Origin of the sequence: Streptosporangium sp. NPDC049078, assembly GCF_040648855.1 — a bacterium.
Classification (GTDB): Bacteria; Actinomycetota; Actinomycetes; order Streptosporangiales; family Streptosporangiaceae; genus Streptosporangium.
The window spans coordinates 1-57671 of sequence record NZ_JBEZEL010000027.1 but is presented as its reverse complement, the minus strand read 5'-3'; the positions used below and the strand labels follow the sequence as shown (position 1 = coordinate 57671).

Here is a 57671-nt window from a genome sequence, read left to right as displayed (position 1 = left end):
TTCGGTGGCAGACTCTACCGCGTGAGAGCATCCCGCGCACGGCTCTCCCCCGGCCCGTCGAGAGGCGGAGCGGCAGGCACCTGCTCACGCCTCGCCGCCTCCAGGGGATCCGTCTCACGGGTGCTGGGTGGCGGGTTCCGCGTCACGGTCGTTCCCTGCCCGGTCGCGCAGCAGGTCCAGGCGGTTCATCACCGGCGAGGCCGAGATTCCGTGGATCACCAGGGAGGCCGTCGCGGTGAAGGCGACCACGGCCCAGATCTCCTCGGCGGGTACGCCGAAGTCGGCCTGGCCGAGGGCGTAGGCGAGGTAGAACAACGAGCCGATGCCGCGGACGCCGAAGAACGCCGCCACGACGCGCTCGCGCGGCCCCGCCCCGCCTCTCAGCAGGGAGAGCCACCCGACCAGCGGCCGGATGACGAGCAGCAGCGACAGGCCGACCACGGCTCCCCGCCAGGTGAGCGCGGACAGTCCCCCCACCGCGACGAAGCCTCCGAGCAGCAGGAGCAGCCAGGCGGTGAACAGCCGCTCGATCTGCTCTATGAAGCCGTGCAGCACCCCGTTGTAGCCGTGGCTGCGCTCGGCCGCCCTGATGGTGCAGGCGGTCACGAACACCGCGATGAAGCCGTACCCGTGCACCAGCTCGGTGAGGCCGTAGGCCAGGAACGTCGCGGCCAGCGCCACGAAGCCGTCGCGGTGCTCGGCCAGCCGCAGGTCGGGCTTCTCGGCACGGAAGAACAGCCGCCCCAGCCCTTTGCCGATCAGCAGGCCGCACACCACGCCCGCGACGCACCGGTAGAGCAGGTCCACCAGCGCCCACTCGCCGATCCAGCCGGTCCCCCCGCTGACGGCCAGCGTGATGGCGGCGTACACCAGGGGGAAGGCCAGGCCGTCGTTGAGGCCCGCCTCGGAGGTGAGGGCGAAGCGGACCTCGTCGTCGGCCTTCTCCGAGTCGACGGGCTCGCCGACCTGAACGTCGGAGGCGAGCACCGGGTCGGTCGGCGCGAGGACCGCGCCCAGCAGCAACGCCGCCGCGAGGGGCCAGCCGAGCAGGCCGTACGCGGCGGCGGCCACGGCGAGGACGGTGAGCGGGAGCGTCCACCCGAGCAGGCGCCAGGTCGAGGACCAGCCGCGCCGCCCGAAGGGCCGGTTGATGGCCAGCCCCGCGCCCATGAGCGAGACCAGCACGCAGATCTCGGTGACGTGCTCGACCAGTGTCCGGTGAGCCACCGGATCGGGATCGGGCAGCTCCAGGGGCAGGGCGTAGAGGACCAGGCCGACCAGCAGGCAGGCGAGGGGCAGCGAGAAGGGGCGGCGGTTGAGAAGTCGCGGCAGTGTGGCCGCGAGCAGCGCGGCAACGCCCGCCACGGCGAAGATGAGGTCAGGATTGCCCATTGTCCGCGTGATCTGCCCTGGACCACGCGGACAAACCTCACGAGCAGCGCGAGGTCCGAAAAATCGGACTACGCGTCGAGCTTCTCCATGACCTCGTCGGAGACGTCGAAGTTTGCCCAGACGTTCTGCACGTCGTCGCTGTCCTCAAGGGCGTCGATCAGCCTGAAGACCTTGCGGGCGCCCTCCTCGTCCAGCGGGACGTTCAGCGTCGGCATGAAGCTGGACTCGGCCGAGTCGTAGTCGATCCCGGCCTCCTGCAGGGCCTTGCGGACCGGGACGAGGTCGGTGGCCTCCGAGACGACCTCGAACTGGTCGCCCAGGTCGTTGACCTCCTCGGCACCCGCGTCGAGGACCGCGACCAGCACGTCGTCCTCGCCCAGCTCGCCCTTGGGGACGAGCACGACACCCTTGCGGTTGAACATGTAGGACACCGAACCCGGGTCGGCCAGCGAGCCGCCGTTGCGGGTCAGCGCGACGCGGACCTCGGAGGCCGCGCGGTTGCGGTTGTCGGTGAGGCACTCGATCAGCACCGCGACGCCGCCGGGGGCGTAACCCTCGTACATGATGGTCTGCCAGTCGGCGCCGCCGGCCTCGAGACCGCCCCCGCGCTTACGGGCACGCTCGATGTTGTCGATCGGGACCGAACTCTTGCGCGCCTTGGTGATGGCGTCGTACAGCGTCGGGTTGCCGTCCGGATCGGGTCCGCCCGTCCGGGCCGCGACCTCGATGTTCTTGATGAGCTTGGCGAACAGCTTGCCGCGCTTGGAATCGAGCGCGGCCTTCTTGTGCTTCGTCGTCGCCCATTTGGAGTGGCCGGACATCGCCTAGAGCTCCCTCACCATCTCAGCGAAATATGAATGCACACCGACATCCCCGGTAAGTTCCGGGTGGAAGGACGTGGCGAGCAACGGTCCTTGACGGACCGCGACGATCCTATCCCCAGGTTCGGCCAGTGCCAGCACTTCGACCTCCGAACCCACCGATTCCACCCAGGGTGCGCGGATGAAGACGGCCCGCGTGGTGCCGCGACCGGCGAAGTCGATGTCGGCCTCGAAGGAGTCGACCTGGCGTCCGAAGGCGTTGCGGCGGACGACCATGTCGATGCCTCCGATCGTCTGCTGGCCTTCGATCCCGCCCTCGATCCGGTCGGCCAGCATGATCATCCCGGCGCAGGAGCCGTAGGCGGGCATTCCCGCCTTGATCCGCATCCGGAGTGGTTCGAGCAGCTCGAAGGTCTCGGCGAGTTTCCACATCGTGGTGGACTCACCGCCGGGGATGACGAGGCCGTCGACCGCCTCCAGCTCGCGGGGGCGCCGTACGGCGACCGCTCTCGCGCCCACCGCCTCCAGGGAGCGAGTGTGCTCGCGCACGTCTCCTTGCAGCGCGAACACGCCGATCGTGGGGACGATGGTCACCGATGGTCCTTCCGGTACGGGTGGGGTGTGCCCTACCAGCCGCGCTCGGCCAGCCGGTGCGGGGCCGGGATGTCGTCGACGTTGATGCCGACCATCGCCTCGCCCAGCCCCCGGGAGACCTTCGCGATGACGTCGGGGTCGTCGTGGAAGGTGGTGGCCTTGACGATCGCGGAGGCACGCTCGGCGGGATTGCCGGACTTGAAGATGCCCGAGCCGACGAACACGCCCTCGGCGCCGAGCTGCATCATCATCGCCGCGTCGGCCGGGGTGGCGATGCCGCCGGCGGTGAACAGCACGACCGGCAGCTTGCCGGTCCTGGCGACCTCGGCGACCAGCTCGTACGGCGCCTGGAGCTCCTTGGCCGCGACATAGAGCTCGTCCTCGGGCAGTGAGCCCAGACGCTTGATCTCACCCCTGATCTTGCGCATGTGGGTGGTGGCGTTGGAGACGTCGCCGGTGCCGGCCTCTCCCTTGGAGCGGATCATCGCCGCGCCCTCGGTGAGGCGGCGCAGCGCCTCACCCAGGTTGGTCGCGCCGCAGACGAAGGGCACGGTGAACTGCCACTTGTCGATGTGGTTGGTGTAGTCGGCGGGGGTGAGCACCTCGGACTCGTCGATGTAGTCGACGCCGAGCGACTGGAGCACCTGCGCCTCGACGAAGTGGCCGATGCGGGCCTTGGCCATGACCGGGATCGAGACGGCGGAGATGATGCCGTCGATCATGTCGGGGTCGCTCATCCGGGAGACGCCGCCCTGGGCGCGGATGTCGGCGGGCACCCGCTCAAGGGCCATGACGGCGACGGCACCGGCGTCTTCGGCGATCTTGGCCTGCTCGGCGTTGACGACGTCCATGATGACGCCGCCTTTGAGCATCTCTGCCATGCCGCGCTTGACCCGGGCGGTTCCGGTGACGGTCGTCTCGCTGACTTCGGGCGTGCTGCTGGACACGGTCTTCTACCTCACGACGGCTGGCTGCGGACACGGGCCGTCCGAGGACGGCCAGTACGCCTTCCATCGTAGGCGCTGGCGGCCTGCCCCCTTACCCGACGCCTTGTCGTCCTTGGATGATCTTCTTGGACAGTATGTACAGGACGTGCGCGTCAGGGGATGACGGGTTTGGCGGAGGCGAGCACGACCCAGACCTGCCCCGGGGCGAAGTTCATCGGCTCGCCCGTCTCGGTGGTGAAGACGGTGCCGTCCTTCTCGTCCGGCCGCGACCAGCGGGCCTTGAACGCCTGCCCGTCACGGAGCACGATCGCCCTGCCCTTGCCCGTGCTGTGCACCAGCGGGGTGTAGCTCTGGTTCTTGTCGTGGAACTGCGAACGCTCCGTCTTGGTGTACTGCACGACGATCGTGGGCGCGCCGAGCTGGCCGCCCTCGGCCGCCATGTCCTTCTTGCCGTCCTGCCAGACCAGCCACTTGCCCGCCGTCTCCGACCAGCCGAAGGTGAAGCGCGCCGCCGGGTACTTCACGCTGTACGTCTTGCGCGACACGCCGCCCTCGGGGGCCTCGCCGAAGGTGAACCCGATGTCCTTGGCCTTGCTCGCCTTGGGCGCCCCGGCCAGCAGGTCCTTGGTGTTGGCGAACAGGTTGTAGGGGGCGTAGCGTCCCGGCTGGCGGAAGTACGCGCCCGGCTCCCTGCTGTCGGAGACGTCGAAGAGCGGGGCCTCGGCGATGAAGGGGAGCATCTTGGTCTGCGCGCCCGAGTAGGCGAAGGCCGGTCTGCCGAACTGCGGGACGATGTGCAGGTCGGAGATGCGGGCGCTGCGGACCGGGCCGACCTTGGCCGGGATCTTCGAGGAGAAGATCGCCATCAGGCGGGTGAGGCCCGCCTCGACCTGCTCGACGTAGACGATGTCGGCGCTTTTCAGGCCGAGCTGCGGCTTGCCCGCCGAGGTGTTCTCGATCTTCACCGCGAGCACCGCCCGGCGCGCCGCGCCGGGCAGGCCGGTGAAGGGGTGTGTCGGCTCGGGCGTGGGGGTCGGGTCCGCGCTCGGCTCGCCCGCCGCGCCCGCCGGGCTCCCCGGCGAGGCCGGCCCGTCGGAGGAACAGGCCGCGACCGGTGCAAGGACCGCGACTCCCGCCAGCGTGACGGCGATCATCCGGGACACCCGCACGGCTCATCTCCTCAAGTCGGCCACTCGATCACTCAGTCAAGAATCGCCAAGAGCTTACCGGTGTCCGACTTGTCAGATACTCCAGTTTATGTGCGTCTTATTTATCCCTATTCAGCGGCCAGGGCCTTCGGGGGCACGTCGTCGATCTCGAAGAAGGCCGGATACTCGGTGTGCCCCGCCAGCCGCAGCGTGCGGGCCAGCCAGCGGCGCTGCGCCGTCCGGGTGACGCCCACCGCGTTGTTGTAGAACCGGCGGGAGTACAGGACCTTCGCCACCGCGGCGTCCAGCTCCTCGATCAGCTCCGATCCGGCCGGGGTGTCGGCCAGCCGGTCACGGAAGCGCTCCTGGTCGACGACGGCGCGCAGCGCGCGCGACAGGTCGCTCTCGGCGTGCTCGCGCTCCTCGGGACCCGCCGTACGGGCCTCGTGGGCGGCCGCGGCCAGCACCAGGCTCGTCGCCGGGTCCAGCAGCCGGGAGGCCGCCAGCTCCAGGCTGACGGCGGTCCGCCGCACCAGGGCGGCGTCCAGGGACTCGCGGGCCAGCTCCAGCCGGATGTGCAACCGGTCGAGCCGCCCCGCCCGCCAGGAGACGTAGACGGCGAGAAGCACCACGATCGCGCCCGCCACCAGGATCAGCGTGGTCGTCGTCACAGCGCGTCATTCCTCTCGGCCGGCGTACCCGCCGGCTCTCCCCCGGTTCCGACCCCGGCCGGCCCGGCGCCCGCCACCAGGCCTTCCACCGCGCCTTCCACCGGGCCTTCCGCAGGTCCGGTCACAGTGCCCGTCACGGGGTCCTCCGCAGCGTCTTCCACCGGGCCTGCCACCGCGTCCTCCTCGACCCCGGCCGTGCTCGCCACGGTCTCGTAGACCCGCAGGACGTCGCGGGCGACCGTCGACCAGTCGTACTTGCGCACGGCCTGCCGGGCGGCCTGCGACAGCCTGGCCCGGCGTTCGGGATCGTCGAGCAGCGCGGCGGCCTCGCGGGCGAGCGACGCGGCGTCGCCCGTCTCGAACAACGCCCCCGCCCCGCCGTCGTCGAGCACCTTGCGGAAGGCGGGGATGTCACTCGCCAGGATCGCCGCGCCCGCCGACATCGCCTCGGTCAGCACGATGCCGAAGCTCTCACCACCCAGGTTGGGCGCGCAGAAGACGTCGACGGTGTGGTAGGCGCGCACCTTGTCCTCCTCGCTCACCATGCCGAGCAGGCCGATCCGGTCGTGGAAGGCGGCCGGAACCCGCTCCAGCACCTCGTCCGCGTCACCGGGCCCCGCCAGCAGCAGGCGCAGCGACGGCCGCTCGGCGGCGAGCAGGGCGAACGCCTCCAGCAGCACCGGCAGGCCCTTGCGCGGCTCGTCCATCCGGCCCAGGAAGCCGATCACCTCGCCCTCGTCCCAGCCGGGGAGCCGCTCACCCTCGGTGTAGCGGCTCACCGTCACCCCGTTGGGGATGAGCACGGCGTCGCCGCCCATGAACTCGACCAGGGTCTTCCTCGCGGCGTCGGAGACGGCGATCCTGCCGCCGATCTTCTCCAGCGCGCTCATGATGACCGGCACCCCCACCGAGAAGGAACGGGAGTTGCCGTACGAGGCGTGGAAGGTGGCCACGATCGGCCCCCTCGCCACCCAGCAGGCGAGCAGGCCCAGCGAGGGGATCGCCGGTTCGTGCACGTGCAGCACGTCGAAGCGGCCCTCGCGCACCCAGCGGCGCACCCGGTTCGCCGACAGGAATCCGAACGACATCCTGGCCACCGACCCGTTGAAGGGCACCGGGACGGCGCGGCCCGCCGAGATCACGTACGGGGGCAACTCCGCGTTCTCCGCGGCCGGGGAGATCACCGAGACGTGGTGGCCGTCGGCCATGAGCGCCTCCGCCAGGTCGCGGATGTGCACCTGGACGCCGCCCGGCACGTCCCACGTGTAGGGGCAGACGATGCCGATCCTCATGCCTGGGCCTTCCTGGGCTCCAGGTCCTCGAGCCAGAGGCGCTGGAGCATGTGCCAGTCCTCGGGGTGCTCGGCGATGCCCTTCTCGAAGACGGTGGCGAGGCTCTGCGCCACGACGGCCACCTTCTCCTGCCTGCTGCCCTCGGCCGGGATCGCGATCTCCTCGTGGAACTGCAGCCCCCAGCCGTTCTCCTCGAAGTAGGGAATCGCCGGGATGAGGGCGGCCCCGGTGTGCACGGCCAGCAGGGCGGGACCGGCGGGCATCCGCGTGGCCGCGCCGAAGAACTGCACCTCGACCCCCTTCGCGGTCAGGTCGCGCTCGGCGGGAAGGGCGACCGGCAGGCCGGCGCGCAGGCGCTGCGCCAGGGTGCCGAAGGTGTGGCCGTCACCGCCGGTGAGCGGCAGCACCTCCATGCCGAGCCCTTCGCGGAAGGCCGTGTACCGGTGGAACAGCGACTCGGGCTTGAGCCGCTCGGCGACCGTGGTGAACGGATGACCCGTACCCGCGAACCAGGCGCCCGCCTGGTCCCAGTTGCCCATGTGCGGCAGAGCCAGGACCACGCCACGCCCCCTGGCGAGGTTGTCGTAGACGGGCTCGGCCCCGGCCACCCGCATGCGGGAGACGAGCTCGTCGACGGGGATCGAGGGCAGCCGGAACACCTCGTGGAAGTAGCGGAAGTAGGAGCGCATGCCGTCACGGCTGAGTGCCCGGATCGCCGGGTCACCCGGCGAGGTGCCCTTGACCCTGGCGAGGTTGGCCTCAAGTCTGAGCACCGACTTGCCGCGACGCTTCCACAGCCGGTCGGCGGCGACGCGGAAGGCCCAGGCGGTGAGCCTCTCCGGCAGGCGGGGCACGATCGTCCAGCCGGCGCCGAACGCCGCCGCGACGAGACGATCCTGGGGGGAGGGCTTGTCGGTCATCGCTCTTTCCGATCGGCGGAGGGTCAGCGGAGGGTCCGCGGCGGGGTGGAGACGGCCTGCCGGCGCACGTGCAGCAGGCGCTGGCCGACCGTCACCGCGCTGGCGACGGCGAGCAGCCAGAGCCCCGCGGCGAGGATGTAGGGCACGCCCAGACCGCCCAGACCGGCGGAGACCAGGCCCACGACCAGGCGCTCGGGCCGCTCGGCGAGGCCGACGTCACACGTCATGCCCAATGCCTCTGCCCTGGCCTTGACGTACGAGACCACCGCCCCCGCGACGAGGCAGAAGAGCGCGACCCCCGCCAGCACCCGCTGCTCGCTCACGACGAACCAGAACACCAGCCCGGAGAAGATGCCGGCGTCGCCGACCCGGTCCAGGGTGGAGTCGAGGAAGGCGCCCCAGGTGCTTCCTGAGCCCGTCATCCTGGCCATCACCCCGTCGAGGAGGTCGGCCAGCACGAAAAAGGTGATCACCATCGTACCGGCGAACAGCTCGCCCCTCGGGTAGAAGAACAGGGCCGCGGCGACGGTGCCGAGCGTGCCGACGGCGGTGACGGCGTTGGGGCTGATCCCGTGGCGGGTGAGTGCCCTGCCCAGCGGGGTCAAGAGCCTGGTGACGGCGGGGCGCAGAAGTTTCAACATCGCGCTCCGATCGTAGGCCACCCGGCCCCCGCGCGTGCGTCGGCGGTGGGGGCGGCGCGCCCCGGGGAAACGGCGTTCACCGGGGCGGCCGGGACGACCCCGACACTTAGCGATCCGGTCTCACTCTGGCAAGAGGATCCCCTCACCCCTCTTGTGATATTCGCCACATGGGTATTTGGTGAACAGACCGAGTCCACGCGATTTACCTGACTTACCCGACTTACCCGACTTACCCGACGCGAGAACCGTGAGCACTCGGTAGCGGACCCCGGGGGTGTGGCCCCACCAGGCCGCGGCCCCTTCGGCAACGACGCGGGAGGCGATGTGGCGGAAAGAGCGACCGGCGGAACAGCGGGAGCCGCGGGGAGAGCACCCACGGCCGACCGGCCGGACATGATACGAAACGTCGTGCTGGTCGGCCATTCCGGCTCCGGGAAGACAACGCTCGTGGAGGCGCTGCTGGCCGCGACCCGGACCGTCCAGCGGCCCGGCAGGGTCGAGGACGGCACGACCGTGAGCGACTTCGACGAGGTCGAGGTGCGCCAGCAACGCTCGGTGAACCTGACCGTGGCCCCCGTGGTCCACAACGACATCAAGATCAACCTGTTGGACACGCCCGGCTACGCCGACTTCGTCGGCGACCTGCGCGCCGGACTGCGCGCGGCCGACGCGGCGCTGTTCGTCGTCTCGGCCGTCGACGGCGTGGACGGCCTGACCAGGATGATCTGGGACGAGTGCGCGGCGGTCGGGATGCCCCGCGCGGTCGTGATCACCAAGATCGACCACCAGCGGGCGAACTTCGAGGACACCCTCGGCGCCTGCCAGGACGCCTTCGGCGACGGTGTGTCCCCGCTTTACCTGCCGGTGGTGACCAACGGCAGGGTGAACGGCCTGATCGGCCTGCTGAGCCAGCGGTTCTACAACTACGCGACCGGCACCCGGACGGAGAACTCCCCCGGCCCCGCCTACGCCGACCAGATCGAGCTCTACCGGGGCGCCCTGATCGAGGGCGTCATCCAGGAGAGCGAGGACGAGTCCCTGATGGACCGCTACCTCTCCGGCGAGGAGATCGACACCAAGGCCCTCATCGAGGACCTGGAGAAGGCCGTCGCGCGCGGCGGCTTCTACCCCGTGCTGGCCGCGGGGGCGGGCGTGGGCGCCCTGGAGATCCTGGAGCTCGTCACCCAGGGGTTCCCCTCGCCGCCCGAGCACCCCATGCCCGAGATCATGTCGATCGGCGGCGAGCCCGTCTCCGGTATCACCTGCGACCCCGAAGGCCCCCTCGTCGCCGAGATCGTCAAGACCACCAGCGACCCGTACGTGGGCAGGATCAGCCTGGTGCGGGTCTTCTCCGGCACGCTGCGCCCGGACATGACGGTGCACGTCTCGGGGCACGGCCTGTCCGACCGCGGACACGAGGACCACGACGTGGACGAGCGCATCGGCACGCTCTCCTCGCCGCTGGGCAAGCACCAGCGGACGGTTCCCAAGTGCGTGGCCGGGGACATCGCGGCGGTGGCCAAGCTGTCGCGCGCCGAGACCGGCGACACCCTGTCCGACCGGGACAACCCGCTGCTGATGACGGCCTGGTCCATGCCGGAGCCACTGCTGCCGGTGGCGATCCAGCCCAGGTCCAAGGCCGACGACGACAAGCTGAGCCAGGCCCTGCAGCGGCTGGTCGCCGAGGACCCCACCCTCAGGCTGGAGAACAACCCCGAGACCCGCCAGCTCGTGCTGTGGTGCATGGGCGAGGCCCACACCGACGTGCTCCTCGACCGGCTGAGCCGGCGGCACGGCGTGGAGGTGGAGAAGACCGAACTGCGGGTGCCGCTCAGGGAGACCTTCGGCGGCAGCTGCCAGGCCCTGGGCCGCAACGTCAAGCAGACCGGCGGCCACGGCCAGTTCGCCGTCTGCCACCTGGAGGTCGAGCCCCTGCCGTCCGGCGGCGGCTTCGAGTTCGTGGACAAGGTCGTCGGCGGTGTGGTGCCGCGCCAGTTCATCCCCTCGGTGGAGAAGGGGGTCCGCACCCAGATGCAGCGCGGCGTGCTCGCCGGCTATCCCATGGTGGACGTGCGGGTCACGTTGTACGACGGCAAGGCCCACTCGGTCGACTCCTCCGACATGGCGTTCCAGATCGCCGGGGCGCTCGCGCTGAAGGAGGCCGCGGCCAAGGTGCCCATGCTGCTGCTCGAACCGGTGGACGAGGTGTCCGTCCTGATCGCCGACGACCACGTCGGCGCGGTGATGTCCGACCTGTCCTCGCGCAGGGGCCGCGTGCTCGGCACGGAGCCGGTGGGCGTCGGGCGCACCCTGGTCAGGGCCGAGGTGCCCGAGCTGGAGATCACGCGATACTCGATCGACCTGAGATCCATGTCGCACGGGACGGGGACGTTCCAGCGGGTCTTCCTGCGCTACGAGCCGCTTCCGCCGCATCTGATGGACAAAATCACCGGCTGACAGAGCGGTGACGGGTGTGCCGGACGGTGCCCCACCTCACAGGAAGGGCGCATCGTCCGGCACACGCCTCACATCATGCACTCGTATAACGGAGTCATCACGAAAGGATTTCGTTTTTCCGGTCAGAGCACACCGGTGCTGGTGCCACACTGGGGAACCATGCGAAACGGACGCCCTCTTCTGGCCGCTGCCGCCCTCGCCGTCCTGACCACGGGGGCCGCCTACACCTTCGGTCCCGAGGCCGCACCCGCCCGGCCGAAGGGCGACAAGAGCTCGGCGGCCTCGTCCGAGACGGCCGGCGCGACGACCGCCGCCTCGGCGCGCTGCGACGTCGACGCGAAGTACCCCAAGCGGCAGCTGCGCGGAGTGTGGATCGCCACGGTCAAGAACATCGACTGGCCCTCGCGCACCGGCCTGTCCCCGGCCCGCCAGCAGGCCGAGTACGTCAAGATCCTCGACGACGCGGTCAAGCGGCGGTTCAACGCGGTGTTCGTCCAGATCCGCCCCGCCTCCGACGCGCTGTACAAGTCGGATCTGGAGCCGTGGTCGCAGTATCTGACCGGCACGGTGGGCAAGGACCCCGGCTGGGACCCGCTGCCCTTCCTCGTCGCCGAGGCCCATCGGCGCGGCCTGGAGTTCCACGCGTGGTTCAACCCCTACCGCGCGTCCGCCGACGGCGACCTGTCCAAGCTGCCCGCGAGGCACCCCGCCCGGCTCCACCCCGAGTGGATCGTGAAATACGGGGGTCTGGCCTACTACAACCCCGGCCTGCCCGCGGTCCGCGACTATGTCACCAAGGTCGTCAAGGACGTGGTGACCCGCTACGACGTCGACGGGGTCCACTTCGACGACTACTTCTACCCCTATCCCGTGGCGGGCGCGAAGTTCGCCGACGACGCCGCCTTCGCCAAGTACGGCAAGGGCGCCACGCTCGCCGACTGGCGCCGCGCGAACGTCAACAAGCTGATCGCGCAGGTCGACAAGACCGTGCACGAGGTCAGGAACAGCGTGAAGTTCGGTGTCAGCCCGTTCGGGATCTGGCGCAACAAGGCCGAAGACCCCAGCGGCTCGGCCACCGGCGGCATGTCCGCGTACGACGCCATCTACGCCGACGCCCGTCACTGGATCAAGAAGGGCACGGTCGACTACGTCATCCCGCAGCTGTACTGGCCGCGCGGGCTCAAGATCGCCGACTACGACGTCCTGATGCCGTGGTGGGCCAACGAGGTCAAGGGCACCGGCGTGCACCTCTACATCGGCCAGGGCCTGTACCGTGTCGGCGCCACCGACACGGCCGCCTGGACCAAGCCCGGCGAGATGTCCTCCCACCTCACGCGCAACCGCAAGTACGAGCAGGTCACCGGTGACGTCTACTTCAGCGCCAAGCAGCTCGCCACCAACCCGCTGGGAGCGATCGACCGCGTCGCCAAGGACCACTACAGCCGCCCCGCGCTGCTGCCGCTGATGAAGGACCGCGGCGGCCAGGCTCCGGCCAAGCCCGCCGACGTGCGGCTCCAGGGCACCTCCCTCGGCTGGAAGAGCTCTCCTGACGCCCGGTCGTACGCGGTCTACCGGATCGCCTCGGGCAAGCCCGGAGACTGCGCCATCGCCGACGCCCGCAACCTGGTCGCGGTCGTGCCCGCGGCGGCCGGCGACCGCCAGACCTTCACCGCGACGGGTGGCGGCACCTACCTGGTCACCGCCCTGGACCGCCTGCAGAACGAGAGCGATCCCACCACGGCCAAGAACGGGACCTGAGAACCCGATCCCCGCCGGTCTCCTGACACGCTGGACCGGTGACACGATCTTGCCCTACGGTTCCAGCACCTGGCAGGAGCCTGAAGGGGAGGTCGTTCGTGAAGCGGACGCTTGTCGCGCTCGCGGTGGTGCTGGGCCTGCTGTGGCCGGGGGCCGCGCAGTCCGCCACTCGAGTGGACGGACGGGTGGTGCTGATCGGCATTCCCGGCCTGCGGTGGAGTGACCTCAGCCCCACCGGCACCCCGAACCTGTGGCAGCTCGCCGGGCGGAGCGCGGTCGGCTCCCTCTCGGTCCGCACGGTCGGCAGGGTCACCTGCCCCTACGACGGGTGGCTGACGGTGTCGGCGGGGGTGAGGTCCGCGGTCGGCCACGGCTGCGGACTCCCCCCGCTGCCCGAGCCCGACGCGGCGGGCGCGGTCATCCCCGGCTACGAGTACCTGCACCGGGTCGCCGGCCAGCGCAACGCGGGCGCCCTCGGCGAGGCCGTTCACGCCGCCGGTGAGTGCACGCTGGCGATCGGCCCCGGGGCCGCGCTCGCGCTCGCCGACCGCTCGGGCAGGGTCGACGTGTACGCCCCCTCCCCCGCCCAGATCCGCGCCGACGCGCTCACCGGGTGCCGGGTGATCGCCGTCGACGTCGACGACCTCATCAGGCCGTACCTGACCGGCGACCGGCTGCCCCGGGAGGAGGACGGGCTCACCGCGCGGGAGCGGGCCGCGGCGCTGCGCCTCGCCGACGCCAAGACGGGGGCGGTGCTGAGCATGCTGCCCGAGGACACCCGCGTGCTGCTGGCGGGCCTGTCCGACCACGGCGGCAACCCGCACCTGCGGGTGGCGATGATGCGTGACGCAGACGTCTCCGGCCGCTTCCTGGGCGCGGCCTCCACGCACCGCGACGACACCACGATCCTGCCGGACATCACCGCGACGATGCTCTCCCTGACGGGCGTCGCGGCGCCGCCGGGCGTGATCGGGGTTCCCTGGCAGGCCGCCGAGAGGCGCACCGGCGGCACCGAGACGGCGCGGGTCGCGCTGGATCGGGCCGACGTGGCCGGGGAGACGATCAGAAACGTGGGCGGGATCTTCTTCACCACCGTCGCGGTGCTGCAGGTCGCGTTCTACCTGGTCGCCTTCCTGCTGATGCGCCGCAGGCGAGGGTTGAGCGGCGTCCGCGTCGCCGCGGTCGCGCTGGCCTCGGTGCCCGTGTCGACGTACCTGGTGAACCTCACCCCCTGGCATCACGCGGGCTCGCCGGTGCTCGCGCTGGTCGGCGGAATCACCGGATGCGCGTTGCTGCTGGCCGCGACCGCGCTGGCGGGGCCCTGGCGCCGGGCGCCGCTCGGGCCGCTGGCGGTGGTGGCGGGGGTGACCGCGGCGGTGCTGGCGGGCGACCTGCTGACCGGGACGACCCTGCAGCTCAACAGCGTGATGGGCTACAGCGCCGTGGTCGGAGCCCGCTACTACGGGCTGGGCAACATCCCGTTCGCGCTCTTCGCCACCTCGGTGCTGCTGTTCGCCGCCACGATCGCGCACCGGCTGACGCGCGCCGACCGCGCCGACCGCGCGGACGCGCCGGTGGACCGGCCGGCTCTCGGCGATCACGCCGATGCCCCCGTGGTGGATCGACCCGCGCACGAGGGCGCCACGGTCGCCGTCGTGTCGGCTCACCCGATGGGCGGGAGCCGCGCGAGCGTGGTCGCGGCCGCCGTCGTGGCGGCGCTGGGCGGTTTCGCGATGATCCTGGGCGGCTGGCCGGGCGTGGGCAGCGACTTCGGCGGGGTGATCGCGTTCGTGCCGGGCATCGCGGTGACCGCGCTGCTGATCGCGGGCAGGCGGGTCTCGATCGTCAAGCTGGGCGCGTTCTGCGTGGCGGGCGGCGTCATCGTGATGTCCATCGCCTATCTCGACTATCTGCGTCCCGCGGGCTCGCAGACGCATCTGGGCCGCTTCGTCGGCCAGGTGTTCACCGGGGAGGCCCTGGAGGTGATCGGCCGCAAGTTCGGCGCGATGCTGGGCACACTGCTCAACCCCAACCTGATGCCCGTCGTGATCGCCGCGGTGGCCTTCCTCGTCTACGCGCTGCTCCGCCCGGAGCAGGCGAGCGCGGGGGTGCTGCCCGCCGCGTTCGCGCACTCCCCCGCGCTGCGGGCAGGGCTGATCGGCACCCTGGTCAGCGGGGTGGTCGGCATGCTGGTCAACGACTCGGGGGCCGCGGTGCTGTCCATGGCGCTGGCGCTCGCCGTGCCGCTGACGCTGTCGGCGGGCATCAAGGCGCTGGACGAGGACGTGCCGCGCTACGAGGAGCCGGGCCAGCAGCCGGCGAGCAACTCCCTGGTGTCGCGCAGCAGCTGAGGAAGCACCCTGGTCTGGCCGACGACGGGCATGAAGTTGGTGTCGCCGCCCCACCGGGGCACCACGTGCTGGTGCAGGTGGGCGGCGATCCCGGCGCCCGCCACGCCTCCCAGGTTCATGCCCACGTTGAAGCCCTGCGCGCCGCTCGCCTTACGCAGGGCCACCAGCGCCCGCCGGGTGAAGTCGGCGAGTTCGAAGGTCTCGGCCTCGTCCAGGTCGGTGTAGTCGGGCACGTGCCGGTAAGGGCAGACCATCAGGTGGCCGGAGTTGTAGGGGTAGAGGTTGAGCAGTGCGAAGACCTTCTCTCCCCGCGCGACGACCAAACCGTCCTCATCGCTCATACGGGGGATCTCACAGAACGGGCAGCCGTCCTCGGGGCCGGAACCCGCCGGTTTACCCTCCCCCTTGATGTACGCCATCCGGTGGGGGGTCCAGAGTCTCTGGAACGCGTCCGGTGTCCCCGCTCCGTGCTGCGCCTCCGGCTCGTTGCTCATGGCCGCCAGCATATTGCCACGCCGATTACCGTCGCCTCGCGCCTCCCCCCGGCCTTCCCGAGCCTCCGAGAAGGCCCGCCGGGGCTAAAGGCCCGTGGGCGCCTCAGGCCCCCGTGGAAAGGTTTCCGAGCCCTCCACGGGAGACCTTCCGCCGCCCAGGGGGCTCAGACCTGGACGCGGCGCTCGATCGCGTCGACGATCTCGGCGATCGCCTCGTCGACCGGCACCCCGTTCTTCTGCTCGCCGTTGCGGAAGCGGAAGGAGACCGCGCCGTTGGCGATGTCGTCGTCGCCCGCCAGGAGCATGAAGGGCACCTTGGACTTCTGGGCGTTGCGGATCTTCTTCTGCATGCGGTCGTCGGAGGCGTCGACCTCGATCCTGATGCCCCGCTCGCGGGCCTTCTTGGCCAGGTCCTGGAGGTAGGGCGCGTGGGCCTCGGCGATCGGGATGCCGACCACCTGGACCGGCGCGAGCCAGGGGGGGAACGCGCCGGCGTAGTGCTCGACCAGGACGCCGAAGAAGCGTTCGATCGAGCCGAACAGCGCCCGGTGGATCATGACGGGCTGCTGCCGGGAACCGTCGGTCGACTGGTACTCCAGCTCGAAGCGCTGAGGCAGGTTGAAGTCGAGCTGGATCGTCGACATCTGCCAGGAGCGGCCGATCGCGTCACGGGCCTGCACGGAGATCTTCGGCCCGTAGAACGCCGCGCCGCCCGGGTCGAGCACCAGCTCCAGCTTCTCGGACTCGGCGACCTCGCGCAGGGTCTCGGTCGCCTCCTCCCAGTCCTCGTCGTTGCCGACGAACTTGACCGGGTCCTTGGTCGACAGCTCCAGGTAGAAGTCGTCGAGGCCGTAGTCGCGCAGCAGGTCGAGCACGAAGCGCAGCAGCGACTTCAGCTCGTCGCGCATCTGCTCGCGGGTGCAGTAGATGTGCGCGTCGTCCTGGGTGAGACCCCGCACGCGGGTGAGGCCGTGCACCACGCCGGACTTCTCGTAGCGGTAGACCGTCCCGAATTCGAACAACCGCAGCGGCAGCTCCCGGTAGGAGCGTCCGCGCGCCCGGAAGATCAGGTTGTGCATCGGGCAGTTCATCGGCTTGAGGTAGTACCTCGCGCCTTCCAGCTCCATGGGGGGGAACATGCCGTCGGCGTACCAGTCGAGGTGACCGGAGATCTTGTAGAGGTTCTCCTTGGTGATGTGCGGGGTGTTGACGAAGGAGTATCCCGCCTCCTCGTGCCGCCTGCGCGAGTAATCCTCCATCACGCGGCGGATCACGCCGCCCTTGGGATGGAAGACCGGCAGGCCCGAGCCCAGCTCGTCGGGGAAGGAGAACAGGTCGAGCTCGGCGCCCAGCTTGCGGTGGTCGCGCTTCTCGGCCTCCTCCAGCAGGTGGAGGTATTCGTCCTGCTTCTCGCGCGACTCCCACGCGGTGCCGTAGATCCGCTGGAGCTGCGGGTTCTTCTCGCTGCCCCGCCAGTAGGCGCCGCCGGAGCGCATCAGCTTGAACGCCGGGATGGACCGGGTGGTCGGCACGTGGGGGCCGCGGCACAGGTCCTTCCAGCGCAGCTCACCGGTCTTGGCGTCGAGGTTGTCGTAGATGGTGAGCTCGGCGCCGCCCACCTCGACGCTCTCCTCCTCGGCCGCGCCGCCCTTGAGGCCGATCAGCTCCAGCTTGTACGGCTCCGAGGCGAGCTCCTCGGCGGCCTGCTCGTCGGAGACGGGCCTGCGGGAGAAGAGCTGCCCCTGCTTGACGATCTCGCGCATGCGCTTCTCGACGCGCTTGAGATCCTCGGGGGTGAACGGGTCCTTGACGTCGAAGTCGTAGTAGAAGCCGTTCTCGACCGGCGGGCCGATGCCCAGCCTGGCCTCGGGGAAGATCTCCTGGACGGCCTGGGCCATGACGTGCGCGGTGGAGTGGCGGACGATGGCGCGCCCGTCGGGGCTGCCCGCGGGAACCGGCTCGATCACGTCGCCCTCGGCCACCGGGGCCGCGAGGTCCTTCAGCTCGCCGTTGGCGCGGGCGGCGACCACCGAGCGGCCGTCCGCCTCCAGCGCCTCTCCGTACGTCGTGCCTCCCGCCACCACACGCGCTGCTCCGGCGATGGTGACACGAAGTTCTGGCACGGCGGACACTGTTGCTCCCTGGGAGAGGTCGACGAATGGTCTGGGAATCGATGCTACCGGTGTCGGCAACGCGATTTCTCAGGCGTCGCGGCTCCGGCGGTAGCCCAGGGAGGTCAGCTCGGCCCGGGTGCCGCGGAAGACGTTGCGGTCGAGGGGCCTGTTCGAGTGCTGGTGGATCGTCCACCTGTCCCACGGCCTCGGCACCTCCGGCCTGCCCCGGGGGTGGTCGGGCGCGGCGATCCACAGCGGATAGGGCTCCAGCCCGGCGCAGTTGCCGCTCCGCGCGAACGACAGGAACGTGTAGATCACCGGCTTGACCCCGGCGAGCGCGACGACCGCCTGGCACCAGACGCGGGCGAACCGCGCCACCCGGTGCGCCGGTAGGTGATCGTTGGTCTCCAGGTCGAGGGCGAGCAGGTCCCCCCTGCGCAGCCCCGCCCGCCGCACGATCCGCAGGAAGTGCACCGCCTGCGCCTCCGGGTCTCCCGCGGGACGGGCGAAGTGGTAGGCGCCGCAGACGATCCAGCTCTCGCGCATGCCGTTCCAGTTGGTGGCGAACCACTTGTCGGTGAAGGTGCTCCCCTCGCTGGCCTTGGCGAACGCGAAGGAGACCCCGCCCCTCGCGTGCGCGCCCCAGTTGACGGCGCCCTGCCAGTTCGACACGTCGATCCCCTGCAACATGGCCGTCAGGCTAACCGCCGGACGGCACGGGGCACACGCCCGACGCTCCCTCGGCGTACTGCCATTGCGGCTGCTTTGGCTAGGCTTGGTCGGCGTGAACGCAGCAGCCCAGACCTCCGGCGCCTACGCGGCCGGCATCGCGACCATCACCTCCGGCGGAACCGTGCTCGACACGTGGTTCCCGTCCCCTCGGCTGGGCGAGCCCCCCTCGCCGGGCACCACGCGGCTGACCGAGCGGGAGGCGGCCGAGGAACTCGGTTCCGAGGTCGCCGCGCTCCTCGGCCCCGACGAGGACCGCGGCGTGGAGGTGGTCGCGGTGCGCACCGGCATCGCGAAGCTGTCGGAGGCCCCCGCCGACGCCCACGACGCCTACCTGCGCCTGCACCTGCTGTCGTCGCGCCTCGTCCAGCCGCACGGCCAGAACCTGGACGGGCTGTTCGGCCTGCTCAGCAACGTGGTGTGGACCAACCACGGGCCGTGCGCCGTCGAGGGCTTCGAGCAGGTGCGGCTCCGCCTGCGCGCCCGGGGTCAGGTGACCGTCTACGGGGTGGACAAGTTTCCCCGGATGGTCGACTACGTGCTGCCCACCGGCGTCCGGATCGCCGAGGCCGACCGGGTCCGTCTCGGCGCGTACCTGGCGAGCGGCACGACCGTGATGCACGAGGGCTTCGTCAACTTCAACGCCGGCACGCTCGGCACCTCCATGGTCGAGGGCCGCATCTCGGCGGGTGTCGTCGTGGGCGACGGGTCGGACGTCGGCGGCGGTGCCTCGATCATGGGCACCCTGTCCGGCGGCGGCAAGCAGGTCATCTCCATCGGGAGGCGCTGCCTGCTGGGCGCCAACAGCGGCGTCGGCATCTCCCTGGGCGACGACTGCGTCGTGGAGGCGGGGCTCTACGTCACCGCCGGGACCAAGGTGGCCCTGCCGGCGGAAGGGCCCGAGGGACGGGTGGTCAAGGCGTCCGAGCTCTCCGGCGCCTCCGGTGTGCTGTTCCGCCGCAACTCCACCTCGGGCGCGGTCGAGGCCGTGCCCCGTACGGGGACGAGCGTGGAGCTCAACAGCGTCCTGCACGCCAACGACTGACCGCCTGGTCGTCGGCTCTCGTCCGGGAGCGGCTCCGGGAGCCGCTCCGGGAGCACGGCCCGCCGTCCTCGCGAGGCGCGGGGACGCCTCTCCGGTTCGTCCCGCGCGGGGCTCGCGGATGTTCGTCCGCGGGCCCCTCAGCTGACAGAGTGGCCCCACGGGTCCGCTGGGGCCCGCTTGAGCCACTGGGGCAGCCGGGGCCGCTGGGGCCACGACCCTCACGCCCGAACGGGGGCGGTCCGCGCTGGAAGGATTCGGATGACCGGTCAGGGGATGGCGGGCGACGGTGAGATCGGTGGCAGCGGTGAGAACGGTGAGAACACGGCCGGGGCGGTGGCCCGGTGGGTGACCGGGCTGTTCGCGCCGCAGGTGCTGGTCATCGGGCTGCCTCCGCTCGTCGGGCTGATGGCGGACGGCTGGCCCGGTGCGGTCTGGGGCCTGGTGGCCTCGGCCCTGTGCGGCGGGATCCCGGCCCTGGTGATCCTGAACGGGGTCCGTTCCGGACGCCTCGACTCCCACCACCTGGTCGACCGGTCGAGCCGTACGGTTCCGCTGCTGGTCGCGGTCGCCTCGGTGGTCGTCGCGCTGACGCTGCTGATCCTGCTGGGTGCCCCCCGGCTTCTGGTGGCCACGGTGACCGCGATGCTGGCCGCGCTCGCGGTGACGGTCCCGATCACCTTCCGGTGGAAGATCTCCTTCCACGCGGCCGTGTCGGCGGGCACCGTGGTGGTGCTGGCCCATGTGCTGCCCGCCGCGCCCACGCTGGTCGCGGGCGCGCTCGTCGTGGCGACGGTGTGCTGGGCGCGCGTCAGGCTCACCCACCACACACCCGCCCAGGTCGCCGCGGGGACCGCCGTCGGGGCGGGGACGGCGTGGGCGGCCCTGAGCGCCTTCGGCGTCTGAGCGGGACCGCCCCCTACGTGGGTGGCGGGGGAGAAGGAGCCCTCAGAGGATCGGCGTCGCCGACGGCCGCTCGCGGGGCGCCGGGCGGCAGGGGCGTGGGAGCCTTCACAGGAGGCTCTTGAGGAACTCCCGCGTCCGGGTGCCCGGGGAGTACTCGGCGGCGACGAAGTCGGTGACCCCGGCCTTGGCGAGCGCCTCGATCCGCGCCGACACCTCGTCCTCGTCTCCGACGATCGCCACATCCGCGGGCCCTGCGGCGCCCTCCCTGTCGAGCATCGCCCGGTAGGACGGCAGCTGGCCGTAGATCTCGAATCGCTCGGCGGCCAGTGCCCTCGCCGCCTCGGCGTCGTCGGTGACACAGACGGGCAGCGCGCACACGATCCTCGGCTCGGGGCGCCCCGCGGCCCGCGCGGCCTCGGTGACGGCGGGGGCGACGTGCTCGGCCACCGTCTTGGCGCCGGTCATCCACAGCACGGTGCCGTCCGCCACCTCCCCGGCCAGCCTGAGCATCCTCGGGGCCAGGGCGGCGATGAGCACGGGCATGTCCCTCGGCCCCGGCGTGTTCAGGCCCAGCCGTGCCGTGAGGGTCTCCCCCTCGAAGGAGACGTTCTCCCCGCGTACGAGCGGTATCAGGATCGACAGGTACTCGCGCATGTGGCGGGCGGGCCGCTCGAAGCTCATGCCGTAGATGCCCTCGATCACGATCTGGTGCGAGAGACCGATACCGAGGGCGAGCCGCCCGTCGAGGGCGGCGTTGACGGTGAGCGCCTGCTGGGCGAGGACCGCCGGGTGGCGCGGGTAGGTCGGGACGACGGCGGTGCCGAGCTCGATCCCCGGCACCTGGCTTCCGGCCACTGCGAGCGCCGTCAGGGCGTCGAGGTCGAACGTCTGGGACATCCAGACGGAGGAGAAGCCGTCGTCGGCCCCGCGGGCGATGCTTTCCCGTACGTCACCGAGCGCGTCCGGCTTCTGGGAGCCGCTGAGGAACAGTCCGAATCGCATCGTTACCGAACTCCGTTCTAGGAAGTTTCGCCCAGTCTAGATCGCTCGCGGCGAACACACGGCGACCCGGGCACGGCGAGTCGGGGACGCACGGCGCGAGGCCGGGGAGGGCTCACGGGAGTTCGGTGAACCGCTCCACCTGCTCGATCTTGCCCGCGATGACGATGACGTCCCCGTACCCGAGTACGGTCCCCGCGTCGGCGTAGGTGAACTCGTCGTACTGGCCCTTCACGCACACCACGGTCACGCCGTACTTGCGCCGCAGGTTGGACTCGCCCAGGGGCACGCCGACGTACTCGCGGGGCGGACGGGTCTTGACCACCGCGTAGTCGCCGTCCACCTCCATGTAGTCGAGCATCCGCCCGTTGAGCAGGTGGGCCAGCCGCTCCCCCATGTCGTGCTCGGGAAGGATCACGTGATGGGCGCCGACACGCTCCAGGATGCGGCCGTGCTCGCGGCTGATCGCCTTGGCCCAGACGTCCTCGATCTCCAACTCGACGAGCAGGGACGTGGTGAGGATGCTGGACTCCAGGTCGGTGCCGATCGCGACCACGGCCCGGTAGAAGTCGGGCACCCCCATCTGCCGCAGCGCCTCGATGTCGGTGGAGTCCGCGACGACGACGTGGGTGAGCTTTCCCGCCAGGCTCTGCACCACCTTGGGGCGGTTGTCGATCGCCAGCACCTCGGTGCCCCTGCGAAACAGCTCGACCGCGAGGGAGCTGCCGAAGCGGCCGAGCCCGACGACCACCACCGGGTCGTTCCTTCTGTCAGCCAACGATCGTCCTCTTTCGGGAGTCCGCGGCCACGGGGGTCCGCCAATGCGAGGAGCCCGGAGGCGGACGACAGCCTCCAGGCTCCTCTATGCGTCTCACTGCGCGAGCCATCAGGCCCGAATTCGCCCGATTCTATCTCAGGGGAACTCCAGAAGGGTTTCCTCACCGCCCTCGGACTCCCCCGCGGATCCCGCGAGGGTGTCGAGAACCTGCTCGCCGTACTTGGCCAGCTTGTTCTCCCCCACCCCGCTCACCGTGCCCAGCTCGGCCAGGGACGAGGGCGCCCTGGTCGCGATCTCGCGCAGGGTCGCGTCGTGGAAGATCACGTACGCGGGCACGCCCTGCTCCTTCGCGGTGGCTCCGCGCCAGGCGCGGAGCAGCTCGAACACCGGGACCGCCTCCGGCGGCATCTCGACGGGCTCGGCCCGGCGCGAGCTGGAGGCCGCCGAGGACCGGGAGGCCTTGGCGGCGCGCGGCGCCCTCTCCGGCTCGCGCCGCAGTGGCACCTGGCGTCTGCGGCCCAGGACCTCCGCGCTCGCCTCGGTCAGCACCAGCGTGCCGTAGTCGCCCTCGACGGCGAGCAGTCCCTGCGCCAGCAGCTGGCGGACCACGCCGCGCCACTCGGCCTCGCTCAGCTCCGTGCCGATGCCGAACACCGTCAGCCCGTCGTGGTCGTGCTGGATGACCTTCGCCGTCTTTTTGCCGAGGAGGATGTCGATGATCTGACCGGCGCCGAACTTCTGGCGGCGTTCGCGCATGAGCCGGAACACGGTCGACAGGACCTTCTGCGCGGCGACCGTGCCGTCCCACGACTCCGGGGGCGACAGGCAGGTGTCGCAGTTGCCGCAGGCGGTGCCCTCCTGGCCGAAGTAGGCGAGCAGCCGCACGCGGCGGCACTCGACCGCCTCGCACAGGGCGAGCATCGCCTCCAGGTGGGTGGCCAGGCGGCGCCGGTGGGCGTCGTCGCCCTCGGAGGTGTCGATCATCTTGCGCTGCTGCACGACGTCCTGGAGGCCGTAGGCGAGCCACGCGGTGGAGGGCAGGCCGTCGCGCCCGGCCCTGCCGGTCTCCTGGTAGTAGCCCTCGACGGACTTGGGCAGGTCGAGGTGGGCGACGAAGCGCACGTCGGGCTTGTCGATGCCCATGCCGAACGCGATCGTGGCGACCATGACGAGGCCGTCCTCGCGCAGGAAACGCGCCTGGTTGGCGGCGCGGACGCGGGCGTCGAGCCCCGCGTGGTAGGGCAGCGCCTCGATGCCGTTCTGCACCAGGTACTCGGCGATCTTCTCGACCGAGTTGCGCGACAGGCAGTAGACGATGCCCGCGTCGCCCGCGTGCTCGGTGCGCAACAGCTCCAGCAGCTGCCGCTTGGGCTCGTTCTTGGGGGCGATGCGGTACTGGATGTTGGGGCGGTCGAAGCTCGCCACGAAGTGGCGGGCCTCTTCCAGGTTCAGGCGGGAGGCGATCTCGGCGTGGGTGGCCTTGGTGGCCGTCGCGGTCAGCGCGATGCGCGGCACGTCGGGCCAGCGCTCGTGCAGCGCGGACAGGGCGAGGTAGTCGGGCCGGAAGTCGTGCCCCCACTGGGCCACACAGTGGGCCTCGTCGATCGCGAACAGCGAGATCACTCCGCTGTCGAGCAGCCGCAGCGTCGCGTCGACCCGCAGGCGCTCCGGCGCCAGGTAGAGCAGGTCCAGCTCTCCGGAGAGGAAGGCCGACTCGACGGCGCGGCGCTCCTCGAAGTCCTGGGTGGAGTTGAGGAACCCGGCCCGTACGCCGAGGGCGGTCAGGGCGTCGACCTGGTCCTGCATGAGCGCGATGAGCGGTGAGATCACCACTCCCGTGCCCTTCCGCACGAGGGCGGGGATCTGGTAGCACAGCGACTTGCCGCCACCGGTCGGCATGAGCACGAGGGCGTCGCCTCCGGAGACGACATGCTCGATGATCTCCTGCTGGCCCTCCCGGAACGAGTCGTAGCCGAAGACGCGCTGCAGGACCCGCGACGCGTCGCTCGCCTCGGGGCCGTTCTCGGGGGAAGCCATCGGGACAGTGTACGAGGATCTTCCCGCCGGTCGGCGACGAACAGGCCGCGAACGCGGACGTCGCCCGGCACCGCACCAGGCCATACCGGGCCATACGGAACCGGGGGCGTCTGGGTGGGGCGGGCCGTGTGCCGGTTCGGCGGTGACGGAGCGATCCAGCGGGGATGGACCGGTTCGGCAGAGCCAGGGAGCGGGGAAAGGTGCCGCCGGGAGGGTCGGTCCTCCCGGCGGCACCGGCTTGCTTCCCTGCCGCCTTATTTCGACTGCTTTGTCTCGGCCTTCCTCCGAGTCTCCCGCGGGATCACGGGTTGACGTTGATCGTGAAGGTCGACGTCGTGTTCTTGATGTTCTGGAAGTTGTCGCTCATCCGGAGGTTGTTGAACGTGGCCGAGCCGACCGCCGGTCCCTGGCCCGGCTCGGGCATCTCGTTCGCCCAGACGGCCCAGCCGGACTTGGCGTCGAAGGCGTCGCCGCTCTTCCTGGCACCGGTGATCGAGATGTTCGTGAAGATCGTGTCGGTGACCGGGTTCTGCGGCTGGCCGCCGACGTAGTTGGTCTGGAACATGATGCCGCCGTAGGTCGGGTCCACGATGTCCACGTTGCTCACGCGGATGCCCTGGAAGACCTTGGAGGCGGAGAAGACCCAGATCGCCGGGAAGACCTGCTGCCCCCAGAAGTGACCGCCGGCCCGGACGATCGAGATGTTCTCGAACCTGGTGGGCGGGCTGGCGCCGAAGCCGTTCATCGGGTAGCCGAAGTCCAGCGAGCTGATTGTGATGCCGGAGTAGACGAGCGTGTCGGCGATGTAGATGTTCCTGAAGACGTTGTCGTACCCGCCGTAGACCGCGACGCCCGCGGCCCGCCAGGTCAGGATCGACGTCAGGTTCTCGTAGACGTTGCCGCGCATGTCGGCGCCGCCGGCGTCGATGGCGGAGAACAGCGCGAAGCTGTCGTCTCCGGTGGCGCGGGCCTCGTTGTTGCTGACGAGGTTGTCGGTGCTGCCGTTGGTCATGTTGATGCCGTCGGCGAACATGTTGCGGATGCGGGAGTTCTTGATCGTCACCCGGTCGGTGTTGGCGCCCCAGTAGAGGCAGACCATGTGCTCGTTCCAGATGTTGTCGATCACCACGTCGGCGACGTTGGCGAAGTCGAACACCTTGCCCGGCCCGTCGATGCGGGAGGTGTAGTTGCCGAAGTAGGCGAAGTTCGCGAAGGACGAGCCGTTCGCGCTGGCCTCGGCGCGGAAGCCGATGTCGGTGTTGTCCTGGTTGCCGGGCGCCCGGAACTGGGTGTACCAGGGACCGGCGCCGACGACCTTGACGGCCTTGCCGTAGACCTGGAACTTGCTCGCCGTCTGGTAGGTACCCGCCGGGAGATAGACGCCGACCAGGGTGCCGGTGGTGTCCATCCGCACCCGGTCGAGGGCGTTCTGCACGTCCTGGTGGGTGAAGCCGGTGGGGGTCGTGTACCTGGCGGGGTCGGGGTTCGCGATCGGCGAGACCTGCTCGGTGTTGATGAAGTCGATCGCGTACGTCGTGGTGTTGGCGGGGTCCTTCTGCAGCCTGATCTTGCTGCCTGCCGGGACGGTGGTCCCCAGCATGACGTTGGCCTCGTCGTAGATGTGCCGCGGCCCGCCGGAGCCCGGCGAGTTGCCGGGGCCGGCCTCGGGACCGTACAGCCAGGCGTACTTGGACGTCAGGTTGATCGGCTTGAGGAAGGTGCCGTTGACGTAGATGTTCAGCGTCGAGTCGATGCCGCCGCCGCCCGGGGCGTCGGGGATGGAGAAACGGGTGACCAGGGTGTTGGTGCTCGCCTTGGTGGTGAACTCGACGTAGCTGCCCGTGCTGTTCAGCGTCACGGCCCTGCGGCCCGACGCCTCACCCGCCACGTCGCCGATGGTGCGGTTGGGACCGACCACCGCGGCCCCGCCGCCGACGACGGCGTCCTCGGCCTCGTACATCTCGTACGGCATGTTGGCGCCACGACCGACGAAGAGCGGCTGGACGGTGGTGTTGTTCGCCCGCTTGACCGGCAGCTCGTTGGCGTCGTCGGCGAGGACGGTCCTGACGGTGTACTTGCCGTTCGCCGCCGTCCAGGTGCCCAGGTTCACCGGGCTCGTGGTGGCACCCGGCGCGATCACGCCGCTGTGGGAGCCGGTCAGGGTACGGACGACGGTGCCCGCCTCGTTGAGCACGGTGAGGGTGATGCCGTGGGCGCCGCTCGCGGAGGCGAGTGTGCCCTGGTTCTTGATCGCCACGGAGAAGGTGACGACACTGCCTCCGGCCGGGTTGCCGGGGGTCCAGCCGGTCGTGGCGACCAGGTCGGAGGTGTCGACCGGCCTGACCACGAGCGGGGCGGAGCTCGTGAAGGTGTTGTTCGACTCGTTCTGCTCGATGACGGTGTCGTCCTCGTCGACCTTGGCGCTCAGCGGGTAGCTGCCCGCGTCGCGGGGACCGGCGGCGGCCGACACCGTGACGGACGCTCCGGCGGCCAGCCCGGCGACCGAGGCGGTGCCGACCTTGGTGGTGCCCAGGTAGAAGTTGACGTTCGTCGCGCCGGAGGCAGCGGAGCCGCCGTTGCGCACCGTGGCCGAGAGCGTGACGGAGTCGGTCTCGACGGGGGACGTGGGGGACGCGGTCACACCGGTGATCGTCAGGTCCGGGTTCGGCGCCGGGGTGCCGATGACCTGGAACTCGGCGACCTGCCCGGCGGGGGCGCCGGTGTTCGAGGTGAACCTGAGCTGGACGTCGGCGTAGGCGCCGCTGACCGGGATCGTCACCGTGTTACCCGAGGCGGGGTCGAAGGTGTGGTTCGCCGCCGCGGCCAGGGTGGTGAAGGTGGTCGAGCCCTGTCCTCGCCCGAGAACCTGGATGTTCTGCGTGCGCGTCGCCCAGACGCTGTCGGGGTTCAGCTTCACCACGACCGAGCTGAGGGTGGCGTTCGCGCCGAGGCTCACGGTCAGCGTGTTGGGGTAGCTGCCGCCGTTGCCCTCCCAGTAGGTCGCCGTGTCGTTGTCGTTGGCGTTGGCGGCCACGAAGGTGAAGACCGAGGAGGAGGCGGTGATCGCCTTGCCGACGGCAAGGTTCGACCCCGGCGGGGTGCTGCCCGCACGGGTGACGGTGTTGCTGTTTCCCGACTGGTTGCCCGCGGCGTCCTTGGCCTTGACGTGGTAGGAGACCGTCGCGGTGGCCGGCTGGGTGTCGGTGTAGGTCAGCACGTTGCCCGCGACGCTGGCGCGCAGGGCGTTGTTGGCGTAGACGTCGTATCCGGTCACGCCGACGTTGTCGGACGAGGCGTTCCAGGTCAGCCTGATCTGGCCCGAGCCCGGCTCGGTGTAGGCCAGGTTCGACGGCGTGCTCGGCGGTGTCGTGTCACCGCCGGAGCCGGGCCCGTACACCTCGAACTCGGAGAGCTGACCGGCGGGCCAGCCCGTGTTCGCGGTGATGTTCAGCCGGAGGTAGCGGGCGCTGGTCGTGGCGAAGTCGATCGTCACCGTGTTGCCGGTCGCCGGGTCGAAGGTGCGGCCGGCGGAACCGGCGACGGTCGTGGTGGGCGTGGCGCTCGTGCCCGCCAGCACCGACAGGGTCTGCGTCCTGGTGTTCCAGGCCGCCGCGGGCGGCAGCTTCAGGACGACCTGGTTGACGCTGGTCACGGCTCCGAGGTCCACCTGAACCCACTGCGGGAAGGTGTTGTTGCTGCTCTCCCAGTAGGTGGTGGCGTTGCCGTCGGTGACGTTGCCCGCGCCGTAGGGGGCGTTGACACTGCTGGAGGAGGCCGCCTTCCCCACCGCCAGGTTGGGGCCGGCCGCCGCCGAGGCCGGTGCGGTGACCGCCCCGGCCAGAGCGAGCAGGCTGGTCGCGGCCGTCGCCGCCATCAGCCGTAACGCCAGGTAGTGCTTTCTCATCGCGTTCCTCTATCTCTCGTCTGGGACGACAGGGTCGGGAGGGAGGCCGCGGCCTCCGCCACGCGACGCGCTCGGCACCCGGGGGTGCCTCGCCCACAAGGCGCCGATACCCGGTCCTCTTGTTCCGGGTCCTCGGAATCCGGCGGGCCGGCCGGATGATCTGTGCCGGCCGAGCCGTGAGCCGTGCCTCGTTCGTCGCTGGGGGGTGCTGATCGCCGTTACGCCGGAGTCCTTCCTGCGGAGGTGGCCGGCGGGACGAGCGACGGTGAACGTCGGATCTTTCTGTGGGTTCCGGACGGGAGGTGTCCGGGATCGCGGGCCCTGACCGGTCGCGGCCCGGGGCGCTCCGCCGGGCGCGGGCCACGGCACCCTGCCGTCAACGGCCGTCAACGGCCGTCAACGGCCGTCGACTGCCGTCGACTGCCGTTCAGGTCGGCGCGAGGGCGATGAGTGTCGCAACCGGCTGCCAGGGCGGCGACCGGCCGCGCGATGCCGAGGACGACGTCACCTGGGACCTCTCCGAAGGGGTGGGAGAGATGCGCCGAAGCAGCACATCACTGCCGCAAGTTGCGGAGAATAGAGAGAATTTAACGGTACTTTGCAATATTTTTGCACTGCGCTGGCCAAAGGTTACATACGTGCTACGGCCGCGTCAACGGGTCGAGAAGGCCGGTTCACCTTGCCCCGGCCCCTTCTGTGCTGCCCGGCCGGCCACCTGTCCCGGACGCCGAAGAGGACCGCCCACGCTGGGGGCGGTGAGAGCACCGCGAAGGCATAGGGTGGCCCACTGGAGTGGTCAGTCGGGCTGAAAGACATCCCGGGTCGTGACCGTGTCGAGTCGTGGCGATTCAAGGACGAGGCGACCGGGCGGTCGCCTCCTCGCGGAGCTGCCGGTTTCGAGGCGGCCGTGGAGGATGCCGACGAGCCGGTGGGCGAGCTGTCGCAGTACGGTCTCGCGGGCCGCTCCGTAAACTCTGATCCTGCCGCGGAGCACTGCCTTTCGGCGGGGCCCAAGGCCACAGGACACAGAGGTGCCCACCCGTCAGACGGCTGCCGACCAGCGAGTCCGCCTACGGCGACCCGCTACGACCGATGAGGACACACGTGCCGGCGATTCGGCGAATCACCACGCGAAATGCTCGGTTCCAGCAGTGGGAGTCCCTGCTCACCAACCGCAACAAGCGGACCCGGGCCCGCGAATTCCTGGTCCAGGGGGTCCGTCCGATCTCGCTCGCGGTGAAACACGGCTGGCCCGTGCACGCGCTCATCCACAACGGGCAGCGCGACCCGTCGAAGTGGCTGGAGGAACTGCTGCGCACGGTGCGGGTCGAGCGGATCGCGATGGATCCCGAGATGCTGGCGGATCTGGGCGAGAAGAACGAGGCACCGCCCGAGGCCGTCGCCGTCGTGGGAATGCCCGCCGACGACCTCGGCCGCATCGCGGTCGGGGACGACTTCCTGGGCGTCGTGTTCGACCGCCCGACGAGCCCCGGCAACATCGGCAGCATCATCCGCTCGGCCGACGCCCTGGGCGCGCACGGGCTGATCGTGACGGGTCACGCGGCCGACGTGTACGACCCGAAATCGGTCAGGGCGAGCACGGGCTCGTTGTTCTCCCTGCCCGCCGTCCGGGTGCCCGCGCCGAGCGACGTGCTCGGCTGGGTGGCCGCGCAGCGTGACCGCGGTAAGCCGATCATCGTGGTGGGCACCGACGAGCACGGCGACCGCGACGTCTTCGACTTCGACTTCACCCAGCCGACGCTCCTGCTGGTCGGCAACGAGACCAGCGGGCTCAGCGGCACATGGCGCGAGGCGTGCGACGCGATGGTGAGCATCCCCATGGCCGGGGCGGCGAGCTCGCTGAACGCCGCGAACGCGGCCACCGCGATCCTCTACGAGGCGTCCCGGCAGCGGATCACCGCTGCGAGGACCGGCCGGCGGCGGTGAGGTCGGCGGCGGCGAAGAAGGCGACCGCTCTGGTACCGATCCGCATCAGCTGACGGGGGCGGACACCCGCCCCCACGGGCACGCGACGGCCACGGACGGCCACGGCGACCACCGTGTGCGGCGGCAGGACCTCTCCCAGCGCCGCCGTCATCGCCGGCAGATTCTTGTCCTGACGGCCTCCCTGCCAGTTGGTCTGCTCGTCGTAGGGCGGATCGGTGATCACGATGTCCGGCTCGTGACCGTCGATCGCCGCGGCCAGCTGGGCGGGATCGAAGACGTCGGCCCGCCGGAGCCGGTGAGGCACCGGGCCGCCGCCCGCGGCCAGCCGGCGGGCGAGCCGCTCCGCCGCCTCGGCGGCCTGCGCGTAGCCGGGTTTGCCGAAGCGTTCCGCCCGGTCCGCCAGTTCCGCCGCCCTGCTTCGCAGCCCGGTCTCGGTCAGCAGGCCCAGGTTGGCCCGTGCCGTACCGAGTGCGTCCTCGGAGAGGTCGGAGGCGAGCAGCGCCTTGACGCGCGGGCGCTGGAGGAGGGCCAGCACGGTGAGCAGGTAGCCGCTCCCGCAGCAGGGGTCCCACACCACGGCCGGATCCGCGCCACCACGCAGAGCCAGGGCTCGCTGGAAGATCTCGGCGGCGAGCCGTACCGGGAAGGCGGGCATGCCGGGGGCGGAGTGGAGAACGGAGCCGCCGGCGAGGTCGCTGTGATCCACCCGTGTCGTCTCGTACAGGTATGCCAATCCGCCCGTCCTTGTCGTCGAGGCCCTCAGGTTATCCCTGCCGCGCCTTGATCCAGCGGAGGGGAGAACAGCCCGCACGCCCGTTTTCGGCCGTTCCCGCCACTTGGGGCACGAACGGAGGAGCTCGGGGCGCCCACCTGATCGCATGAGGGTCCGGAAGGCCGGAGGCCCCGCCCAGGCCATCTCGATCACGGCCCGCCGCGCGGGCCCTTCCTGGACAGAGGAAAGCCCCTCGGCTGGTGTCAGCCGAGGGGCTCTGACCTGCTTCTTGCTAGTGTGGGCGATACTGGGATCGAACCAGTGACCTCTTCGGTGTGAACGAAGCGCTCTCCCGCTGAGCTAATCGCCCGCCCTGTGCGGCCCCTCACGGTGCCGACGTGGAAAACCATACAGCAATCCGGGAGCACTCGCGAAGCGGTGTTCGCCACTAGAATGATCTTGAAAGACGACACGGTCGGGAGGCAAAGGTCTGAGGATGCATCCGGCGGGGGGCTACGGTGTCATAGCATCGTCCTGATCCGTAGAAGCACCGAACGACCCGCGCTCGACCCGAATCACCCGAGACGCCCCGCCGGGGAGTCGACGGTGACCAAAACGAGACGCAAAACCCTTGCAAATACGGCCCTGTTGGTGATGTTTAGCCAGGTAGATGCCCAAATGTCGCGCTGTGATGTGTGTTACAGAAGGGCGTGGAGGCGGAATCTTTCCTACAGGTTTCTTTGTTCCGCGTGGTAGCTCGCGAGGGACGAAGCCGTTCGTAGCAGTGAGAGCAGTGAAAGCCCCGCAGAGGGGACCGACGACGAAAAAGGTTTGGCTGACGATGAACAGCTCCACCGTCTCTGCCGAGCTAGGCCTTCGGCTTGTGGTCCCCGACCGTACCACCGTCCCCCTGCTCGCCGGACTCAGCTATACGGCCGGTGATCCGTACGCGATCAGGATGGCCTTCCACGTGGGCAACGACGAGCCCGTCGAGTGGATCTTCGCTCGCGAGCTGCTGACGGTCGGCATCGTGCGGCGGGTCGGCGACGGGGACGTCCAGGTGTGGCCGGCACGCGCCGACGGCGAGCGCACGTTGCACATAAGCCTCACCTCGCCGTTCGGCCAGGCTCTGTTCGAGGTGCCGCTGGCCCCGCTCACGGAGTTCCTGCACCGGACCTACGAGCTGGTCCCCGCCGGTCGCGAGACCGACTTCATGGACCTCGACGCCGAGCTCAGCAACATGCTCTGGAGTTCCTGACCCGCGCCCCGCAGGGGGCTGCCCGGCTGTCGGAATCGTCCGCGGCGCTCCGCCCCCAGGCCGGGGAGCACGTCAGGTTCCGGATCTGAGCAGGTCCCGCATCCGGGCGATCTCGATGCCCTGGCCGGCCACGACGTCCTTGGCGGTGGCCAGCATGGCCCGGTCGGCGCCCTCGCGCAGCTGGAGCCCGGCCATCGTGACCGCCGCCTCGTGATGAGTGATCATGAGGGTGAGGAAGAGCGTGTCGAAGACCGGCCCTCTGGCCGCCCTGAGCCGGTTCATCTCCTCCAGCGGGAGAGTGTGCGCGTCGTGGCCGCCGTGTTCGCCCGGAGTCCTTCCCACCGTCTTCAGCCATGAGGTCATGGCCGCGATCTCGGGCCGCTGCGCGGCGGTGATCCGCTCGGCGAGCCTTCGCAGGGAGGGGGACGACGACCTGGAGGGCACCAGCTCCGCCATCTCCAGCGCCTGCCGGTGGTGCGGGATCATGCCCTCGGCGAACCTCACGTCGGCCGCGGTGACGCGCGCCTCGGACTCCCCCAGCCTCTCGCCCGGTCTCGCCGTGCGACCGCTCTCCCCGGGGCCACCAGGAATGATCACGGGCGCGCCGGATTCGGCGACGAGCGGGGCAGGCCGCTCCGATCCGGTCTCCGCGCATCCACCGAGAACCGATGCCACCATGATCATGGCGATAACCTGACTCGGCACACGCATCCTCCGCATAGCTTCAATAATGGGGCAAGTGGACCGACATATTGGGGGCACCGTGCGACCGATCGTGGCATTCGGCCTGGCCGGGTTACTTCTCGTGGCCGGGTGCGGGGCGGACCCGACCCCCGCGGCCTCGCCGCCGTCCGCCGCCACCTCGGCCCCTCCGGCCACGCCGGAGGAGAGCCCGAGTTCCACGGGGCAGACGACCTCCGCTCCCGGCGTCTCCGGTGACGGCATCCACAGCGACAACATCACGCATGTGGCCAACGTGCCTCCCGGCGCCCCGCTCGACGGGCCCCAGGCATGGGGGACCGACCTGGCCTTCCAGGGGAACTACGCGTTCGTCGGCAACTTCGAGGGCTTCACCGTCTTCGACATCTCCGAGCCGTCGAGCCCCTCGGTGGTCAGCCGGGTGCTCTGCCCCGGTGAGCAGAACGACATCTCGGTGAGCGGGGACCTGCTGTTCCTCTCGATCGACTCCGTCCGGGCCGGCACCGAGTGCGACGCCCAGCGCGGAGAGCCGGAGTCCGACGGGTTCGAGGGCATCCGGATCTTCGACATCTCGGACAAGAGCCACCCGAGGTTCGTCTCGGCGGTCCGTACCGACTGCGGTTCCCACACGCACACCCTCGTGCCCGGCAAGAGCTCGGACAAGGTCTACCTCTACATCTCCTCCCCCGGCCCGGAGCCGGAGTCGACGACCTGCCCCGCGCCGCACAACAAGCTCTCCGTGGTGGAGGTGCCCGTCAAGGCTCCGGAGACCGCCAAGGTGGTCTCGAAGCCGGTGCTCTCCGGTCAGCTCCCCGAGGACGGGATCGGCGGCTGCCACGACCTCACGGCCTACCCCGAGAAGGACCTCGCCGCCGCCGCCTGCTTCGGTGACGGGTTCCTGCTGGACATCGCCGACCGGGTCAATCCCAAGGTGCTCCAGCGCGTGAGCGACAAGCAGAACTTCTCCATCTGGCACTCGGCGACGTTCAACAACGACGCCACCAAGATCGTATTCGGGGACGAGCTGGGCGGCGGCGTCAGCGCGACCTGTGACTCCAACACCCCGAAGACCAAGGGCGCCAACGCGGTGTACGACCTCGGCAAGGACAGCAAGCTCACGCTCCGCGGCTACTTCAAGATCCCGAGGGAGCAGGCCGCCGACGAGAACTGCGTCGCGCACAACGGGTCGCTGCTACCGGTGCCGGGCAAGGACATCATGGTCCAGGCGTGGTACCAGGGCGGGGTGTCCGTCTGGGACTTCACCGACGCGGACAAGCCCCGGGAGATCGGCTTCTTCGAGCGGGGCCCGATCCCGGGGCTCGGCGGATCCTGGTCGGCGTACTACTACAACGGCCACATCTACTCGAGTGACATCACCAGGGGCCTGGACGTGCTCCGCATCGACGACCCGCTCACCGATCCGGCCTCCAAGGTCAGGATCAAGGAGCTGAACGCGCAGACCCAGGTGTCCTACTAGCCCCGTTTCCCCCCGCGCCACATCGTCGCGCCTCAGCGGCGATGTCCGATCGACGCGGTCCGATCGACGCGGCGGGTGAGCCCTCGCGTCGATCGGGGGGCGCGTGCGGGACACGGGATCGGCGGGCAACCGGACGACCGGCTCCGGTGAGCGTACGCTCACCGGAGCCGGGACCCGGGACCCAGGGGTCGCTCAGGGGTCGAGGTCGGCGGCGGAGCGCTCGGCGAAGACCCGCATGGCCTTGGCGGTGATCGGGCCGGGCGCGGCGGGCAGCACGGTCTGGTCGACCGCGCGGATCGGCTGGATGTCGCGGGTGGTGGAGGTGAGGAACGCCTCCTCGGCCTCGTACAGGGCCGAGAGCGGGACGTCCTCCTCGATGCCCCCGCACCACTCCAGGGCGAGCGCGCGGGTGACCCCCGCCAGGCAGCCCGAGGCGAGCGTGGGGGTGAGCAGCCTCCCGTCGCGTACGACGAAGACGTTGCTGCCGGTGCCCTCGCAGAGGTCGCCCGCGAGGTTCTCGAAGATCGCCTCGCCTCCGCCCCTGGCCTTGGCGTAGAACAGCGCCTTGGCGTTGTCGCCGTAGGAGGTGCTCTTCACCCCGGCGAGCGCGCCGCGCTCGTTGCGCGGCCAGGGCACGACGGTGACGTCGGCGGTGGCCGGGAACGGCTTCTGCTCGTCGACGATCACCACGGTCGTGCAGCCCTGGTCGCCCCGGTCGGAGCCGAGCGGTCCCGGGCCGCTGGTGTAGGTGACGCGGACGCGGCCGAGCTTCCAGGGCGGGGCCTCGGCCAGGCAGGCGCGGACCCCGTCGGCGATCGCCTCCACGTCGGGGTCGGGCAGATCCATCCGCCGCGCCGAGAGCGTGAGCCGGTCGAGGTGGCGAGTGAGCGCGAACGTGGTGCCGTTCACGCACTTGATGGTCTCGAACACCCCGTCACCGACCATCAAGCCGTGATCGAACACCGAGACGGTGGCCTGATCCGGAGCGACAAGTGCCCCGTTAAGCCATATAGGTACGTTCATCCGACTCCTTCTGAACCTGATGTTGATGCCAGCGCGATGAGCCGGGAGGCCTTCAACTCGGTCTCGTCCCATTCGCGTCGCGGGTCGCTCCCCCAGGTTATGCCCGCGCCCGTACCGAAACGGATCTCGTCGGACGACAACCAGAACGTGCGGATTCCCACGGCCAGGCAGGCCCGCCGCCGGTCGGCGTCGACCCAGCCCACGGTTCCACAGTAGGGCCCGCGCGGCTCGGGTTCGAGCTCATCGATGATCCTCAGAGCCGAGGATTTCGGGGCTCCGGTCACCGAGCCCGGCGGGAAGGTCGCGGAGAACAGGTCCGGCCACCCGTACTCCGGCGCGAGCCGCGCCCGGACCGTGGAGACCAGGTGTACGAGACCCGGGTGCTCCTCCACCTCGCACAGGGCGGGCACGCTCACCGAACCGACCACGGCGACCTTGCCCAGGTCGTTGCGGACGAGATCGACGATCATCACGTTCTCCGCGTAATCCTTCTCCAGCAGATCCCCCGCGGTGACCCCGGTTCCCTTGATCGGCCCGGACTCGACCACGTCGCCGTTCCTGGACAGGAAGAGCTCCGGGGAGGCCGACACGACGGCCAGTCCCGGCAGGCTCACCGTGGCGGCGTAGGGGGCGGGGTTGCCCTCCGCCAGCCGTACGGCCAGGGCGAGCGGGTCGGGCTCCTCCCCCGCCGGGAGCGGCGCGGTCAGCACCCGGCAGAGGTTGGCCTGGTAGACCTCGCCCCGCTCGATGTGGGCGCGGATGCGCCGCACGCCGTCCTCGTAGGCGGCCCGGTCCAGGGAGGTGCGCCACGACGACGGGTGCGGGCCCCGCCAGGGGCCGCGCGGCGCGGGCAGCGGTGCCCTGCGGACGTCGCCGAACCGGGCGCACGTCACCTTGCCCTCGTAGTCGACCACGACGGCCCACCATCCCTCGCCGTCCAGCGCGGCTAGATCGGTGGTGAGGTCCCGGAGACCGGTCGCCAGATATCCGGTGATATGCGCAAAAGAATCATGCACTTCCCTATTGTCCCGCCGCTCCGGCCAGCAGCCGTACCAGGGTGCGGGCGGCGGGCAGGGGGTTGGGCGGCAGGGCCGCGTAGACGGTCCTGCGCGGGGCGAGGTCGCCCAGGGAGCGGAGCACCAGATCGGGCGGCACGGCGGAGGCCGCGATGGAGGGCACGAGCGTGACGCCGAGCCCTGCCGCGACGAACCCGAACTTGCCCGTCCACTCACCGATCCTGACCGTGGCGCGAGGCGCGAACCCGGCGCGGGCGCAGGCCGCGACGAGCGCGGTGGCCCGGCCGGGCGAGGGCGCCTCGATCCAGGCCTCCTCCCGCAGCTCACGCAGGTCGACGATCTCCTCCGCCGCCAGCCGGTGGTCGCGGGGCAGCGCGACGAGCAGCTCGTCGCCGACCAGCTCGACCAGCTCCATCTCCTCCTCGCCCCCTTCACGGGGCGGCTCGGACAGGTGGTCGCTGATCACCGCGACGTCCAGGTCGCCCTCGCGCATGCGCCGCAGCAGGCTCCCGCTCGGCCCTTCGATCGGGACGAGCTCGACCCGGGGGAAGTCCTCCCGGAACGCGCGCAGGGCGCCCGGCACGAGCGCGACGTTCGCGGTGGCGAACGCCCCCACCCGCAGCCGCCCCCGGTAGCCGCCGTAGATCCCGGCCAGCTCCTCCTCCGCCCTGGTCAGCCGGTTCAGAACCACCTGGGCGTGGTGGTGCAGAGCCTCACCGGCGGGCGTGAGCCGCACCCCGCGCGAAAGCCGCTCGAACAGCGGGCCGCCCGCCCGGTTTTCGAGCGCGGCGATGCGGCGGGACACGGCGGACTGGGTGTAGTTGAGCCTGACGGCCGCCGCGGTGAACGATCCGGTGCGGGCCACGGTGTCCAGCAGGCGCAACGCCTCGACGTCGAACACATTCCTCCCTTGCATGGCTTACATGCAATCTAGTCATTTGTGGAATGCCTCGCCGGTTCGTAGCGTGGAGCGCATGATCTCCTTTCTCGGACTGGGGCGCATGGGCGCCCCGATGGCCCGGCGACTGGTGAAGGCCGGGTACGAGGTGACGACATGGAACCGCACTCCCCGCACGGTCGAGGGCGCCGCCTCGGCGGCGTCACCCGCCGAGGCCGTGGCCGGGGCGGAGCTGGTCGTCACGATGCTCAGCGACCCCACGGCGGTGCGGCGGGTCCTCACGGACGCGGCACCCGGACTGCGGGCCGGGACGGTGGTCGCGGAGATGTCGACGATCGGGCCCGAAGCGCTGACCGGACTGCGCGACCTGCTTCCCGCGGGGGTGGGACTGGTCGACGCGCCGGTCCTGGGCAGCGTACGACCGGCCGAGCACGGCACTTTGACGGTGCTGGCCGGGGGGCTGCCCGAGGACCTGGCCCGCTGCCGGGAGGTGCTGGGAGTGTTCGGCTGGGTGCGTGAGGTCGGCGGCCCCGGCGCGGGCGCGGCGATGAAGATCGCCGTCATGAGCGCGCTGGTGCCCGCCCAGGTGCTGCTCGCCGAGACCCTCGCGTACGCGAGGGCGATCGGGGTGGACACCGCGGATCTGCTGGAGGTGCTCGGCCGCACGCCGCTGAGTGCCCTCGTCGAACGGGTCCGCCCGGCCGTCGAGGGCGGCCCGCATGAGACGCGCTACGCCCTCGGCCTGGCGGCCAAGGACGTGGGGCTGGCCGCGCACGGGACCCAGACACTCGCCGCCGCGGCCGGGAGGAGACTGGCGGACGCCGCCGCGGCCGGGCTCGCCGAGGCGGATCTCACTGCGATCTTCCCGCACGTCGCCGCGTCCGGTCCCACAGGGGCGGGCCGGACGGGCGACGCGGATCAGGCGGTGAAGGTGGAGCTAGGCGTGGAGGCGAGATCCATCGGGGCCACCGAAAACGTCAGGGAGGGAGAGCCGGGCCGTGTCGGTGTGCGGAAACTGAACCCGGCCACGGTGCCTCCCACCAACGGGCTCTACTCCCACGCCACCGAGGCCGCCGGCCTGCTGTTCGTCTCGGGGCAGGTGGCGCTGGACGAGGAGGGGAAGGTCGTCGGCGAGGGGGACATGACGCGTCAGTCCGAATACGTGATGGACCTGCTGTCACGCGTCCTCGCCGATCGGGGCTGCACGTTCGACGACGTGACCCACATCCGGAGCCATCTGACCGATATGTCGCTGTTGCGGGAGTACGCGGCCGTGCGCGAGCGCCACATCACCGGCGAACCCCCGGCCAGCACCACCGTGGAGGTCTCACGGCTGTTCCGGCCGGGGCTGCTCATCGAGGTGGAGGTGATCGCCGCCATCCCCGCGAGCCGGTGACGGCGGCCGCGCCCACCGGCCGCGTCGGCGGGCCGGGAGCCACCGGCCCGTGACCGCTCCCGGCCCGGCTCCGTACCGGCTCTACGACAGGCCCTACGACAGAGGGCCGGTGACCGTCTCCGCCGCGGCGACGATCGCGTTGGCCGCGACGAGCTGGACCACCGTCTCGATCTCCGGAGCGAGGAAGCGGTCGGGGCCCGGCCCGGGAACGGACTGGCGCACGACGTCCACGACGGCCGCGGTCGCCGCCGCCGGCCGCAGCGGGGCGCGCAGGTCCAGGGCCCGCGCGGCGGTGAAGACCTCCACCGCGAGCACCCGGGTGAGGCCGTCCACCGAGCGGCGCAGCTTGCGCGCGGCCGACCAGCCCATGGAGACGTGGTCCTCCTGCATCGCGGAGCTCGGGATGGAGTCGACGCTCGCGGGCGCGGCCAGGCGCTTGAGCTCGGAGACCACCGCCGCCTGGGTGTACTGGGCGATCATGTGGCCGGAGTCGACGCCGGGGTCGTCAGCGAGGAAGGCGGGCAGGCCGTGGTTGCGGGCCACGTCCAGCATGCGGTCGGTGCGGCGTTCGGAGATGCTCGCCATGTCCGCGACCGCGATGGCCAGGAAGTCGAGCACGTAGCCGACGGGGGCCCCGTGGAAGTTGCCGTTGGACTCCACCCGGCCGTCGGCGAGGACCACCGGATTGTCGATCGCGGAGGCCAGCTCCCGCCCGGCGACCAGGGCGGCGTGCGCCAGGGTGTCGCGGGCGGCCCCCGCGACCTGCGGGGCGCACCTGAGGGAGTACGCGTCCTGGACGCGGGTGCAGGTGCCGTCCCGGTGGGAATCCATGATCTGCGAGCCGTCGAGCAGCGCCCTGAGGTTGGCGGCACTGGCCGCCTGCCCGGGATGCGGGCGCAGGGCCTGCAGGTCGGCGGCGAAGACACGGTCGGTGCCCAGGAGCGCCTCCACGCTCATGGCCGCGCTCACGTCGGCGGTCCTGAACAGGCGGGTGAGGTCGTCCATCGCCAGGATGAGCATGCCGAGCATGCCGTCGGTGCCGTTGACGAGCGCGAGCCCCTCCTTCGCCGCGAGCTCCACCGGCTCGATCCCCGCCTGCTTGAGCGCCTCCGCGGCGTCGGCCCGCTCCCCCGCGGCGTCGCGGACGACACCTTCGCCCATGATCGTGAGGGCCACGTGGGAGAGCGGCGCGAGGTCGCCGGAGCAGCCGAGGCTTCCGTACTCGTGCACGACGGGGGTGATCCGCGCGTTGAGCAGGCCCTCCAGCACCCTGGCCGTCTTCGGGCGCACGCCGGTGCGGCCGGTGGCCAGGGTGTGCAGGCGCAGCAGCATCATCGCCCGGGTGACCTCGATCTCGACCTCGGGACCCGAGCCGGCGGCGTGCGAGCGTACGAGGGATCGCTGCAGCTGGGCGCGGAGCGAGGGGTCGATGTGCCGGGTGGCCAGCGCGCCGAACCCGGTGGAGACGCCGTAGGCGGGGGTGGGGCTCTCGGCCAGCTCGTCCACCCGGGTGCGGGCCGCCGCCATGGCGGCCAGGGCGTCGTCGCCGAGGCGTACCGGGGCACCGTGCCTGGCGACCCTGACGACCTCCTCGAAGCTCAGCGGCTCCGGCCCGATGGTCACGACATCGTTGTCGCGCATACTGCCAACTCTCTCGCGTAGGGTGAGTCGTGGTAACTGGTGAAACCATAGCTGGCTCCTTACATCTCACGATAGCGGCCGTATTCGGTTTGGGGAGTCGCCGGGTATTCGCTAGAGTTCTCACAGTGAGTCCGGGCCGGTCCCGGAAGCACGCGGAAGTGGCTCAGTGGTAGAGCATCACCTTGCCAAGGTGAGGGTCGCGGGTTCGAATCCCGTCTTCCGCTCGGAAAAGGGGCATCCGCCCCCCACTCGGTGGAGTGGCCGAGAGGCGAGGCAACGGCCTGCAAAGCCGTCTACACGGGTTCAAATCCCGTCTCCACCTCTGGTTTTCAGCGAGGACGATTAGCTCAGCGGGAGAGCGCTTCCCTGACACGGAAGAGGTCACAGGTTCAATCCCTGTATCGTCCACCATCCGCCACGGAACACGGCGAAACGGCCGTCGACGCCCCCGCTCGGGGTCGTCGACGGCCTTCTTTTCGTTCCAGGTCGAGCTTTCTGTTCCGGGCCTGTTCCGGGCCGACCTCCATCGGCCCGGCCGGGTTTCCTGTTCCTGCCCTCGCCGCCATCGGCCCGGACGGGCCACCCGCCGCCCGCTTCGCCCGGCGAGCACCCGGCCCGGCTCGTCCGAGCGGTTACGGGCCGCCCACGGATCGGGGTGTGATCAGGCCCGACTCGTAGGCGAGGACGACGAGCTGGGCACGGTCGCGGGCACCGGTTTTGGTCATGGCGCGGCTGACATGGGTCTTGGCGGTGAACGGGCTGATCACCATGTGCGCGGCGATCTCGTCGTTGCTGAGGCCCCGGCCGACCAGTGCCACGACCTCCCGCTCGCGCCTGGTGAGGACCTTCATCGCGCCGTCCGCGCTCACGTCGGGGCGCCGGGAGACGTACTGGTCGATCAACTTGCGGGTGATGGCGGGCGAGAGCAGGGCGTCGCCCCGCGCGGCCACGCGGACACCGTGCAGCAGGTCCTCGGGTTCGGTGTCCTTGACCATGAATCCGGCCGCGCCCGCGCGCAGGGCGTCGAAGACGTACTCGTCGAGCCCGTAGTTGGTGAGGATGACGACGTGCACACCGGTCAGGTCCGGGTCGGCGGCGATCCGCCTGGTCGCCTCGATACCGTCGAGGACGGGCATCTGGATGTCGAGGAGCACGACGTCGGGAACGTGCCGGGCGGCCAGTTCGACCCCCCGCAGCCCGTCGGCCGCCTCGGCCACCACCTCGATGTCGTCCTCGGCGTCGAGCAGGGCGCGAAATCCGGCGCGGATGAGCGCCTGGTCGTCGACGAGCAACATGCGGATCACCGGGCGCCCTCCGGCGAAAGCCCGGCGCGGGCGCACGTCACGCGGAACCGTCCACGGGAAGTTCGGCGCGGACGCTGAAACCGCCCTCGCTGCGGGGGCCGGCGCGCAGCCTCCCGCCGAGCGCGGTGACCCTCTCGCGCATGCCGCTCAGCCCGACCCCGGGCGTCGGTACGGCACCGGGATCCGCCCTCCCGTCGTCGTCGATCTGCACGGTCAGCTCCTTCGGGCCGTAGGTGATGCGCACCGACGCCGCCGCGGGACCCGCGTGCCTGGCGGCGTTGGTGAGCGCCTCCTGGACGATCCGGTACGCGGTGCGGTCGACGTCCACCGAGAGCGGCCGCCGCTCCCCGTCCACAACCACGGTCGCGGGCAGGCCCGTCGCCCGCGACCGTTCGACCAGCTCGGTGAGTCGGTCGAGCCCGCTGACGGGCGGCTCGTCGTCGCGCAGCACCTCCAGGGTGGCGCGCAGCTCTCTCATCGCCTCCCCGCCGGCCTCCTGGATGGCGAGCAGCGGCGCGGACACCTCCTCACCTCGCTTGCGGGCGAGGTGGACCGCGACCCCGGCCTGTACCTTGATCACGGAGATGCTGTGGGTGAGCGAGTCGTGCAACTCCCTGGCGATCCTCAGCCGTTCCTCGTCCGCGCGGCGGCGGGCCGTCTCCTCTCGGGTGCGCTCGGCCTCGGCGGCGCGTTCCTCCGCCCGCCTCAGGTCGTCCCGGCGGTGGCGGGAGACCACACCCATGACGCCGGCGGCGACGAACCAGCCGACCAGCAGGCCGGTGGACTGCTGAGGGAGTCCCCCGGCCCCGGTCCCCGACGACAGGCCGGCCACCAGATCACCGCTCAGGAAGACGACGCTCGCGGCCACCGCGGCGGCACGGTGACCGGTCAGTACCGCGGTGTGGACGGCCACCAGCACCGGGAAGGCCGTCGGAGGCCCGACACCGGTCCTTACCGAGTAGGCCGTCATGCACACCGCGGTGACCAGCGCGACCACGACGGGAAGGCGGCGGCGGACAGCGAGCGGCAGGGTGCCGGCGAGCAGCAGCGCGTACTCGACCGGCCCATGCGGACCACCCTGCTCCGACCCGACCAGCGTCGCGACCACCAGCAGCAGGGCGATCCCCCCGGCGAGTGCCGCGTCGGGCACCTGATCGCCCTCACCGCGCACCCCGCCGCCCCAGGTGCGTACGCGATCGCGCCATCCGTACGCGTGCCCCCGCGGTCCGCGCACGTGCCCGCGCCATTCGCGTATGCGACCCATGCCCGAACAGTAGACCGGGCGCCGCCTCCTCCGCCTCCTCCGCGGAGAGGGGACCGGAGCTACTCCCGCTGGAGTAGGCCCGGGATCGCTACGCCCCCGGTGGCGGGCGCGAGAGCATCCGCCGATGCGACGCCCGGGATCGGTCCGGTCGGCGACCATCGACTCACCGACCGGCCGACGACCGCCGGCCTGACCATCGGCCATCGCGTCGGCGCGGGCCGGCCGGAGGCAGAACCCGGCCGCCGGAACCACCTCGCTCCGGAACACCGCCGCCGGATTTTCCGACGGCGGCATTCCGGCCGACCATCACGAAGGGAACGACGGTAGATGGCGAACACCTTCCGATACGTGACTCCCGTTACGCCCGAGGCCGCGACCGGCCGGATCGCCGCCGTCTACGGCCAGGCGGCCACCGACTTCGGCCTCGCCAGGATGCCGGTCCTCATGACGCTCTCCCCCGTCCCCGGCCTGCTCGCCGCGACCTGGGCGCTACTGCGCGAGTCGCTCGTGGCCGGACCCGCCTCCAGGACCGGCAGGGAGGTGGTCGCGCTCGGCGTGTCCATGGCCAACCGGTGCCCGTACTGCGTGGCCGCGCACACCACCCTGTTGCACGCCACCGGCGACCACCGGCTGGCCGAGGACATCTCACGCGGCGACACGCCCGCCGACCCCGGGCACGCCGCGCTCCTCGGCTGGGCGACGGCCACCCGAACACCCGGCGCGGCGGGCCCGGAGCCGGCGCCGTTCCCGGCTGAGCACACCGCCGAGTACGCCGGCACCGCCCTGACCTTCCACTTCATCAACCGCATCGCCTCTGCCCTGCTGACCGACAGCATGCTGCCCGGCAGGCTGCAGGATTCCCGGCTGGTCCGCAGCCTGAGCGGCAGGGTGCTGGCCCGCACCGTACGCAGGCGACTGCCGGCCGGTGAGAGCCTCCCCTTTCTGGCGGAACCACCCGCGCTCCCGGAACCCGTCTGGGCGGCGGGCACACCGGTGGGTACCGCCTTCGCCGCGCTTCGGGAGGCGGCGGGCGCGGGCGGGGCGCTGCTCGGCGAGCGGGCCCGCGCGGCCGTGCTGGAGACGGTCGGCGCATGGGACGGCGAGCATCCCGCGATGGGTGGCGGGTGGCTGGACGGGCCGTCGGCGGACCTGACCGGCTCCGACCTTCCCGGGGCGAGACTCGCCCTGCTCACCGCGCTGGCACCGTACCGCGTCACCGACGCCGATGTCGCGGCCTGGCGAGTCACCCACCCCGACGACGCGGACCTGGTACGGCTCGTCGCGTACGGCGCGATCACCGCTGTCGAAGGCGTCGAGGCGTCGATCCGCCGGGATCTGCCCGAGCCGTCCGGAACAAGATCGCGGCCCGCGCCGCCGTCGCCGTGACAACGGCGCACGACGACGTGATCGGCCTCGAAGGGTGGTTCGAGCCCTTCGGCCCGTTCACCCGTGCACCACTCTCTCGCCGGTACCCGAGAGCCCTCCGATGCACCCGGGGCGCCGCCGGGCCGGGTGAGCCCGGCGGCGCGGTTCTCAGCGGTCGGCGGGCGGCGACTCCAGCGACTCCAGCCAGCCCTCGATGGCACGGGCCATCGAGGGCGACCTGTCCTCCAGCATGGTGTAGTGGTCACCCTCGACCTCGCGGAGGACGTGGTCGGTGTGCCAGGAGGCGCGCCAGTCGTCGGTGACGGGTATCTCGCCGTCGAAGCCGGTCAGCGGGGTGTCCGGGTGCAGGAACAGGATGGGCGCGCGTACCTCGCCCACCGTGCTCTCGCGGAACAGCCGGTAGTAGCGACCCATCGCCGCCAGCCGTGCGCTGGTGAACGGGCCGAACGACGCCTCCCTGTCGAACATGCCCCGCACCAGTTGCATGCCGATGTCGTCGATGACCTTGTCGTCGGGCATGAAGGTGTCCAGCAGGACCAGTCCTCGCGGGTTGATCCCGATACTCTCCAGGTAGCCGACGGCGGCGTGCGCGAAGATACCGCCCGCGCAGTAGCCGAGGACCACGAACGGCTCGTCCCCCGCGGCCCGGCGTACGGACTCCGCCCACACCCGCACCGCGGCGTCGACCGTGCCGGGAAGCCTCTCCTCCTTGGCGAAACCGGGCACCGTGAGCGCGAAGAGGTCCCGGACACCGCGGAAGTTCGCGGCGAGCCGGGCGAACTGGGTCGCCCCGCCCAGCGCCATGGGGGTGCTGAAGCAGAACAGCGCGGGTGTGCCGGGCCCGGAGGCGAGCTTGACCGGCGGCGGGATCTCGTCGAGCTCCTCGACCGAGGAGAAGGATGGACGCAGGTCGGCCATCGCCCGCAGCAGCCCCATGGCCTCGTGCATCTTCCCCGCGCGGGCGGCCTCGTGGAACAACGCGCTGGGGGTCTCCGAGGGGTCCGCACCGCCCGGCGCGTTCTCCCCGGCACCGTCCAGGCGGGCCGCCAGCTCGCCCAGGAGGTGTTTTGCCAGGTCGGAGGGGTTGGGATAGTCGAAGATCACCGTCGCGGGCATCCGCAGCCCGGTCGCCTTGACCAGGCCGTTGCGCAGTTCCATGGAGGTCAGCGAGTCGAAGCCGGCCTCCAGGAAGTTCTGGTGCGCGTCGACCGCCTCGGGGCCGGGGTGACCGAGCACCCTGGCGGCGTGCGCCCGTACCGCCTCGCGGAGCACGTCCAGTCGCTCCTCCTCGGGCAGCCCGGAGAGCCTCGCCGTCAACGGCGCTCCGTCCGTCTCCTCCTCGGCGTCGCCGTCGTCGAGGATCGCGGTGACCTCGGGAAGGGCGCGCAGCAGCGGGCGGGACCTGGAGAGGGTGTACGCGGGGGCGAACCGGCTCCAGTCGATGTCGGCCACCACCAGGTGGGACTCGTCGTGGTCAAGGGCCTGGCCGAGCGCGGCCGTGGCCGAGGAGGGCTCCATGGCACGCACGCCGAGGCGGCGCAGCCGGGAGCCGACCTCGTCGTCCACCATGCCGCCGCCGCCCCAGGCACCCCAGGCGACGCAGGTGGCCGCCGTTCCGCGGGCGCGGCGCCGAGCGGCCAGCGCGTCCAGGAACGCGTTCGCCGCGGCGTACGCCGCCTGTCCCCCCTGCCCCCACACGGCGGCCCCCGAGGAGAACAGCGCGAACAGGTCCAGCGGCCGGTCGCCCAGCAGTTCGTCCAGGTGACGCGCGCCCACCACCTTGGCCAGCCCGACCTCGGCGAACTCCTCGACCGTGGTGCCGGGCAGCGGCGCACCGTCCCTGACGACGCCGGCCGCGTGGACCACCGCGCGCAGCGGGTACTCGGCGGGCAGCGAGTCCAGCAGGCGGCGGAGGTCCTCGCGGTCGGCGACGTCGCACGCGGCGATCGTGACCGTGACGCCCAGGGCCGCGAGCTCGGCCTCCAGCTCAGCGGCGCCCTCGGCGGCGCGGCCGCGCCGGCTGGTCAGGAGCAGGTGCTCGACGCCCCGGCCCGCCAGCCAGCGGGCCACGTGCGCGCCGACCCCGCCGGTTCCGCCGGTGACGAGCGCGGTGCCGCTCAGCCGCCGGACACCGCCGGAGCCGGAGGCGCTCTCGACCGCGCCGAGCGGTGCCCGCACCATCCGGCGGGCGAGGATCCCGTTCTGCCTGACCGCCAGCTGTTCCTCTCCGCCCGGCGCTGCCAGCACGCCGCAGAGGCGGTCGACGGCCCGCTCGTCCGGGGAGGGGGGCAGATCGACGAGGCCGCCCCAGGTGTCCGGGTGGTCCAGGGCGAGGACGGTGCCGATCCCCCAGACCTGCGCCTGGAACGGGGCGGCGTCCCCGCTTCGTCCCGGCTCCGTCCGGGAGGTCTGCTCGGCCCCCGAGGTGCCGGTGTCCACCGCGCCGGAGGTCACGGCCCACAGCGGCGCCGTGACGCCCGCGTCGCTCAGGGCCTGGACGAGGGTGACGGTCGCCGCCGTGCCGCGTGAGAGTCCCGGGTGCACCGGGTGGAGGTGTTCGTCCAGCGCCAGCAGGGAGAGCACACCGGTCACGGACTCGTCGGCGAGCCGGTCGCGCAGCGCCGAGGTGAGCGCGGCGCGGTCCTGCCCGCCCACCTCGAGGGGAATCACCCGGGCGCCGTTCCTGGCGAGCCCCGCGACGACCGCGGTCGTCGCGGGGGCGTCGTCCGCGGGCAGGGCCACCAGCCACGAGCCGGTGAGCGTGCCACCCGCCGGCTCGCCGACCGGCCGCCAGGCCACCCGGTAACGCCACGAGTCGATCGTGGCCCGCTCCCGCGTGCGCCGACGCCAGGAGGACAGCGCGGGCAGCATCTCGTTCAGGACGTCGGGAGCGACCCGCAGGTCGTCGGCGAGGCTCAGCGTGTTCCCGTGCTCGACGGCCTCCCAGAAGGCGGTGTCCACCGGGTCGGCGGCCGGGGCCCGTACGGCCGGCGAGGACTCCAGCCAGTAGCGCCGCCGCTGGAAGGCGTAGGTCGGCAGGTCCACCGGGCGGGCTCCGGGATACAGGCCGGACCAGTCGACGGTGACGCCCCGGACGTGCAGCTCGGCGGCGGAGGCGAGGAGCCGGGGCAGCCCGCCCTCGTCGCGGCGCAGGGTGCCGGTGACGACGGCGTCGTGGCCGAGCGCGTCGAAGGTCTCCTGCAGGCCCATGGTGAGCACCGGGTGCGGGCTGGCCTCGACGAACACGCCGTACCCCTGCGCGGCGAGCGCGCGGACGGCGCCGTCGAAGCCGACCGTGCGGCGCAGGTTGGTGTACCAGTACTCGGCGTCGAGGCCGGTGGTGTCGATCCAGTCGCCGGTCACCGTGGAGATCATCGGCACCTCGCCCGAGCGGGGCTCGATCGGCCCGAGATCACGGAGCAGGCGCTCGCGCAGCTCCTCGACCTGCGCGGAGTGTGAGGCGTAGTCGACGGGAACCTTCCTGGCCCGCACGCCCTCCCCGGTCAGCTCGTCGATCAGCTCGTCGAGGGCGTCCGGGACACCGGAGACCACGACCGAGCGGGCCCCGTTCACCGCCGCGACGGAGATCCGGTCCCGCCAGGGCTCCAGCCGCGCGGTCAGCTCATCGACGGGCAGCCCGACGGAGACCATGCCTCCGCGCCCGGCGAGCACGTCGCCGATGGCCCGGCTGCGCAGGGCGGCGACGCGGGCGCCGTCGTCGAGGGAGAGCGCCCCGGCGACCGTGGCGGCGGCGATCTCCCCCTGGGAGTGGCCGATCACGGCGTCGGGGCGGATTCCGTATCCGCTCCAGAGCCTGGCGAGCGACACCATGACCGCCCACAGCACCGGCTGGACCACGTCCACCCTGTCCAGCGGGGGTGCCCCCGCCTCCCCGCGCAGCACAGCGGACAGCGACCAGTCCACGAACGGTGCCAGTGCCCGCTCGCAGTCGGCGAGGTGCGCGGCGAAGAGGGGGGAGGCGGCGAGCAGTTCCGTGGCCATCCCGGCCCACTGCGAGCCCTGGCCGGGGAAGACGAACACCGTCTTGCCCGGCGTCCCGGCCGCCACCCCGGTGACCGTGCCGGCGGCCTCTTCGCCCGAGACCAGCCCGCGCACGCCGGCCAGCAACTCCTCGCGGTCGCGTCCCACCACCACGACCCGGTGCGGGAAGGCGGTGCGCGCGGCCAAGGCGAGGCCGATGTCGGCGACCGGCCGTCCCGGGTGGTCCTCGGCGTGGGCGAGAAGCCGGTCGAGCTGTGCTCGCAGGACGGGCGCGCTCTTCGCCGAGACCGCCCACGCCGCCGCGCCGCCCGGCAGCGCGAGCATCGGTGCCGGCTCCCTAACCTCCCCCGGCTCCCCGGACGCGCCTTCGGCGGCCGGGGCCTGCTCGACGATCACATGGGCGTTGGTGCCGCTGACGCCGAAGGAGGAGACTCCCGCACGGCGGGGCCGGTCCACGTCGTCCGGCCACTCGACGGGTTCGGTCAGCAGCCGGACGTTCCCCGCCGTCCAGTCCACGTGGGAGGAAGGCTCGGACACGTGCAGGGTGGCGGGCAGGACACCGGCGCGCAACGCCATCAGCATCTTGATCACGCCCGCGACCCCGGCGGCCGCCTGGGTGTGGCCGATGTTCGACTTGATCGAGCCCAGCCAGAGCGGCCGGTCCTGCGGACGGTCCCCGCCGTACGCGGCGAGCAGGGCCTGCGCCTCGATCGGGTCGCCGAGGGTGGTCCCGGTGCCGTGCGCCTCGACGGCGTCCACGTCGAACGCGGCGAGACCGGCGTTGGCCAGCGCGCGGCGGATGACCCGTTGCTGGGACACCCCGTTCGGGGCGGACAGGCCGTTGCTCGCACCGTCCTGGTTGACCGCGGAGCCGCGGATGACCCCGAGGATCGGGTGGCCGTTGCGGCGCGCGTCGGACAGCCGTTCCAGCAGCAGCATGCCCGCGCCCTCACCCCACCCCGTACCGTCGGCGTCGTCGGAGAACGCCTTGCAGCGGCCGTCTCGCGCGAGACCCCGCTGGCGGCTGAACTCCACGAAAGCCTCGGGCGTGGCCATCACGGTCACCCCGCCGGCCAGGGCGAGCGTGCTCTCCCCGCGCCGCAGCGACTCGCACGCCCAGTGCAGCGCCACCAGGGACGACGAGCACGCGGTGTCGACGGTGACCGCAGGACCCTTGAGCCCGAACACGTAGGCGACCCGACCGGAGATCACGGCGGTGGAGTTGCCGGTCAGCAGGTGGCCCTCCACCCCCTCCGGCAGCGCGTCCAGGCCGGTGCCGTACCCGCTGGAGAAGGCACCGACGAAGACACCGGTCTGGCTGCCCTTCAGCGAGGTCAGGTCGACGCCGGCCCGCTCGAACGCCTCCCACGACACCTCAAGAAGCAGCCGTTGCTGCGGGTCGGCGGCGAGCGCCTCACGCGGCGAGATGCCGAAGGAGCCCGCGTCGAAGTCTCCGGCGTCGTAGAGGAAACCGCCCTCGCGGGTGTAGCTGGTCCCCGGCCGGGTGAGCTCAGGGTCGTACAGGGTCTCCACATCCCAGCCCCGGTCGCCGGGGAACTCCGAGACGCCGTCGCGGCCCTCCGCGACGAGCCGCCACAGCTCCTCGGGGCTGCGCACGCCCCCGGGGAACCGGCATCCCGCCGCGATGACCGCGATCGGCTCGCGGTCCTTGGCCTCCGCCTCGCGCAGCCGCTGCTGGGCCTGCTGGAGGTCCGCGGTCACCCGCCGGAGATAGCCGAGGAGCTTCTGCTCGTCCGCCACGTCACGTCACCTTCCCCACACGTCGAACCGGGCGCCCACCACTGGGGCGTTCGGTACGGAGAGACCGTTCATCACGGCAGGAACATTCGGGAACACGGGGCTCAGAGCCCCTTGTCGATCAGTGCGAACAGTTCGTCGGCGCTCGCCGACTCCACGCCCTCGCCGACGGCCGCGCCTGCTCCGTCCGGCTCGGGCCTGTCTCCGCGCCACTGGGCCAGCAGACCTCCCAGACGTGTGGCGATCGTGAACCGCGTCTCCTCGTCGGGAGTGATCTCGGTGAGCACCCGGCCCAGCCGGTCGAGTTCCCGCAGGACCTGTGCCTCGGTCGGCGCCTCGTCCGGCACCAGTTCCGCGCGCAGGTAGTCGGCGAGGGCGGTCGGGTTCGCGTAGTCGAACACCAGCGTGGCGGGCAACCGCCTGCCGGTCGCGGTGTTCAGCCGGTTGCGCAACTCGACCGAGGTGAGCGAGTCGAAGCCCATCTCGTCGAAGGCCCGGTCGGCCTCCACCTGGTCGGTGGAGGTGTGGCCGAGCACGGCGGCGACCTCGGCCCGCACCAGGTCGAGCAGCATCCGGTGACGGTCGGCCGCGGGGAGCGCGGCCAGTCCGGCGAGCAGGTCCGCGCCGGTCTGCCCGCCCCCGGCGGCCGTCGCGGTACGGCGGGCCGGCGCGCGCACCACACCCCGCAGCAGCGGCGGCAGCCGGTCGCCCTTGGCCGCCAGCGCCTTGGCGTCGAGGCGGATCGGCACCAGCGCCGACTCCGGCCTGCCCGCCGCGGCGTCGAGCAGGGCCAGGCCCTCCTCCGGTGTCAGCGGCACGACACCGTCGCGGGCCATCCGGCCGATGTCGGCGTCGGTGAGAGTGCCGAGCATGCCGCCGACCTCGGCCCACGGGCCCCAGGCGAGCGAGAGCGCGGGCAGTCCCCGCGCGCGCCGCAGCCCGGCCAGCGCGTCCAGGAACGCGTTGGCCGCGGCGTAGTTGCCCTGCCCGGTGCTGCCGAACGTGCCGGCCACCGACGAGAACAGTACGAACGACGACAGGTCGAGGTCGCGGGTCAGCTCGTGCAGGTTCAGCGCGGCGTCCGCCTTGGGGCGCAGCACCCTGTCCACCCGGTCGGGGGTGAGTGAGGCGATCGTCCCGTCGTCCAGTACGCCCGCGGCGTGCACCACCGCGGTGAGCGGGTGCTCGGCGGGCACCCCGGCCAGCAGCTTCGCCAGGGCGGTCCGGTCGGCCGCGTCGCAGGCGACGATCTCGACGTTCGCCCCCAGGTCCGTCAGTTCGGCACGCAGCCGCTCCGTCCCCTGGGCGGCGGGACCGCCACGGCTGGTCAGCAGGAGGTTGCGGACGCCGTGGGCGGTCACGAGGTGGCGGGCGACGAGGCCGCCGAGGCCGCCGGTGCCGCCGGTCACCAGCACGGTGCCGTCCTGGGCGAGCGGGACGGGCAGGGTGAGCGCGACCTTGCCGACGTGTCTGGCCTGCGACAGGAAGCGGAACGCCTCGGGGGCGCGGCGGATGTCCCAGGCGACCACCGGCAGCGGCCGGATCGCCCCCCGCTCGAACAGGTCGAGGAGGGCACGCAGCATCTCCCCGATCCGGTCGTACCCGGCCTCGACGAGGTCGAAGTCGCGGTAGCGGACGCCGGGATGCTCGGCGGCCACGGCCTCGGGCGGGCGAACGTCGGTCTTGCCCATCTCCACGAACCGGCCGCCGCGCGGCAGCATCCGCAGCGAGGCGTCGACGAAGTCGCCCGCCAGCGAGTTGAGCACCACGTCGACCCCTCCCCCGCCGGTCGAGGTGAGGAAGGAGGATTCGAAGTCCAGGGTGCGTGAGGAGGAGATGTGGGCCTCGTCCAGCCCCATGGAGCGTAGGACGTCCCATTTGCCGGTTCCGGCGGTTCCGTAGACCTCGGCCCCGAAATGCCGGGCGAGTTGCACGGCCGCCATGCCCACTCCGCCCGCGGCGGCGTGGATCAGCACCTTCTCCCCCGCCTTCAGGGCCGCCAGGTCCGCCAGCGCGTAGTACGCGGTGAGGAAGGCGACCGGCGTCGACGCGGCCTGGGCGAAGGTCCAGCCGCCGGGCACGGCGACCAGCTGGCGGTGGTCGGTGACGGCCAGCGGGCCGAACGCGCCGCCGTCGAACATGCCCATCACCCGGTCGCCCTCGGCGAACGCGGTGACGCCGGGACCGACCTCCACGACGCGGCCCGCTCCTTCGAGGCCCATCGCGCCCGCCTCGCCCGGATACATGCCGAGCGCGTTGAGCACGTCCCGGAAGTTCACCCCGGCGGCGCGGAGCTCGACCCTGACCTGTCCCGGTGCCAACGGGGCGACGGCCGCGGGCGCGTCCAGGAAGGCCAAATTCTCCAGGGTGCCCTTGTCCAGGCTGTCCATCCGCCAGGAGGCGGCGCCCTCGGGCGGCACGAGCCCGGCGCCGGTCGCCCGGACGAGCCTGGCGGCCAGCACGGCTCCTCCTTCCCTCAGCGCCACCTGCGGCTCGCCGGTCGCGAGCGCGGCGGGGAGCCGTCCCGCCGACGCGACGTGACCGTCCAGGTCGGCCAGGACGAACCTGTCCGGGTTCTCCGCCTGGGCGGAACGGACCAGGCCCCACACCGCGGCACCCACGACGTCACGGGCGCTCTCCCCGGACCCGGCGGAGACCGCTCCCCGGGTCACGAAGACCAGCCGGGAGTCGTCGAGGCGGTCGTCGGCCGACCAGGCCCGAGCCAGGTCCAGGGCCCGCTGGACGGCCGAGCGGACGGCCCCCGCCACGGCCTCCGTGCCGGTTTCCGTATCGATCTCGGTGTCGGTGTGGGGTCCGGCGACGTGAGCGTGGTCATGAGCGGGGGTCCCGCCGACGCTCTCCGCGCTCACGAGGACGACGTCGGGAACGGGCGCACCGGAGTCGAGGGCCGCGACCAGCTCCTCGATCCCGGCGTAGGAGGCCGGGAAGATCCCGGCCGCGCGCAGCGCCTCCCCCGTGGCCGGGACGTCGCCGCCGAGCAGCGCCCACTCCCGCACCGGTACGGTCCCGGCCTCGACCGGGACCCACTCCACCCGGTGCAGCGAACGCCCGGGGTCCGTGCGTGCGCCGGCGAGGTCGGCGGAACCGATGGGCCGCAGTACGAGCGAGCCGATCGACACGACAGGACGCCCGGCCTGGTCGGCCGCCTCCAGACGCAGCGAGTCGCCTCCGGTCGGCACCACCCGCACCCGCAGGCCTGACGCTCCGGCGGCGTGCAGTTCCACCTCCGACCACGTGAACGGCAGCGCGGCGTGCTCCGTCGAGGCGTCACTGAGGGCGAGGGCGTGCAGGGCGGCGTCCAGCAGGGCCGGGTGGACGCCGAAGAGGGCGGCGTCGGCGGCGACGCCCTTGGGCAGCGCGATCTCGGCGAACACCTCGTCGCCACGCGTCCAGGCCGCCCGCAGGCCGCGGAAGGCCGGACCGTAGCGGAGGCCGAGGTCGACGAGCCGGTCATAGAGGCCGTCCGTCTCCACCGGCTCGGCACCGGACGGCGGCCACTCGCCGAGGTCGAAGTCTCCGGCGGTGCCCGAGGCGGTGAGGAGGCCGGTGGCGTGCCGGGTCCACGCCTCGTCGGCCGCGGTCTCCTCGGCACGTCCGTAGACGCTGATCGCACGGGCCCCGGAGTCGTCGGGCGCGCCGAGCACGACCTGCACCTGGACACCGCTCTGGCCGGTCAGGACCAGCGGGGCCTCCAGGGTGAGCTCCTCGATCCTGTCGCAACCGACCTGGTCTCCGGCGCGAACGGCGAGTTCCACGATCCCGGTGCCGGGGAACAGCACCGTCTCGCCCACCGCGTGGTCCGCGAGCCACGGGTGGGTACGGGCCGAGAGACGGGCGGTGAACAGGTGCCCACCGGAGTCGGGCAGCTCGACGGCGGCCCCCAGAAGGGGGTGACCCGGCGTGTCGAGGCCGACGGACTCCGGGTCGCCGGAGGTGGGGACGTGCAGCCAGTAGTCGCGGTGCTGGAAGGCGTAGGTGGGCAGTTCGACCCGGCGTGGTCTCCCCACTCCGGCCGCGGTGGCGGCGTCGGTGAAGAACGCCTCCCAGTCAACGGCCACCCCCCGCGTATGCAAGGCGCCCAACGCCGTGACCAACTCCGAAGCCTCACCACGATCCCGGCGCATCACCGGCACGAACACCGCCCCAGACCCCACCCCCGAACCAGCCGCCGCCGGCCCATCGCCGGAAACACCACCGGACCCGTCACCGGCCAGGCACTCCTGCCCCATCGCCGACAACACCCCGTCCGGCCCCACCTCCACGAACGTCTCCACCCCCGCAGAAACCAACACCCCCACCCCATCGGCGAACCGCACCGCACCACGCACCTGCTCCACCCAGTACTCCGGCGAACACAACCGCTCCGCCGTGGCCGACTCCCCGGTCAACGTCGACACGATCGGGATTCGCGGCGGGTCGTAGGACAGCGACCCCGCCACCGCCCGGAACTCCTCCAGCATCGGATCCATCAACGGCGAATGGAACGCGTGCGACACCCGCAGCTGCTTCGTCCTGATCTCCCGTTCCCGCAGAGCGGCGGTCACTTCCAGCACCGCCTCTTCGGTACCGGAGATCACCACCGAGGTCGGACCGTTGACGGCCGCGATGGACACCTGGTCTTCGCGCCCGGCCAGCAGCCCGGCGACCTGCTCCTCGGAGGCCCGCACCGACACCATCGCCCCACCCGCGGGCAGCGCCTGCATCAACCGCGCCCGGCCCGCCACCAACGCACACGCATCGGCCAGCGACAACACCCCCGCCACATGAGCCGCCGCGATCTCCCCAACCGAATGACCCGCCAGCACATCCGGCGCCACCCCCCAGGACTCCACCAGCCGGAACAACGCCGTCTCCACCGCGAACAGCGCCGGCTGCGCCCACCCGGTCTGGTCCAGCGCCTCCGCCTGCGCCGACCCCGGCTCGGCGAACAGCACCTCACGCAACGACCCCTCAAGCAGCGGATCCAGCTCCGCGACCACCGTGTCCAACGCCGCCGCGAACACCGGGAACCGCCCATACAACTCCCGGCCCATCCCGGCCCGCTGCGACCCCTGACCGGTGAACAACACCGCCACCCGGCCATCACCCACCCGACCCCGCACCACACCCGAACCACCGGCTACCGCCGACAACCCGGCCACCACACTTCCACGGTCCCCGCCCACCACCACCGCACGATGATCGAAGGCGGACCTGCCGGTGGCCAGTGAGTACGCGATGTCCAGCGCCCTCAGGTCCTCGCGCTCCTCCACGAACGCCGCCAGGCGGGCGGCCTGCGCGCCCAGCGCCTCCTCGCCGCGCGCCGACACCACGAACGGCAACGGCAATCCCCCGGCGAGCTCCGCCGTCGGAACCGGCAGAGCCCCCTCGATCTCGGTGTCGACGGGGGCGGGGGCCTGCTCGATGATGACGTGGGCGTTGGTACCGCTGATACCGAAACCGGAGACTCCCGCGCGGCGCGGGTGGCCGTTCTCCGGCCACTCGACGGGCTCGGTGAGCAGCGACACCGCACCCGTCGACCAGTCGACGTGCGGGGTGGGCTCGTCGACGTGCAGGGTCCTGGGCAGCAGGCCGTTCCGGAGGGCCATCACGACCTTGATGACGCCCGCGACCCCGGCGGCGGCCTGGGTGTGGCCGATGTTGGACTTCACCGAACCCAGCCACAGGGGACGATCGGCCGGGCGGTCCTGACCGTAGGTGGCGAGCAGCGCCTGGGCCTCGATCGGGTCGCCGAGCATGGTGCCGGTGCCGTGCGCCTCCACCGCGTCGACGTCGGCGGCCACCAGTTCGGAGTTGGCGAGCGCCTGGCGGATGACGCGCTGCTGGGAGGGTCCGTTCGGAGCCGACAGGCCGTTGCTGGCACCGTCCTGATTGACCGCGCTGCCCCGCACCACCGCCAGCACCGGATGACCGTTGCGACGCGCGTCCGACAGCCGTTCCAGCAGCAGCAGGCCGATCCCCTCGGAGAAGGCGGTGCCGTCGGCGGCCGCGGCGAAGGCCTTCACCCGGCTGTCGGGGGCGAGGCCGCGCTGGCGGCTGAACTCCACGAAGATCTCGGGGGTGAAGATGATCGTGACGCCGCCGGTGATGGCCATGGAGCACTCGTCCCTTCTGAGGGACTCGCACGCCAGGTGCAGGGTCACCAGTGAGGACGAGCAGGCGGTGTCGGCGGTGACCGCGGGTCCCTCCAGGCCGAGGGTGTAGGAGATCCGCCCGGACATGACGGCGGTGGAGGTGCCCGTCAGCAGGTGACCCTCGACCCCCGCGGGGAAGACCCCCTGGCCGATGCCGTACCCGCTGGAGGCCGCGCCGACGAAGACGCCCGTCCGGCTGCCCTTCACCGTGGCGGGATCGATGCCCGCCCGTTCCAGCAGTTCCCACGAGGTCTCCAGCAGCAGCCGCTGCTGCGGGTCGGACGCCAGTGCCTCGCGCGGGCTCATCCCGAAGAAGCCCGCGTCGAAACCACCGGCGTCGGCGACGAACCCGCCCTCGCGGGCATAGGTGGTGCCGGGGGTGTCCGGGTCGGGGTGGTAGAGCCGGTCCAGGTCCCAGCCCCGGTCCCCGGGGAACCCGGACATGGCGTCCTTCCCGTCCGCGACCAGCCGCCAGAGTTCCTCCGGGCTGTTCACCCCACCGGGCAGGCGGCAGCTCATGGCCACGACCGCGATCGGCTCGCGTTCCCTGGCCTCCACCTCACGCAGGCGGCGTCGGGTGTGCTGCAGGTCGGCGGTGGCACGCTTGAGGTAGTCACGCAGCTTGTCGTCATTCGGCATCGGACGTCAACCAGCCTCGGGGCAGTAGGGATTCGTCATGGGGTGCGCCGTCGGGAGGCGCCGTCAAAAGACACCGTCGGGAGGCGCCGTCAGGAGGCGCCGTCAGGAGGCGCCGAGTTCCCCGTCGAGGACCGCGAAGAGCTCGTCGTCGGTGACCGACTCGAAGTCCTGCCGGGGCTCGGTCTCCACCGGGTCGCCGTGCGTGTCGTCCCACTTGCGGAGCAGCGCCCGCAGCCGGGCTGTGATCTTGTCGGTGTCCCCGCCGTTCCTCGCGTACAGGAGGGTCTCCAGCCGGTCGACCTCCGCGAGCACGGACGCGGAGGGGTCGGCGGCGGGCGGGGCGATCTCGTCCCTGATGTGCTCGGCGAGCACGCCGGGGTTGGGGTAGTCGAAGACCAGGGTGGTCGGCAGGCGCAGCCCGGTGGCGCCACCGAGCCGGTTGCGCAGTTCGACGGCGGTGAGCGAGTCGAACCCGAGCTCCTTGAACGCCCTCTCGGGTTCCACCGAGTCCACGCTCGTGTGCCCGAGCACCCCGGCGGCCTCGGCGCAGACGAGCTTGACGAGCGCGGTCAGCTGCTCGTCCTCCGACAGACCCGCCAGGCGCTGTTCGAGACCGGAGGCGCCGGGGGTGACGCCTCCCACGGTCCGGACGACCCGGCGGGCGGGGGCCCGGACGAGACCCCGCAGCAGCGCGGAGCGCAGGCCGTTCTCGCCGCGCAGCGCGGCGAGGTCGAGGTTGATCGGCACGAGCAGCGCCTCGTCGAAGGCGCGGGCCGCGTCGAACAGGGCCATCCCCTCCTCCGACGACAGGGCGACCAGTCCTGAACGGGCCATCCGCTCCACGTCGGCGTCGGCGAGGTGGCCGGTCATGCCGCTGCGCTGGTTCCAGAAGCCCCAGGCCAGCGAGAGCCCGGCCAGCCCCTGAGCCCTGCGGTGCGCCGCCAGCGCGTCGAGGAAGGCGTTGGCGGCGGCGTAGCCGCCCTGCCCCGCCCCGTCCAGCACCGCCGCGGCCGAGGAGAACATCACGAACGCCGACAGGTCCATGTCACGGGTGAGCTCGTGCAGGTTCCACGCCGCGTCCACCTTCGGCCGCAACACCGC

Annotated in this window: 37 protein-coding genes and 4 tRNA genes; 13 read left to right on the top strand and 28 right to left on the bottom strand. The window is 71.5% G+C overall.

Annotated features, from left to right (window positions below; translation table 11 throughout):
- Positions 1 to 114: 114 nt before the first annotated feature.
- From AB0B90_RS35770 to pgsA, 9 genes are all read right to left on the bottom strand, one after another.
- Positions 115 to 1392, bottom strand: coding sequence for a cation:proton antiporter (locus AB0B90_RS35770; RefSeq protein WP_350949152.1), 1278 nt, complete (start codon positions 1390 to 1392; stop codon positions 115 to 117).
- A 68-nt stretch (positions 1393 to 1460) separates the two neighbouring features.
- Positions 1461 to 2213 carry a YebC/PmpR family DNA-binding transcriptional regulator gene (locus AB0B90_RS35765; protein WP_350949151.1) on the bottom strand — a complete coding sequence of 251 codons (753 nt, stop codon included), beginning with the start codon at positions 2211 to 2213 and terminating at the stop codon, positions 1461 to 1463.
- A gap of 3 nt (positions 2214 to 2216) precedes the next feature.
- Positions 2217 to 2807 carry a pyridoxal 5'-phosphate synthase glutaminase subunit PdxT gene (pdxT, locus tag AB0B90_RS35760; RefSeq protein WP_350949150.1) on the bottom strand — a complete coding sequence of 197 codons (591 nt, stop codon included), beginning with the start codon at positions 2805 to 2807 and terminating at the stop codon, positions 2217 to 2219.
- Positions 2808 to 2839: 32 nt separating this feature from the next.
- Positions 2840 to 3754: a pyridoxal 5'-phosphate synthase lyase subunit PdxS gene (gene pdxS, locus AB0B90_RS35755; protein ID WP_350949149.1), complete on the bottom strand. Its 915-nt coding sequence runs from the start codon at positions 3752 to 3754 to the stop codon at positions 2840 to 2842.
- A 152-nt stretch (positions 3755 to 3906) separates the two neighbouring features.
- On the bottom strand, positions 3907 to 4923 hold the full coding sequence (locus tag AB0B90_RS35750) for a DUF3048 domain-containing protein (protein WP_350949148.1): 1017 nt from the start codon (positions 4921 to 4923) through the stop codon (positions 3907 to 3909).
- Positions 4924 to 5030: 107 nt separating this feature from the next.
- Positions 5031 to 5573, bottom strand: a complete 543-nt coding sequence (locus AB0B90_RS35745; RefSeq protein ID WP_350949147.1) for a hypothetical protein — start codon at positions 5571 to 5573, stop codon at positions 5031 to 5033.
- The gene (locus AB0B90_RS35740; protein WP_362926479.1) at positions 5570 to 6865 is read right to left on the bottom strand and encodes a glycosyltransferase family 4 protein; all 1296 of its coding nucleotides are present in this window, start codon (positions 6863 to 6865) and stop codon (positions 5570 to 5572) included. The genes AB0B90_RS35745 and AB0B90_RS35740 overlap by 4 nt, the downstream gene beginning before the upstream one ends.
- A complete protein-coding gene (locus tag AB0B90_RS35735; RefSeq protein WP_362905670.1) occupies positions 6862 to 7785 on the bottom strand; it encodes a phosphatidylinositol mannoside acyltransferase in 924 nt (307 codons plus the stop codon). The genes AB0B90_RS35740 and AB0B90_RS35735 overlap by 4 nt, the downstream gene beginning before the upstream one ends.
- A 23-nt stretch (positions 7786 to 7808) precedes the next feature.
- Positions 7809 to 8426: a phosphatidylinositol phosphate synthase gene (gene pgsA, locus AB0B90_RS35730; RefSeq protein WP_350949144.1), complete on the bottom strand. Its 618-nt coding sequence runs from the start codon at positions 8424 to 8426 to the stop codon at positions 7809 to 7811.
- A gap of 324 nt (positions 8427 to 8750) precedes the next feature.
- Here pgsA and AB0B90_RS35725 point away from each other — a divergent pair, with 324 nt between their 5' ends.
- The 3 genes from AB0B90_RS35725 (at position 8751) to AB0B90_RS35715 (ending at position 14992) form a co-directional block, all read left to right on the top strand.
- Complete coding sequence (locus tag AB0B90_RS35725) at positions 8751 to 10883, top strand: elongation factor G-like protein EF-G2 (protein ID WP_350949143.1); 2133 nt, start codon at positions 8751 to 8753, stop codon at positions 10881 to 10883.
- A 159-nt stretch (positions 10884 to 11042) separates the two neighbouring features.
- Complete coding sequence (locus tag AB0B90_RS35720) at positions 11043 to 12641, top strand: family 10 glycosylhydrolase (RefSeq protein WP_350949142.1); 1599 nt, start codon at positions 11043 to 11045, stop codon at positions 12639 to 12641.
- Positions 12642 to 12739: 98 nt separating this feature from the next.
- Complete coding sequence (locus AB0B90_RS35715) at positions 12740 to 14992, top strand: hypothetical protein (protein WP_350949141.1); 2253 nt, start codon at positions 12740 to 12742, stop codon at positions 14990 to 14992.
- Here AB0B90_RS35715 and AB0B90_RS35710 read toward each other — a convergent pair.
- The 3 genes from AB0B90_RS35710 to AB0B90_RS35700 all read right to left on the bottom strand — a co-directional run bounded on the left by AB0B90_RS35710 (position 14935) and on the right by AB0B90_RS35700 (position 18290).
- The gene (locus tag AB0B90_RS35710; RefSeq protein WP_350949140.1) at positions 14935 to 15486 is read right to left on the bottom strand and encodes an HIT domain-containing protein; all 552 of its coding nucleotides are present in this window, start codon (positions 15484 to 15486) and stop codon (positions 14935 to 14937) included. The two genes, AB0B90_RS35715 and AB0B90_RS35710, sit on opposite strands and share 58 nt — an antisense overlap.
- A 164-nt stretch (positions 15487 to 15650) precedes the next feature.
- A complete protein-coding gene (thrS, locus tag AB0B90_RS35705; RefSeq protein WP_350949139.1) occupies positions 15651 to 17618 on the bottom strand; it encodes a threonine--tRNA ligase in 1968 nt (655 codons plus the stop codon).
- Positions 17619 to 17687: 69 nt separating this feature from the next.
- Entirely contained in the window at positions 17688 to 18290 is a 603-nt protein-coding gene (locus AB0B90_RS35700; protein ID WP_350949138.1) for a glycoside hydrolase family 25 protein, read from the bottom strand.
- 94 nt (positions 18291 to 18384) lie between these two features.
- Here AB0B90_RS35700 and dapD point away from each other — a divergent pair, with 94 nt between their 5' ends.
- Both dapD and AB0B90_RS35690 read left to right on the top strand, forming a co-directional pair.
- Complete coding sequence (gene dapD, locus AB0B90_RS35695) at positions 18385 to 19374, top strand: 2,3,4,5-tetrahydropyridine-2,6-dicarboxylate N-succinyltransferase (RefSeq protein ID WP_350949137.1); 990 nt, start codon at positions 18385 to 18387, stop codon at positions 19372 to 19374.
- Between the two features lie 258 nt (positions 19375 to 19632).
- Positions 19633 to 20277, top strand: a complete 645-nt coding sequence (locus AB0B90_RS35690) for a hypothetical protein (RefSeq protein ID WP_362926478.1) — start codon at positions 19633 to 19635, stop codon at positions 20275 to 20277.
- 105 nt (positions 20278 to 20382) lie between these two features.
- Here AB0B90_RS35690 and AB0B90_RS35685 read toward each other — a convergent pair whose 3' ends face one another.
- The 4 genes from AB0B90_RS35685 to AB0B90_RS35670 form a co-directional block, all read right to left on the bottom strand.
- Positions 20383 to 21279, bottom strand: a complete 897-nt coding sequence (locus AB0B90_RS35685; RefSeq protein ID WP_362905687.1) for an LLM class F420-dependent oxidoreductase — start codon at positions 21277 to 21279, stop codon at positions 20383 to 20385.
- Between the two features lie 112 nt (positions 21280 to 21391).
- Positions 21392 to 22054 carry a TrkA family potassium uptake protein gene (locus tag AB0B90_RS35680; RefSeq protein ID WP_350949134.1) on the bottom strand — a complete coding sequence of 221 codons (663 nt, stop codon included), beginning with the start codon at positions 22052 to 22054 and terminating at the stop codon, positions 21392 to 21394.
- A gap of 135 nt (positions 22055 to 22189) precedes the next feature.
- The gene (gene recQ / locus AB0B90_RS35675) at positions 22190 to 24091 is read right to left on the bottom strand and encodes a DNA helicase RecQ (protein WP_350949133.1); all 1902 of its coding nucleotides are present in this window, start codon (positions 24089 to 24091) and stop codon (positions 22190 to 22192) included.
- Between the two features lie 301 nt (positions 24092 to 24392).
- Positions 24393 to 27995: a discoidin domain-containing protein gene (locus AB0B90_RS35670; protein ID WP_350949132.1), complete on the bottom strand. Its 3603-nt coding sequence runs from the start codon at positions 27993 to 27995 to the stop codon at positions 24393 to 24395.
- A gap of 1104 nt (positions 27996 to 29099) precedes the next feature.
- On the opposite strand from AB0B90_RS35670, the gene AB0B90_RS35665 reads away from it, so the two are divergent.
- On the top strand, positions 29100 to 29942 hold the full coding sequence (locus AB0B90_RS35665; protein ID WP_362926477.1) for a TrmH family RNA methyltransferase: 843 nt from the start codon (positions 29100 to 29102) through the stop codon (positions 29940 to 29942).
- On the opposite strand, the gene AB0B90_RS35660 is transcribed toward AB0B90_RS35665, so the two are convergent.
- Positions 29911 to 30675 carry an rRNA methyltransferase gene (locus AB0B90_RS35660; protein WP_350949130.1) on the bottom strand — a complete coding sequence of 255 codons (765 nt, stop codon included), beginning with the start codon at positions 30673 to 30675 and terminating at the stop codon, positions 29911 to 29913. The genes AB0B90_RS35665 and AB0B90_RS35660 overlap by 32 nt on opposite strands.
- Positions 30676 to 30952: 277 nt before the next feature.
- Positions 30953 to 31024 (bottom strand) — tRNA-Val (locus tag AB0B90_RS35655).
- A gap of 471 nt (positions 31025 to 31495) precedes the next feature.
- On the opposite strand from AB0B90_RS35655, the gene AB0B90_RS35650 reads away from it, so the two are divergent.
- Positions 31496 to 31912, top strand: a complete 417-nt coding sequence (locus AB0B90_RS35650) for an SsgA family sporulation/cell division regulator (protein WP_350949129.1) — start codon at positions 31496 to 31498, stop codon at positions 31910 to 31912.
- A gap of 72 nt (positions 31913 to 31984) precedes the next feature.
- Here AB0B90_RS35650 and AB0B90_RS35645 read toward each other — a convergent pair whose 3' ends face one another.
- Positions 31985 to 32590, bottom strand: a complete 606-nt coding sequence (locus AB0B90_RS35645; RefSeq protein ID WP_350949128.1) for a DUF305 domain-containing protein — start codon at positions 32588 to 32590, stop codon at positions 31985 to 31987.
- 85 nt (positions 32591 to 32675) lie between these two features.
- Here AB0B90_RS35645 and AB0B90_RS35640 point away from each other — a divergent pair, with 85 nt between their 5' ends.
- Complete coding sequence (locus AB0B90_RS35640; protein WP_362926476.1) at positions 32676 to 34088, top strand: hypothetical protein; 1413 nt, start codon at positions 32676 to 32678, stop codon at positions 34086 to 34088.
- 192 nt (positions 34089 to 34280) lie between these two features.
- Here the strand turns inward: AB0B90_RS35640 and AB0B90_RS35635 are convergent, their stop codons facing one another.
- From AB0B90_RS35635 to AB0B90_RS35625, 3 genes are read right to left on the bottom strand one after another with little or no spacing between them, the layout of a single operon-like run.
- Positions 34281 to 35111, bottom strand: a complete 831-nt coding sequence (locus tag AB0B90_RS35635; RefSeq protein ID WP_350949126.1) for an aminotransferase class IV — start codon at positions 35109 to 35111, stop codon at positions 34281 to 34283.
- Positions 35108 to 36127: a chorismate-binding protein gene (locus AB0B90_RS35630; protein ID WP_350949125.1), complete on the bottom strand. Its 1020-nt coding sequence runs from the start codon at positions 36125 to 36127 to the stop codon at positions 35108 to 35110. The genes AB0B90_RS35635 and AB0B90_RS35630 overlap by 4 nt, the downstream gene beginning before the upstream one ends.
- Before the next feature lie 4 nt (positions 36128 to 36131).
- Positions 36132 to 37043 (bottom strand): LysR family transcriptional regulator, encoded by a 912-nt coding sequence (locus AB0B90_RS35625; RefSeq protein ID WP_350949124.1) that lies wholly within the window; start codon positions 37041 to 37043, stop codon positions 36132 to 36134.
- Between the two features lie 58 nt (positions 37044 to 37101).
- Between AB0B90_RS35625 and AB0B90_RS35620 the strand changes: the two genes are divergently transcribed.
- A complete protein-coding gene (locus AB0B90_RS35620) occupies positions 37102 to 38421 on the top strand; it encodes an NAD(P)-binding domain-containing protein (RefSeq protein WP_362926475.1) in 1320 nt (439 codons plus the stop codon).
- A gap of 93 nt (positions 38422 to 38514) precedes the next feature.
- Here the strand turns inward: AB0B90_RS35620 and hutH are convergent, their stop codons facing one another.
- Positions 38515 to 40062 carry a histidine ammonia-lyase gene (gene hutH, locus AB0B90_RS35615; RefSeq protein ID WP_350949122.1) on the bottom strand — a complete coding sequence of 516 codons (1548 nt, stop codon included), beginning with the start codon at positions 40060 to 40062 and terminating at the stop codon, positions 38515 to 38517.
- 152 nt (positions 40063 to 40214) lie between these two features.
- Between hutH and AB0B90_RS35610 the strand changes: the two genes are divergently transcribed.
- The 3 genes from AB0B90_RS35610 to AB0B90_RS35600 all read left to right on the top strand — a co-directional run bounded on the left by AB0B90_RS35610 (position 40215) and on the right by AB0B90_RS35600 (position 40473).
- A tRNA-Gly gene (locus AB0B90_RS35610) sits at positions 40215 to 40286 on the top strand.
- A gap of 27 nt (positions 40287 to 40313) precedes the next feature.
- Positions 40314 to 40384, top strand: a tRNA-Cys gene (locus AB0B90_RS35605).
- 14 nt (positions 40385 to 40398) lie between these two features.
- Positions 40399 to 40473, top strand: a tRNA-Val gene (locus AB0B90_RS35600).
- 221 nt (positions 40474 to 40694) lie between these two features.
- Here the strand turns inward: AB0B90_RS35600 and AB0B90_RS35595 are convergent.
- Positions 40695 to 41366 carry a response regulator transcription factor gene (locus AB0B90_RS35595; protein WP_350949121.1) on the bottom strand — a complete coding sequence of 224 codons (672 nt, stop codon included), beginning with the start codon at positions 41364 to 41366 and terminating at the stop codon, positions 40695 to 40697.
- A 37-nt stretch (positions 41367 to 41403) separates the two neighbouring features.
- Positions 41404 to 42630 (bottom strand): histidine kinase, encoded by a 1227-nt coding sequence (locus AB0B90_RS35590; RefSeq protein ID WP_350949120.1) that lies wholly within the window; start codon positions 42628 to 42630, stop codon positions 41404 to 41406.
- Between the two features lie 348 nt (positions 42631 to 42978).
- Between AB0B90_RS35590 and AB0B90_RS35585 the strand changes: the two genes are divergently transcribed.
- Positions 42979 to 44016: a carboxymuconolactone decarboxylase family protein gene (locus AB0B90_RS35585; RefSeq protein ID WP_362926474.1), complete on the top strand. Its 1038-nt coding sequence runs from the start codon at positions 42979 to 42981 to the stop codon at positions 44014 to 44016.
- A 147-nt stretch (positions 44017 to 44163) separates the two neighbouring features.
- Here the strand turns inward: AB0B90_RS35585 and AB0B90_RS35580 are convergent, their stop codons facing one another.
- From AB0B90_RS35580 to AB0B90_RS35570, 3 genes are all read right to left on the bottom strand, one after another.
- Positions 44164 to 49779, bottom strand: coding sequence for a type I polyketide synthase (locus AB0B90_RS35580; RefSeq protein ID WP_362926473.1), 5616 nt, complete (start codon positions 49777 to 49779; stop codon positions 44164 to 44166).
- Positions 49780 to 49880: 101 nt separating this feature from the next.
- The gene (locus AB0B90_RS35575) at positions 49881 to 56570 is read right to left on the bottom strand and encodes an SDR family NAD(P)-dependent oxidoreductase (RefSeq protein ID WP_362926472.1); all 6690 of its coding nucleotides are present in this window, start codon (positions 56568 to 56570) and stop codon (positions 49881 to 49883) included.
- Between the two features lie 102 nt (positions 56571 to 56672).
- Positions 56673 to 57671: beta-ketoacyl reductase (locus tag AB0B90_RS35570; RefSeq protein ID WP_362926471.1), on the bottom strand; the 999-nt coding region annotated here is incomplete at its 5' end.

What these genes read in the sequence shown, in the direction of transcription:
- AB0B90_RS35700 (WP_350949138.1), bottom strand. Translation starts at nt 18,290, where the DNA reads ATGTTGCAGGGGATCGACGTGTCGAACTGGCAGGGCGCCGTCAACTGG.
- AB0B90_RS35720 (WP_350949142.1), top strand. Translation starts at nt 11,043, where the DNA reads ATGCGAAACGGACGCCCTCTTCTGGCCGCTGCCGCCCTCGCCGTCCTG.
- AB0B90_RS35685 (WP_362905687.1), bottom strand. Translation starts at nt 21,279, where the DNA reads ATGCGATTCGGACTGTTCCTCAGCGGCTCCCAGAAGCCGGACGCGCTC.
- AB0B90_RS35690 (WP_362926478.1), top strand. Translation starts at nt 19,633, where the DNA reads ATGACCGGTCAGGGGATGGCGGGCGACGGTGAGATCGGTGGCAGCGGT.
- AB0B90_RS35625 (WP_350949124.1), bottom strand. Translation starts at nt 37,043, where the DNA reads ATGCAAGGGAGGAATGTGTTCGACGTCGAGGCGTTGCGCCTGCTGGAC.
- AB0B90_RS35645 (WP_350949128.1), bottom strand. Translation starts at nt 32,590, where the DNA reads ATGGTGGCATCGGTTCTCGGTGGATGCGCGGAGACCGGATCGGAGCGG.
- AB0B90_RS35620 (WP_362926475.1), top strand. Translation starts at nt 37,102, where the DNA reads ATGATCTCCTTTCTCGGACTGGGGCGCATGGGCGCCCCGATGGCCCGG.
- AB0B90_RS35650 (WP_350949129.1), top strand. Translation starts at nt 31,496, where the DNA reads ATGAACAGCTCCACCGTCTCTGCCGAGCTAGGCCTTCGGCTTGTGGTC.
- AB0B90_RS35590 (WP_350949120.1), bottom strand. Translation starts at nt 42,630, where the DNA reads ATGGGTCGCATACGCGAATGGCGCGGGCACGTGCGCGGACCGCGGGGG.
- AB0B90_RS35710 (WP_350949140.1), bottom strand. Translation starts at nt 15,486, where the DNA reads ATGAGCAACGAGCCGGAGGCGCAGCACGGAGCGGGGACACCGGACGCG.
- pgsA (WP_350949144.1), bottom strand. Translation starts at nt 8,426, where the DNA reads ATGTTGAAACTTCTGCGCCCCGCCGTCACCAGGCTCTTGACCCCGCTG.
- AB0B90_RS35770 (WP_350949152.1), bottom strand. Translation starts at nt 1,392, where the DNA reads ATGGGCAATCCTGACCTCATCTTCGCCGTGGCGGGCGTTGCCGCGCTG.
- AB0B90_RS35765 (WP_350949151.1), bottom strand. Translation starts at nt 2,213, where the DNA reads ATGTCCGGCCACTCCAAATGGGCGACGACGAAGCACAAGAAGGCCGCG.
- hutH (WP_350949122.1), bottom strand. Translation starts at nt 40,062, where the DNA reads ATGCGCGACAACGATGTCGTGACCATCGGGCCGGAGCCGCTGAGCTTC.
- AB0B90_RS35735 (WP_362905670.1), bottom strand. Translation starts at nt 7,785, where the DNA reads ATGACCGACAAGCCCTCCCCCCAGGATCGTCTCGTCGCGGCGGCGTTC.
- AB0B90_RS35635 (WP_350949126.1), bottom strand. Translation starts at nt 35,111, where the DNA reads ATGAACGTACCTATATGGCTTAACGGGGCACTTGTCGCTCCGGATCAG.
- AB0B90_RS35670 (WP_350949132.1), bottom strand. Translation starts at nt 27,995, where the DNA reads ATGAGAAAGCACTACCTGGCGTTACGGCTGATGGCGGCGACGGCCGCG.
- recQ (WP_350949133.1), bottom strand. Translation starts at nt 24,091, where the DNA reads ATGGCTTCCCCCGAGAACGGCCCCGAGGCGAGCGACGCGTCGCGGGTC.
- AB0B90_RS35740 (WP_362926479.1), bottom strand. Translation starts at nt 6,865, where the DNA reads ATGAGGATCGGCATCGTCTGCCCCTACACGTGGGACGTGCCGGGCGGC.
- AB0B90_RS35575 (WP_362926472.1), bottom strand. Translation starts at nt 56,570, where the DNA reads ATGCCGAATGACGACAAGCTGCGTGACTACCTCAAGCGTGCCACCGCC.